50 protein-coding genes (2 of these 50 only partly in view) are annotated in these 57,671 nt (G+C 59.2%); 25 read left to right on the top strand and 25 right to left on the bottom strand.

Going from position 1 to position 57,671, the window contains the following annotated elements; genetic code table 11:
- From ACO0LO_RS09260 to ACO0LO_RS09220, 9 genes are all read left to right on the top strand, one after another.
- Positions 1-205 carry the end of an ATP-binding cassette domain-containing protein gene (locus ACO0LO_RS09260; protein WP_422963923.1) on the top strand. 740 nt of this gene lie to the left of the window's left edge, so 205 of the gene's 945 nt are visible here — the last part of the coding sequence; its start codon lies beyond the left edge, outside the window; the stop codon is at positions 203-205.
- Positions 206-298: 93 nt separating this feature from the next.
- The gene (locus tag ACO0LO_RS09255; protein WP_422963922.1) at positions 299-514 is read left to right on the top strand and encodes a TOBE domain-containing protein; all 216 of its coding nucleotides are present in this window, start codon (positions 299-301) and stop codon (positions 512-514) included.
- 64 nt (positions 515-578) lie between these two features.
- The gene (locus ACO0LO_RS09250) at positions 579-1,442 is read left to right on the top strand and encodes an EAL domain-containing protein (RefSeq protein WP_422963921.1); all 864 of its coding nucleotides are present in this window, start codon (positions 579-581) and stop codon (positions 1,440-1,442) included.
- Positions 1,443-1,650: 208 nt separating this feature from the next.
- Complete coding sequence (gene cysT / locus ACO0LO_RS09245; protein ID WP_422963920.1) at positions 1,651-2,502, top strand: sulfate ABC transporter permease subunit CysT; 852 nt, start codon at positions 1,651-1,653, stop codon at positions 2,500-2,502.
- Between the two features lie 21 nt (positions 2,503-2,523).
- Positions 2,524-3,459 (top strand): sulfate ABC transporter permease subunit CysW, encoded by a 936-nt coding sequence (cysW, locus tag ACO0LO_RS09240; RefSeq protein WP_422964116.1) that lies wholly within the window; start codon positions 2,524-2,526, stop codon positions 3,457-3,459.
- A gap of 87 nt (positions 3,460-3,546) precedes the next feature.
- Positions 3,547-4,617 (top strand): sulfate/molybdate ABC transporter ATP-binding protein, encoded by a 1,071-nt coding sequence (locus ACO0LO_RS09235; RefSeq protein WP_422963919.1) that lies wholly within the window; start codon positions 3,547-3,549, stop codon positions 4,615-4,617.
- A 42-nt stretch (positions 4,618-4,659) separates the two neighbouring features.
- Entirely contained in the window at positions 4,660-5,598 is a 939-nt protein-coding gene (locus tag ACO0LO_RS09230; protein ID WP_422963918.1) for a CysB family HTH-type transcriptional regulator, read from the top strand.
- Positions 5,599-5,944: 346 nt separating this feature from the next.
- The gene (locus ACO0LO_RS09225; RefSeq protein WP_422963917.1) at positions 5,945-7,381 is read left to right on the top strand and encodes a CHASE3 domain-containing protein; all 1,437 of its coding nucleotides are present in this window, start codon (positions 5,945-5,947) and stop codon (positions 7,379-7,381) included.
- Between the two features lie 21 nt (positions 7,382-7,402).
- Complete coding sequence (locus ACO0LO_RS09220) at positions 7,403-9,964, top strand: two-component system response regulator (protein ID WP_422963916.1); 2,562 nt, start codon at positions 7,403-7,405, stop codon at positions 9,962-9,964.
- Between the two features lie 55 nt (positions 9,965-10,019).
- Here ACO0LO_RS09220 and ACO0LO_RS09215 read toward each other — a convergent pair whose 3' ends face one another.
- A complete protein-coding gene (locus ACO0LO_RS09215) occupies positions 10,020-10,613 on the bottom strand; it encodes a UbiX family flavin prenyltransferase (RefSeq protein WP_422963915.1) in 594 nt (197 codons plus the stop codon).
- A 204-nt stretch (positions 10,614-10,817) separates the two neighbouring features.
- On the opposite strand from ACO0LO_RS09215, the gene ACO0LO_RS09210 reads away from it, so the two are divergent.
- Positions 10,818-12,395: a UbiD family decarboxylase gene (locus ACO0LO_RS09210; protein ID WP_422963914.1), complete on the top strand. Its 1,578-nt coding sequence runs from the start codon at positions 10,818-10,820 to the stop codon at positions 12,393-12,395.
- A gap of 111 nt (positions 12,396-12,506) precedes the next feature.
- On the opposite strand, the gene ACO0LO_RS09205 is transcribed toward ACO0LO_RS09210, so the two are convergent.
- The 14 genes from ACO0LO_RS09205 to ACO0LO_RS09140 form a co-directional block, all read right to left on the bottom strand.
- Positions 12,507-13,244: an enoyl-CoA hydratase/isomerase family protein gene (locus tag ACO0LO_RS09205; RefSeq protein WP_422963913.1), complete on the bottom strand. Its 738-nt coding sequence runs from the start codon at positions 13,242-13,244 to the stop codon at positions 12,507-12,509.
- Positions 13,237-15,555: a xanthine dehydrogenase family protein molybdopterin-binding subunit gene (locus tag ACO0LO_RS09200; RefSeq protein WP_422963912.1), complete on the bottom strand. Its 2,319-nt coding sequence runs from the start codon at positions 15,553-15,555 to the stop codon at positions 13,237-13,239. The genes ACO0LO_RS09205 and ACO0LO_RS09200 overlap by 8 nt, the downstream gene beginning before the upstream one ends.
- Entirely contained in the window at positions 15,552-16,040 is a 489-nt protein-coding gene (locus ACO0LO_RS09195; protein ID WP_422963911.1) for a (2Fe-2S)-binding protein, read from the bottom strand. The genes ACO0LO_RS09200 and ACO0LO_RS09195 overlap by 4 nt, the downstream gene beginning before the upstream one ends.
- Positions 16,041-16,074: 34 nt before the next feature.
- Positions 16,075-16,590: an SRPBCC family protein gene (locus ACO0LO_RS09190; protein ID WP_422963910.1), complete on the bottom strand. Its 516-nt coding sequence runs from the start codon at positions 16,588-16,590 to the stop codon at positions 16,075-16,077.
- 25 nt (positions 16,591-16,615) lie between these two features.
- Complete coding sequence (locus tag ACO0LO_RS09185; protein WP_422963909.1) at positions 16,616-17,416, bottom strand: FAD binding domain-containing protein; 801 nt, start codon at positions 17,414-17,416, stop codon at positions 16,616-16,618.
- A 41-nt stretch (positions 17,417-17,457) separates the two neighbouring features.
- A complete protein-coding gene (locus tag ACO0LO_RS09180; protein ID WP_422963908.1) occupies positions 17,458-18,216 on the bottom strand; it encodes an alpha/beta fold hydrolase in 759 nt (252 codons plus the stop codon).
- Positions 18,216-19,550 carry a fumarylacetoacetase gene (fahA, locus tag ACO0LO_RS09175; RefSeq protein WP_422963907.1) on the bottom strand — a complete coding sequence of 445 codons (1,335 nt, stop codon included), beginning with the start codon at positions 19,548-19,550 and terminating at the stop codon, positions 18,216-18,218. The genes ACO0LO_RS09180 and fahA overlap by 1 nt, the downstream gene beginning before the upstream one ends.
- Position 19,551: 1 nt before the next feature.
- Positions 19,552-20,079 carry a VOC family protein gene (locus ACO0LO_RS09170; protein WP_422963906.1) on the bottom strand — a complete coding sequence of 176 codons (528 nt, stop codon included), beginning with the start codon at positions 20,077-20,079 and terminating at the stop codon, positions 19,552-19,554.
- Positions 20,080-20,106: 27 nt separating this feature from the next.
- Entirely contained in the window at positions 20,107-21,297 is a 1,191-nt protein-coding gene (locus tag ACO0LO_RS09165) for an FAD-dependent monooxygenase (RefSeq protein ID WP_422963905.1), read from the bottom strand.
- Positions 21,298-21,607: 310 nt separating this feature from the next.
- Positions 21,608-22,558 (bottom strand): LysR family transcriptional regulator, encoded by a 951-nt coding sequence (locus ACO0LO_RS09160; protein ID WP_422963904.1) that lies wholly within the window; start codon positions 22,556-22,558, stop codon positions 21,608-21,610.
- A 62-nt stretch (positions 22,559-22,620) separates the two neighbouring features.
- Positions 22,621-23,271 (bottom strand): 3-isopropylmalate dehydratase small subunit, encoded by a 651-nt coding sequence (gene leuD, locus ACO0LO_RS09155; protein WP_422963903.1) that lies wholly within the window; start codon positions 23,269-23,271, stop codon positions 22,621-22,623.
- Positions 23,268-24,695, bottom strand: coding sequence for a 3-isopropylmalate dehydratase large subunit (gene leuC / locus ACO0LO_RS09150; protein WP_422963902.1), 1,428 nt, complete (start codon positions 24,693-24,695; stop codon positions 23,268-23,270). Before leuC ends, leuD begins: the two co-directional genes overlap by 4 nt.
- Positions 24,696-24,759: 64 nt before the next feature.
- Positions 24,760-26,154, bottom strand: coding sequence for an MFS transporter (locus ACO0LO_RS09145; protein WP_422963901.1), 1,395 nt, complete (start codon positions 26,152-26,154; stop codon positions 24,760-24,762).
- A gap of 31 nt (positions 26,155-26,185) precedes the next feature.
- The gene (locus ACO0LO_RS09140) at positions 26,186-27,286 is read right to left on the bottom strand and encodes a porin (RefSeq protein WP_422963900.1); all 1,101 of its coding nucleotides are present in this window, start codon (positions 27,284-27,286) and stop codon (positions 26,186-26,188) included.
- Between the two features lie 478 nt (positions 27,287-27,764).
- Between ACO0LO_RS09140 and ACO0LO_RS09135 the strand changes: the two genes are divergently transcribed.
- The 6 genes from ACO0LO_RS09135 (at position 27,765) to ACO0LO_RS09110 (ending at position 34,705) form a co-directional block, all read left to right on the top strand.
- Entirely contained in the window at positions 27,765-29,435 is a 1,671-nt protein-coding gene (locus tag ACO0LO_RS09135) for a methyl-accepting chemotaxis protein (protein WP_422963899.1), read from the top strand.
- A gap of 373 nt (positions 29,436-29,808) precedes the next feature.
- A complete protein-coding gene (locus ACO0LO_RS09130; protein WP_422963898.1) occupies positions 29,809-30,486 on the top strand; it encodes a PepSY-associated TM helix domain-containing protein in 678 nt (225 codons plus the stop codon).
- A 53-nt stretch (positions 30,487-30,539) separates the two neighbouring features.
- On the top strand, positions 30,540-31,049 hold the full coding sequence (locus ACO0LO_RS09125; RefSeq protein WP_422963897.1) for a DUF2271 domain-containing protein: 510 nt from the start codon (positions 30,540-30,542) through the stop codon (positions 31,047-31,049).
- A gap of 37 nt (positions 31,050-31,086) precedes the next feature.
- Positions 31,087-31,908, top strand: coding sequence for a DUF4198 domain-containing protein (locus ACO0LO_RS09120; protein ID WP_422963896.1), 822 nt, complete (start codon positions 31,087-31,089; stop codon positions 31,906-31,908).
- 81 nt (positions 31,909-31,989) lie between these two features.
- Positions 31,990-33,027, top strand: coding sequence for an FAD:protein FMN transferase (locus ACO0LO_RS09115; protein ID WP_422963895.1), 1,038 nt, complete (start codon positions 31,990-31,992; stop codon positions 33,025-33,027).
- Between the two features lie 4 nt (positions 33,028-33,031).
- On the top strand, positions 33,032-34,705 hold the full coding sequence (locus tag ACO0LO_RS09110; RefSeq protein ID WP_422963894.1) for a sulfite reductase subunit alpha: 1,674 nt from the start codon (positions 33,032-33,034) through the stop codon (positions 34,703-34,705).
- 6 nt (positions 34,706-34,711) lie between these two features.
- Here ACO0LO_RS09110 and ACO0LO_RS09105 read toward each other — a convergent pair whose 3' ends face one another.
- From ACO0LO_RS09105 to ACO0LO_RS09095, 3 genes are all read right to left on the bottom strand, one after another.
- Positions 34,712-35,431 (bottom strand): hypothetical protein, encoded by a 720-nt coding sequence (locus tag ACO0LO_RS09105; protein ID WP_422963893.1) that lies wholly within the window; start codon positions 35,429-35,431, stop codon positions 34,712-34,714.
- 95 nt (positions 35,432-35,526) lie between these two features.
- Positions 35,527-38,805 carry a fused isobutyryl-CoA mutase/GTPase IcmF gene (icmF, locus tag ACO0LO_RS09100; protein ID WP_422963892.1) on the bottom strand — a complete coding sequence of 1,093 codons (3,279 nt, stop codon included), beginning with the start codon at positions 38,803-38,805 and terminating at the stop codon, positions 35,527-35,529.
- Between the two features lie 188 nt (positions 38,806-38,993).
- Positions 38,994-42,611 carry an indolepyruvate ferredoxin oxidoreductase family protein gene (locus tag ACO0LO_RS09095; RefSeq protein ID WP_422963891.1) on the bottom strand — a complete coding sequence of 1,206 codons (3,618 nt, stop codon included), beginning with the start codon at positions 42,609-42,611 and terminating at the stop codon, positions 38,994-38,996.
- Between the two features lie 88 nt (positions 42,612-42,699).
- On the opposite strand from ACO0LO_RS09095, the gene ACO0LO_RS09090 reads away from it, so the two are divergent.
- A complete protein-coding gene (locus ACO0LO_RS09090) occupies positions 42,700-42,843 on the top strand; it encodes a hypothetical protein (protein ID WP_422963890.1) in 144 nt (47 codons plus the stop codon).
- 156 nt (positions 42,844-42,999) lie between these two features.
- Here the strand turns inward: ACO0LO_RS09090 and ACO0LO_RS09085 are convergent, their stop codons facing one another.
- Genes ACO0LO_RS09085 through ACO0LO_RS09075 form a run of 3 tightly spaced genes read right to left on the bottom strand, consistent with a single transcriptional unit; the run spans position 43,000 to position 44,728 of the window.
- Entirely contained in the window at positions 43,000-43,323 is a 324-nt protein-coding gene (locus tag ACO0LO_RS09085) for a hypothetical protein (protein ID WP_422963889.1), read from the bottom strand.
- 7 nt (positions 43,324-43,330) lie between these two features.
- A complete protein-coding gene (locus ACO0LO_RS09080) occupies positions 43,331-44,272 on the bottom strand; it encodes a LysR substrate-binding domain-containing protein (protein ID WP_422963888.1) in 942 nt (313 codons plus the stop codon).
- A gap of 9 nt (positions 44,273-44,281) precedes the next feature.
- Complete coding sequence (locus tag ACO0LO_RS09075; protein WP_422963887.1) at positions 44,282-44,728, bottom strand: Lrp/AsnC family transcriptional regulator; 447 nt, start codon at positions 44,726-44,728, stop codon at positions 44,282-44,284.
- A 137-nt stretch (positions 44,729-44,865) separates the two neighbouring features.
- Between ACO0LO_RS09075 and yedA the strand changes: the two genes are divergently transcribed.
- Positions 44,866-45,765, top strand: a complete 900-nt coding sequence (gene yedA / locus ACO0LO_RS09070) for a drug/metabolite exporter YedA (RefSeq protein WP_422963886.1) — start codon at positions 44,866-44,868, stop codon at positions 45,763-45,765.
- A gap of 66 nt (positions 45,766-45,831) precedes the next feature.
- On the opposite strand, the gene ACO0LO_RS09065 is transcribed toward yedA, so the two are convergent.
- Entirely contained in the window at positions 45,832-46,881 is a 1,050-nt protein-coding gene (locus ACO0LO_RS09065) for a GGDEF domain-containing protein (RefSeq protein WP_422963885.1), read from the bottom strand.
- A gap of 487 nt (positions 46,882-47,368) precedes the next feature.
- Between ACO0LO_RS09065 and ACO0LO_RS09060 the strand changes: the two genes are divergently transcribed.
- Together ACO0LO_RS09060 and ACO0LO_RS09055 are read left to right on the top strand one after the other, a co-directional pair.
- Positions 47,369-47,971 (top strand): methylamine utilization protein, encoded by a 603-nt coding sequence (locus ACO0LO_RS09060; protein ID WP_422963884.1) that lies wholly within the window; start codon positions 47,369-47,371, stop codon positions 47,969-47,971.
- 117 nt (positions 47,972-48,088) lie between these two features.
- The gene (locus ACO0LO_RS09055) at positions 48,089-50,470 is read left to right on the top strand and encodes a putative bifunctional diguanylate cyclase/phosphodiesterase (protein ID WP_422963883.1); all 2,382 of its coding nucleotides are present in this window, start codon (positions 48,089-48,091) and stop codon (positions 50,468-50,470) included.
- A 35-nt stretch (positions 50,471-50,505) separates the two neighbouring features.
- On the opposite strand, the gene ACO0LO_RS09050 is transcribed toward ACO0LO_RS09055, so the two are convergent.
- From ACO0LO_RS09050 to ACO0LO_RS09040, 3 genes are all read right to left on the bottom strand, one after another.
- Positions 50,506-51,567, bottom strand: coding sequence for a rhodanese-like domain-containing protein (locus ACO0LO_RS09050; RefSeq protein WP_422963882.1), 1,062 nt, complete (start codon positions 51,565-51,567; stop codon positions 50,506-50,508).
- 216 nt (positions 51,568-51,783) lie between these two features.
- Complete coding sequence (locus ACO0LO_RS09045) at positions 51,784-53,514, bottom strand: diguanylate cyclase (RefSeq protein ID WP_422963881.1); 1,731 nt, start codon at positions 53,512-53,514, stop codon at positions 51,784-51,786.
- 212 nt (positions 53,515-53,726) lie between these two features.
- Positions 53,727-53,876, bottom strand: a complete 150-nt coding sequence (locus tag ACO0LO_RS09040) for a hypothetical protein (protein WP_422963880.1) — start codon at positions 53,874-53,876, stop codon at positions 53,727-53,729.
- Between ACO0LO_RS09040 and ACO0LO_RS09035 the strand changes: the two genes are divergently transcribed.
- The 5 genes from ACO0LO_RS09035 to ACO0LO_RS09015 form a co-directional block, all read left to right on the top strand.
- The gene (locus ACO0LO_RS09035) at positions 53,875-54,780 is read left to right on the top strand and encodes a DUF3034 family protein (RefSeq protein ID WP_422963879.1); all 906 of its coding nucleotides are present in this window, start codon (positions 53,875-53,877) and stop codon (positions 54,778-54,780) included. The two genes, ACO0LO_RS09040 and ACO0LO_RS09035, sit on opposite strands and share 2 nt — an antisense overlap.
- A 15-nt stretch (positions 54,781-54,795) precedes the next feature.
- Entirely contained in the window at positions 54,796-55,311 is a 516-nt protein-coding gene (locus tag ACO0LO_RS09030; RefSeq protein ID WP_422963878.1) for a group I truncated hemoglobin, read from the top strand.
- 158 nt (positions 55,312-55,469) lie between these two features.
- On the top strand, positions 55,470-57,137 hold the full coding sequence (gene ettA / locus ACO0LO_RS09025; RefSeq protein WP_422963877.1) for an energy-dependent translational throttle protein EttA: 1,668 nt from the start codon (positions 55,470-55,472) through the stop codon (positions 57,135-57,137).
- A 195-nt stretch (positions 57,138-57,332) separates the two neighbouring features.
- On the top strand, positions 57,333-57,614 hold the full coding sequence (locus ACO0LO_RS09020) for a hypothetical protein (protein WP_422963876.1): 282 nt from the start codon (positions 57,333-57,335) through the stop codon (positions 57,612-57,614).
- Between the two features lie 31 nt (positions 57,615-57,645).
- Positions 57,646-57,671, top strand: the 5' end (the start) of a protein-coding gene (locus tag ACO0LO_RS09015) for an IMPACT family protein (protein WP_422963875.1). It continues 586 nt past the right edge of the window; only the first 26 of its 612 coding nucleotides appear in the window; the start codon lies at positions 57,646-57,648; its stop codon lies beyond the right edge, outside the window.

Here is a 57,671-nt window from a genome sequence, read left to right as displayed (position 1 = left end):
CGTCATTCTGATCGAAGACGGCCGCATCACGCTGGATGAGCAGGTCACTCTGCCGCGGCCACGGGCACGCGGCAATCCGGCCTTCGCCGAACTGGAAGAAAAAATACTGAACCGCGTCTTGAAAAGGCCCGCGCCGGCCCCGGACGCGGCACTGGGAGACATATCGCTGCTGCGCACCGTCAGCCAGGTGCATTGGGCGGTGTGATCCGCACCGCGTAATCAGGGCGGCAGCAACCCTGCACCGCAGGCAATTTGCATTAACGAGTTTCTTTTTTTGTTTCACCCCACAGGAGTCATCATGAGCATCCAGGCAATCAACGTACGCAACCAGTTCAAAGGCAAGGTCAAGGCCATCATCGAAGGTTCCGTGGTATCGGAAGTCGACGTGGAAACTCCGGCCGGCATCGTCACGTCGGTCATCACCACCCGCTCGGTCAAGGATCTGGGGCTGGAAATAGGCACGGAAGTCGTGGCACTGGTCAAGGCCACCGAAGTATCCATCGCAAAACTCTGATTGCGGCAGGCCCCGGCCTCGCCTTACGGCAGCCGGTGGCCCGCGCAGTGAACAAGGAGCAGCAATGCCCTCTCCCGCCCTACAAAAATACCTGACCCACCTCTACGACACCCAGGGCGCCAGCACCAACCTCTGGCTCGATGAAGAGGGCCGCGCACGCGGCCGTTATTTCAACTCCACACTGACCAGTGCCTTCCAGCCCATACGCTCGGGTAGCAGCGGCGATATCAGCGGCTATGAAGGCTACGCGCGCAGCTATGCTGCCAACGACCAGGGGCTAAACGTGTGGAAATTGCTGGACCATGCGGCCAATGACAATGAATCCATAGAGCTGGACCGGCTGTGCCGCATCCTGCACGCCATCAATTTCTACCGGCAGCCTGCCAGCCTGGCGATGGACCTGTACCTGACCGTGCATACGCGCCTGCTCGCTGCGGTGGAAGGCAATCACGGCATGGCGTTCCGCCGCATCCTGGATATCCTGGAATTGCCGCATCAGCATATCGTGCTGCAATTGCCGGAAATCACCCCCAGCCAGCGCTGGGTGCTGAACCACGTGTCCGACAATTACCGCCGCAACGGCTTCCGCATCGGCATCAACGCCAGCAGTGTGGACCAAGCGCTGGAGCTGCTGGAAAGGGTCAGGCCGGATGTCGTCAAGCTGAACGCCAATAACCCAGTCAACGCGGAAACCGCCAATGCCCTGCTGCGACAAGCGGCCGCCACAGGCAGCCGTATTATTTTCAAGCGGCTGGAGAATGCCGACAAGCTGCAGGCGCTGACGGACAAGCTTGGCGATGCAGACTATTTCGTGCAGGGATTCTTGCTGGATTTGCCAAAAGCGAGCCTGGATACGGCGGAGGCATCTCCCGTTTCTGCACCCCCATCGCAGCAGCAGAACCTGCAGAATTCGGCAGCATCGGCATAACGCCCCTGTTGTCCTGCGCTGTATATATGCTGGCACGGCTTTGCTGCTGAAATAACTTTACAAGTGTATTTTTATTTCTTTTAATTCAATAAAAATGCACTTGCTTATACAAATTTCTTCTATCGACATGCGTAAAAATTCGTTTTCCATATAACAAAATACTGAGATGATCGGCCTCTCATAGTCATATATGTTATAAGGGCCACGCATGGCAGCCAGCATTTCCTCAGCAAGATCCTCCGCGCAGCGTGTCATACCGGGCTTCCGTCTTTCGCTGGGATTTACCTTGTTCTACCTCGGCCTTATCGTGCTGATCCCCTTGTCGGCAGTCTTCCTGAAGACCTTCACGATGACCTGGGAAGCCTTCTGGAACACCGTGACCTCGGATCGCGTACTCGCCTCCTACCGGCTGACTTTCGGTGCATCGCTGATCGGCGCGCTGTTGAATACCGTGTTCGGCGGTATTGTCGCCTGGATACTGGTCCGCTATAAATTCCCGGGCAAAAAACTCGTGGATGCGATGGTGGACCTGCCGTTCGCCCTACCCACCGCCGTCGCCGGCATCACATTGGCCACGCTCTATTCCCCGAATGGCTGGATAGGCCGTTTCCTGGAGCCGCTGGGCCTGAAAGTCGCTTTCACGCCGCTGGGCGTGGTTGTCGCGCTGACCTTTATCGGCCTGCCTTTTGTCGTCCGCACGGTGCAGCCGGTGCTGGAAGAGGCGGAGAAGGAACTGGAAGAGGCCGCCATCAGTCTTGGCGCCAGCCACTGGCAAACCTTTACCCGCGTCATCCTGCCAACCATCCTGCCTGCGCTGATGACGGGCTTTGCACTGGCTTTTGCGCGCGCCACCGGCGAATACGGCTCGGTGATTTTCATCGCCGGCAATATGCCCATGGTGTCCGAGATTACGCCGCTGTTCATGATCACCAAGCTGGAGCAGTACGACTATGCGGGCGCTACGGCGATTGCCGTGGTGATGCTGCTGCTGTCCTTTACCTTGCTGCTGACGATCAATGCACTGCAGGCCTGGAGCCGCAGGAACAACGAAAAAAGATAGAGAAAAATAACGGAATACATGATGACGACCGCGACACTTCCCGCTACCGAGCCGCCTACCAAGCCCGCTGCCAGGCCGCAAGCCCCGGCAGCACGCCGCACCGACCCCGTGCCCACGCTGTCGGCCACGGTAGAACCCTTCTGGGTGCGGGTGCTGCTGATCACGATAGGCCTGGCCTTCCTGACACTGTTCCTGTTCGTGCCGCTGGCAGCGGTATTTGCCGAGGCCTTCAAGAAAGGCTGGCGGGTTTATCTGGCCGCTATTTCGGAAGACGATGCGCTGTCGGCGATACGCCTGACGCTGATCGCCGCCGGCATCGCCGTGCCGCTGAACCTGGTGTTCGGCGTGGCCGCCGCCTGGACCATCGCCAAATTTAATTTTCGCGGCAAAAGCATACTGCTGACACTGATCGACCTGCCGTTCTCCGTGTCGCCGGTCATCTCCGGCCTGATCTATGTGCTGCTGTTTGGCGCGCAAGGCTGGTTCGGCGAGTGGCTGCGCGACCATGAAATCAAGATCCTGTTTGCCGTGCCGGGCATTGTGCTGGCCACCATCTTCGTCACCTTCCCCTTCGTCGCGCGCGAGCTGATCCCGCTGATGGAGTCGCAAGGCAGCGAGGAAGAGGAAGCGGCGCTGGTGCTGGGGGCTTCCGGCTGGCGCACCTTCTGGCATGTGACGCTGCCGAATGTGAAATGGGGCCTGCTGTACGGCGTCATCCTGTGCAATGCCAGGGCCATGGGGGAATTCGGCGCGGTATCGGTGGTGTCCGGCCACATCCGCGGCGAAACCAATACGCTGCCGCTGCAGGTCGAGATTTTATATAACGAATACAACTTCTCTGCTGCATTTGCAGTGGCGTCGCTGCTGACCTTGCTGGCGCTGCTGACGCTGGCGCTGAAATCCATTGTCGAATGGCGTTCAAGGGAATTCCACGACGAACGTGTACCTCACGAATAAGAAGCTGTCGCAAAGATTTGCTGGCGTTGTTGCATCTTCTCGCCAGGCTCATTTTGCAACGGTCTCCATGAAAACAAGGCAAATATCATGAGTATCGCAGTCAATCAATTACAAAAACGTTTCGGCAGCTTTGCCGCGCTGGACAATGTATCGCTGGATTTCGCCAGCGGAGAACTTACCGCCCTGCTGGGACCTTCCGGCTGCGGCAAGACTACGCTGCTGCGTATCATCGCCGGGCTGGAGCATGCCGACAGCGGGCAGGTGCTGCTGGACGGGCAGGATGCTTCTTCGCAGCATGTGCGCGAGCGCCAGGTGGGTTTTGTGTTTCAGCACTATGCGCTGTTCAAGCACATGACAATCTTTGAAAACATCGCCTTCGGCCTGCGCGTCAAGCCGCGCAACATCCGCCCTTCCGAAGCGCAGATCCGCGAAAAAGTCACCAAGCTGCTGGAACTGGTGCAGCTGGACTGGCTGGCAGACCGCTATCCCCCGCAACTGTCCGGCGGCCAGCGCCAGCGCATCGCCTTGGCGCGAGCACTGGCCGTGGAGCCGCGCGTGCTGCTGCTGGACGAACCCTTTGGCGCACTGGACGCCAAGGTGCGCAAGGAATTGCGCCGCTGGCTGCGCCGGCTGCACGACGAACTGCATGTGACCAGCATCTTCGTCACGCATGACCAGGAGGAAGCATTGGAAGTGGCTGACCGTATCGTCGTCATGAACCAGGGCAAAGTGGAACAGATAGGTTCGCCGGCCGAGGTCTATCAGCATCCGGCTTCGCCTTTCGTCTACGGCTTCCTCGGCAATGTGAACCTGTTCCACGGCCGCGTGCATGAAGGCGTCCTGGATGCCGGCGGCGCCGCCTTTGCCGCGCCGGGTCACGCAGACACGCGCGATGCCACAGGCATAGGCTATGTACGCCCGCACGAACTGGAAGTCGACCGTTATTCGCCGGGCGCCGAGGGCCTGGTAGTACAGCTGAAGCGCGTGCACAGCATAGGGCCGCTGGCGCAACTGGAGCTGGAGCGCGACGACAACGCGGGTCTGATCGAAGCCATGATCTCCAGCGAACGCTACGCCCATCTGCAACTGAAGGTAGGCGAGGCGCTGGTGGTGCGGCCCAAGCGCCTGCACGTGTTTGTCGACCAGCATCCGCAATAAGATTATCCAACAAGAACACGTACAAGAAAAACAAGGGCGGCCATGAACTTTCAACAATTGCGATCAATACGCGAAGCCTCGCGCTGCGGCTTCAACCTGACGGAAGTAGCCAACGTGCTGTTCACGTCGCAACCCGGCGTCAGCCGCCAGATACGCGAGCTGGAAGAAGAGCTGGGCGTGGATATTTTCGAGCGCAACGGCAAGCGCCTGACCGGGCTGACGGAACCGGGCAAGGGCATCCTGCAGATCATCGACAGGCTGCTGCTGGAAGCGGAAAACCTGCAGCAGGCCGGCAATGATTACTCGGACCAGACCCGGGGCACGCTGACAATCGCGACTACCCATACGCAGGCACGCTACGTGCTGCCCAAGGTCGTGCAGGCCTTCCGCGCCGCCTTTCCCGAGGTCAGGATCGCGCTGCAGCAGAGCTCGCCCGAACATATCGCGGAATGGGTTGTGTCCGGCAAGGCCGACATCGGCATTGCCACCGAGGGCCTGAGCCAGTTCAAGGACCTGGTGTCTTTTCCGTGCTACCAGTGGAACCACGTGATCGTCGTGCAGGACGGCCATCCGCTGCTGGACAAAAAATCGGTGCAGCTGGCCGACCTTGCCGCTTATCCGCTGATCACCTATGACGTCGGCTTTACCGGCCGCGGCCATATCGATGAAGCATTCAAACGCGCCGGCATCAGCACCGACATCGTACTGACAGCGATGGATTCAGACGTGATCCAGCAATATGTATCGCTGGGCTTGGGCGTGGGCCTGGTGGCCTCGATGGCCATCGAATCGCATCGCGACCACGGGCTGAAAACCATAGAGGCCAGCCATCTGTTCTCGCCCAATGTCACGCGTCTGGCTGTGCGGCGCGGCGCCTACCTGCGCGCCTATACCTATGACTTTATCCTGCAGTTTGCACCGGATCTGAAGCGCGAGGATATCCTGAAAGCACTGTCGGACCATACGGAGCAGGCGGCATAGCATCGCGTGTGAGCAACCAAAAGAGCTGCGAGCAGCCGTCCTTTGGCGCGGTTCGCTGTCAACAGCGCTTCACGCCGTTGGTTCAGCACCACAAGTAGGAATGCGCTTACAACAAGGAAAGCAAGCAACCGCTTGCATCATTTCCACGCGGCAATATAATGAATGCCTGCCCTATGTTGTTTCAGCAGATTAATAAAAACCCATGCTGTCTTTGCGCATGCTATGATTTATTTAACAACATAGGCTCGCTTCCCGCTTCGGAAGCGTAAGCCATTCCTCCTTTTACAAGCGAATTCCGCGGAAGATGAGGCCTGTCAAAAGCGCTCTACATTAGCAGGTAACTAGTGTGAAATTAACGCTACAAACCAAGATCAACATCGGTTTCATACTGGGCCTCGTCACACTGAGTTTCGTGGGGGCCATGGCCTGGCGCACCAACGACAGGCAGGCGACCGATGCATTCGAGGTCAACCGCGCGCGCGATGTCATGACTGCGCTGGAAGCGCTGCGCTACACCGTCACCGACGGCGAGACGGGCATGCGCGGCTACGTAATCAGCGGCGAACCTGCACATCTCGGCTCTTATCAAAACAACCTGAACAGTGTCGACAATAGCTACGACCAGTTGCGCATCCTCGCCGGCGACAGCCCGCAGCAGCAGCCGCAACTCAAAATACTGAAATCGCTGCTGGATGAAAGACGCGCGTCGCTGGCCAAGATATTGCAGTTGCGGCAAGAGCAAGGCATGGATGCCATGCGCGACAGTTATTTTGCCGGCAAGGGCCCGGCGCTGCATGAGCAGATACGGCAGGCGATCGACATGCTGCAGCAAACCGAGCGCGGCATACTCAGCATGGATATCGCCACGCTACAGGCATCGACCAAGGAGGCCAGGCTGGCGATCGCGGCGGGCGGGCTGCTTGCCTTGCTGATTACCGTGCTTTCCTTCTTCGTGATACGGCGCGACGTGGCGCGCCGCGCGGTCATTGACGATGCGCTGCGCAAGGTCAATGAAGATCTGCAAGTCGCCACCGCGCGTGCCCAGCAATCGGACCGCATCAAGTCGGCCTTCCTCGCCACGATGTCGCACGAACTGCGCACACCCTTGAATTCCATCATCGGATTCTCCGGCATCCTGTTCCAGGAATTGGCAGGCCCGCTCAATACCGAACAAAAAAAGCAGCTGGGCATGGTGCGCGAGAGCTCGCGCCATCTGCTGGCGCTGGTCAACGACGTGCTGGATATTTCCAAGGTGGAGGCTGGCCAGCTGAAGGTGCTGCAGATGCCTTTCCAGATCACCGAATCGCTGAATCGCACAGTCGGCCTGGTAGCGCCGCTGGCCGAAAAGAAAGGGCTGACGCTGCTGACCCGCATTGCAGGCGATCTCGGAGAAGTCGTGTCGGACAAACGGCGCCTGGAACAGATATTGATCAACCTGCTCAGCAATGCCGTGAAATTTACCGAAAAAGGACAGATCACGCTGACCGCCGAACGCGTAGACGATTATTCTGCCGGGGAAGATGGCGTGACGCAGCAGATCATGCGCGTGCAGATCAGCGATACCGGCATGGGCATCAGCGCCGAGGACTTGCCGACGTTGTTCCAGCCTTTCCGGCAGATCGAAGACCGCGTGGACAAACCCTACGAAGGAACCGGCCTCGGACTGGCCATCACGCAGCGCCTGCTGGCATTGATGGGCGGCCAGATCAGCGTGGAAAGCGAAGTCGGTCGCGGCAGCATTTTTACCGTGATCCTGCCACGCTACGGAATTGCAGAATCATAGAGAACATCAGGACATCGTGGCATGCCTAGAATATTGATCGTTGACGACCGTGAAGAAAACCGCTACCTGCTGCAGTCGCTGCTGCAGGGGCATGGCTACGCGGTGGATATCGCCGCAGACGGCGCCGAAGCGCTGGCACAGGCGAGACGCGAATCGCCCGACCTGATCATCACCGATATCCTGATGCCGGTGATGGACGGTTTCCGCCTGTGCCGCGAATGGAAGGCCGACCACCGGCTGCAGCATATTCCGCTCGCCTTCTATACCGCTACCTATACGGACTCCAAGGACGAGGCCTACGCGCTGGGCCTGGGAGCGGACGCATTCATCACCAAGCCGACCGATCCTGACGACCTGTTGCTGCTGGTCAGCGAACTGCTGAACCAGAAGCAGATGCCCGCGATGTCACGTTTCAGGCAAGACGAAGCATTGGGACTGAAAGAATACAATACCGTCCTCATTCAGAAACTGGAACACAAGATTGCGCAACTGGAAGCAGCCTCTTTCCGCGCCACGCAGAATGAGCAGCGGCTGACACTCGCGCTGGAAGTAGAGGAAGCCGGTATCTGGGACTGGGACTTGCTGAGCGGCGTTATCCTGTGGAATGACCGGCACGCCTTCCTCTTCGGCATGGAACCCGATGCATTCGATGGCCGCTACGAGAGCTTCCGCAGCCGCGTGCACCCGGCCGACGTCGAGGCTGTCGAACAAGCGTCGGTAACGGCGCGCGAACAACACAGCGACTATTGCTCGGATTTCCGCGTCGTCTGGCCCGACGGCAGCCTGCACTGGATCGCCGCCCGGGGCCGCTATCTGTATGATGCGCAAGGCAAACCCACGCGCATGTGCGGCGTCATCGTCGAAACCACCACGCGCAAGAACAACGAAGAGCAGATGCGCCTCGCATCGCAGGTATTCGAAAGCAGCCATGAGGCGATCATCATCACCGACCCCCAGGCGCACATCATTGCCGTCAACTCGGCCTTCTGCAAATCCACCGGCTACACAGGCGAGGAAATCGCCGGCGTCAATGCCGGCATATTAAGGGCCGACGAACAAAGCGCCGACTATTTCAACGCGCTGTGGAAAGACCTGCGGAAGAGCAAGCACTGGCATGGCGAACTGAACAACCGGCGCAAGGACGGATCCTCCTATCCGGCCAGGCTTTCCATCAGCGCCGTGGACGACGGCCAGGGCCTGACCACGCACTACGTCGGCATCATTACCGACCTGTCCTCATACAAGGCGGCGGAAGAGCGCATCCAGTACATGGCCTATTTCGATTCGCTGTCGACGCTGCCCAACCGTACGCTGCTGCGCGACCGAGCAGCGCATGCACTGGCCGCGGCCAGGCGCGACCATACCGAAGTGGCAATGATGTTCCTGGACCTGGACCACTTCAAGACCATCAACGATTCGCTGGGCCATTCTGTCGGCGACGAGGTATTGCAGACAGTGGCCAGCCGCCTCAAGTACCTGATCCGCGAAGCGGATACCGTAGCGCGCTACGGCGGCGACGAGTTCAGCATACTGCTGTCCAACACCGATACCAAGGGTGCGGCCCAGGTCGCGCAAAAAATCATAGAAACGCTGGCGGCGCCGATAGAAGTCGGCAACCATTCCCTCGTGATCAGCGCCAGCATAGGCATCAGCTGCTTCCCCGCGGACGCCGACGATTTTGAAGCCTTGCTGAAAAATTCCGACATTGCACTGTTCCGCGCCAAGGCAGCAGGCCGCAGCAATTTCCAGTTCTTTACGCAAGAGATGAATACCAGCGCGCACAACCGGCTGGAGCTGGAAGTGGCGCTGCGCGGCGCACTGGCGGACAACCAGTTCCAGCTGCATTACCAGCCGCAATTCGACCTGCGTAGCGGTGAATTGCTGGGGTTTGAGGCACTGCTGCGCTGGGTGCATCCGGTGCGCGGCATCATCCCTCCGCTGGACTTCATTCCCATCGCGGAAATCAACGGCCTGATCGTGCCGATAGGCACGTGGGTGCTGCGCGAAGCCTGCCGCCAGGCCAAGGAGTGGCAAACCCGCGGCATCACGCACGCGATGGTAGCAGTCAACCTGTCGGCAGTGCAGATCCGCCAGGCGAATATCGTCAGCATCGTCAGGGAGGCGCTGGAAGCCAGCGCACTCGATGCACGTTACCTGGAACTGGAACTGACGGAAAGCCTGCTGCTGGAAAATGTGGAATCGGTGCTGACGCAGCTGAACCAGCTGAAAGAAATCGGCGTCACCTTATCGATCGATGATTTCGGCACCGGCTATTCCAGCCTTTCCTACCTGAAGCGCTTCCCCATCGACACGCTCAAGATCGACAAGTCTTTTGTGCTGAACCTGACCGAAGACGCCGATAGCCGTGCCATCGCGTTGGCCATTGTGTCGATGGCGCACAGCCTGCGCCTGAAGGTCATTGCCGAAGGGGTAGAAGATGCGTCGCAGGCGCATATCCTGGCTGAGATGGGGTGCGACGAGGCGCAGGGCTATTGGTACGCCCGCCCGATGCCGGCCGACCAGATTGCCGGTTGGCTGCACCGCAACCCGGCACCGGCGCTGCTGGCCGCTGCCAAGGCCTGAGCAAGTTTAATAAGGTCTTACCAGGTCTAACCCCTACCGGGGGCGCTACGGCCTGTTATTCAGCCGCATCCGTGGCTCTTGGATTCCAGCGCCGTACTGTCTTGGTGTCGAGGTCAAACAGGTCCAGTACCCGTCCCAGGGTATGATCGACCATCTCTTCAATGGACTGTGGCCGTGCATAAAAAGCCGGTACCGGCGGGTATACGATTGCGCCCATTTCGGTCACCGCCACCATATTGCGCAAGTGTCCAAGATGCAACGGTGTTTCGCGCAGCATCAGCACCAGCCTCTTTCTCTCCTTCAGCATGACATCGGCCGAGCGAGCGAGCAGCGTGCCCGTCACGCCGGTGGCTATCTCCGACATCGTCTTGATGGAGCACGGCGCCACAATCATGCCGGACACCTGGAATGAGCCGCTTGCAATGGACGCGCCGATATCGCTGTTGGAATGGACCACATCGGCCAACGCGCGCACCTCTGCCACGCTCAGGTCGCTCTCGTGGGCGAGTGTGACCTGGGCGGATTTGCTCATCACCAGATGGGACTCCACATCGAGCTGGCGCAGCAACTGCAGCAGGCGGATGCCATATACGACGCCGGAGGCGCCGCTGATGCCGACAATAAAACGAGGGCGGGATGATGATTGCATAAGTTGTTAATTAATTGAAATCTGGGTAGCCGGGGTGCTGCAACCCCATAGTAGCAGAGCAAATCACTCTCAGCCGCCGTGGCCAAATTAATTAATTTTTCTGATTAAACGATCAGATATTGTTGCTTCAGTTATAAGCGCCACTGCGTTAGATTGAAGCCCCTGATATCTGTCGACACCCATCATGAAAATACGGAGACAACAATGAGTTCCCATTCCGATTCCAATGCAGCGGAGCAAGCGCGCGATCTTCCCGACCTGGAACGCTTTGAACTGCGCCGCTTTGCCGCAACGCTAGGCGAGGACGAATTCGTCAGCCAGGCCGAACGAGTCGAGCTTGCCGATGTCGCACGCATACTCGAAGGCAACCCAAAGGCCGTGCTGCTCGAACTCCCCGGCGATACTGACAGCGCCAACCCGACGGCACTGTGCGGCAATCTGGCCGGCAGCCGCAGCCGCCTGGCGGCGGCCTTCGGCACCACTTCGGAAAATCTGCTGCAGGAAGTGCTGACACGCCTGCGCAAGAAAACCAGCATTCACGAAGTGTCACGCGAAGCGGCGCCCGTGCAGCAAGTCGTGCTGACCGGCGACGATTGCGACTTCACCAAACTGCCGGTGCACCTGCAGCACGGCCTGGACGGCGCGCCGTATATTTCGTCGTCAATCGATTTCGTCATCGACAAAAATACCGGCTGGACCAATGTCGGCGTGCGCCGCCTGATGCTGCGCGGCCGCCGCACGGCGGGCATCGACCTGATCGCGCCGTCTGACCTGCGCGCGATCTACGTCGAACACTCCAACCGCGGCGAGCGGCTGCCGATTGCCTTTGCCGTGGGCACCCACCCGATCGACCACGTGGCCGCCACGATGCGCCTGCCGACCGACGAACTGGAACTGCTGGCATCGCTGCGCGGCGCGCCGCTGGGCGTCGTCAAGTGCGTAACCAACGACCTGATGGTGCCGGCCGACGCCCAGTTTATCCTGGAAGGCTACCTTGATCCTGCCGGCCACGTGGAGCCGGAGGGCCCGTATGGCGAATTCCTGGGCTACTACGGCGGCGTCAAGCGCAATCCGCTGTTCCACCTGACGGCGATCACGCACCGCCGCAACCCTGTGTTCCAGACCTCGACCATCAGCGGCCGCGACATGGTCTACACCGACACCGCCCAGCTGTGCGCGCTGCGCACCGAGGTGACTGTCTGGCGCGCCCTGGAGGTCGCCGTACGGGAGGTAAAGGCGGTATATGCGAGCGCGGCCAACGGCGGCATGTTCAACGTGCGCGTGGCGTTGCAGCAACGCGTGCCGGGAGAGGCCCGCAATGCCATCGCGGCCGTGTTTGCCTGCCTGGCCAACGTCAAGCATGTGTTCGTGGTCGATCCCGACATAGACATCTTCTCCGACGACCAGATGGACTGGGCGCTGGCCACCCGCTTCCAGGCCGACCGCGACATGGTGCTGCAGGACCGCATGCGCGCAATGCCGCTTGATCCGTCGCTGGCCGGTTCGCACTACACCGCCAAGGCCGGCTTTGACCTCACCTTGCCATTCGTGCGTCCGGGCGTGGCCCGTTCGATCGAGCACCGCGTGCCGGCCGCGCCGACCTTCGATGGAGCACGCTTCGAGTCGCTGCAGGCGGCGCTGGAGCATGGACCGAAGCTGTTCGCCGAACTGATGGCGGCCGTTGGCAGCCGCGACGGCCGCGAAATCGTCCGCTGGCTGGAAGATACCGGCGCCACGCGCGCCATCACGCGCGACGACGAGGGCCGCTACCACTTCGCCTGAAGAACAAAGGCGGCGCAGGCGGTTCGCCGCTTGCGCTGATTACAATGTTGAAATTAATCTGAAAAGGGCCGCGAATGCGGCCCTTGGCGTTAAAAGTACGCGAAGAATGCGTTAGAAGCGTGTGGAAAGCGCGGTGGCGGCCAGGTGGCCGGCCAATGCGCTGGCAGAGGATGGTGTCATGCCCGGCGCCAAGGACAGGAATTGCTTGACGGCGCGCAGCGTCACCGAGCCATTGCCCAGCATCGTCTTGACCAGCTCGTCGGCCGCCGCATCCAGCCCGGCGGCCGGTACGACGTTCGACACCAGTCCGGCCTCGCGCGCCTGCGCTGCGCTCAGCGGTTCACGGCTGTAGACCATCTGCGCGAGCGTCTTGACCGGCACGCGGTCGGCCAGCGCCGCCATCACCAGCGTTGGCGGAATATCCCGCTCCATCTCGGGAATCTGGAACACCGCGTTGTCCGCGCAGACGACAAGGTCGGCCACGCAAGCCAGCGCACAGCCGGCACCCACGGCACGGCCACGCACTACCGCCACCACCGGCACAGGCACCGCCTTGATTGCATCGTACAGCGCCAACGGTGGCAACGCCACTATCTGGCGCACCGTTTCGGCCGAAGGCTTCGGACCCAGCGTCGGAATCGGCGAATCCCGGCCGGCGCAGAAATCGGCGCCTTCCGCATCAATGCGCACCAGCTTGACGCTCGCGCTGATTGTCGCCAGCGCTTCAATGATGAGTTCGCCCATGCGGGCCGTCAAGGCGTTGCCTTTGTCGGCGCGATTGAGGCGAATCGCCAGCACCTCGCCGTCAATTGAGATTTTCACCTGCTCGCTCATTTGTTCCTTATCCATTGTCCTGTTCCCTATTGATGTAATTCCAGATGACCGCCGGCGTTGCAGGCATGGCCAGTTCCTCGGGAGCCCCCTCGCCCAGCGCGTCGGCCAGCGCGTTGAAGATGACCGCGGTAGCCGGCGTGATGCCGCTCTCGCCGCCGCCCTTGACGCGCAACGGGTTGCCTGTCGTCGGATCCTCGGAGAATTCGAGTGTCATACGCGGCACGCGTCCCGCACGCGGCACGCCATAGTCCATATAGGAGCCCGACTGCACCTGGCCGCTGTCAGGATCGACGTAAAAACCTTCCGACAGCGCCTGGCCGATACCCTGCGCCAGCCCTCCGTGCACCTGGCCCTCGACGATCAGCGGATTGATAGGCTGGCCGACGTCATCCACCGAGGCATAATGCAGCAGCTCGACTTCCCCGGTGTCGGGATCGATCTCCAGTTCCATCGCGGCTGCCCCGGTAGGGTGGGCAGCCATGCGGCCGTTGAATTCGGCCTCGGATTCAAGCGGCGCCAGGCCTGCCTCCGCTAGCCGGCGTGCCAGTTCGAACAGGTCGACAACGTGTCCGCCAGCGCGGAACATGCCGTCCGCGAACGACACCGTGGCGGCATCTATTTCCAGCAACCCGGCCAACGCCGCCTTGCCCTGCTCAATGATCTTGGCTGCGTTATGCACCAGCAGCGTGCCGCCCAGGCGCATGCTGCGGTCCGAGTGCGTGCCGCCGCCTACGCTGACAAACGCGGTGTCGCCGGTGCGCAGGCGCACCGAGTCGATCGGCACGCCCAGATGTGCTACCACCACTTGCGCAAAAGTAGTCGCATGGCCCTGCCCCTGGGTCTGGGTGCCAGACACCAGATCGATCACGCCTTGCGGCAGCACACGCATTTCGATCCGCTCGCGCGGTGCGCCCACCGGCGCCTCGATATAGTTGACCAGGCCGATGCCGCGTAATTTTCCGTGCGCCGCCGACTCGGCGCGCCGGGCCGAGAAACCGTCCCAGTCGGCCAATTTCAGCACGCGTTCCATGTTGCCGGCGAAGTCGCCGCTGTCATAGTTCAGGCCCATCGGGCTCAGGTAGGGCATCACGTCGCGTCGCACAATGTTGCGGCGCCTAATCTCGACCCGGTCGATGCCCAGCGCATGCGCACCGAGGTCCAGCAGACGCTCCATCACGTGGTTCGCTTCCGGCCGCCCGGCGCCGCGATAAGGCGCAGTCGGCGCAGTGTTGCTCAGTACCGCGCTGATGAGCACTGCCGCTACCGGCACGTGGTACACGGAGGTCATGACGCGGGTGCCGTTCGACATCGGCACGTACGACACAGTATGCGCGCCGACGTTCCCTATCCATTCATTATCGATGGCCAGGATGTGGCCTTCGGCGTCGAACGCGATCGCAGCCCGCAATATCGCGTCCCGCCCCTGATAATCAGACAGGAAGGCCTCGCTGCGGTCCCCGGTCCACTTGACCGGACGTCCCACCGCGCGCGCTGCCCACATTACCGCCAGTTGTTCGATGTAGAGCGAACTGCGCGGGCCAAAGCCGCCGCCCACGTCGGGACAGATGACACGCACCTTGTCGCCCGGCACGCGCAACGCGGCCATCAAACCCATCTTCTGTCGCACAGCCCCCTGGCTGCCCGAAATCAGCGTGTAGCTGCCGGTCTCGGGATCGTACACGCCGATCGCCGCACGCGGCTCCATCTGGCAATTGACGACTCGGCTGTTGTGGAAGTCGCGCCGCAATACGTAATGGGCATCGGCAAAGATCGCACGTGCCTTTTCACGGTTGCCCAGTTGCGTCTGGAAGCACAGGTTGCCGGGCGCGTCGTCGTACAGCTGCGGCGCGCCGGCGGCCATGGCGGCATCGGCCAGCACCACCGCGTCCAGCGCGTCGTAATCGACGTCAACCAGTTCGGCGGCATCACGCGCTTGCGCCGCCGTAGCGGCGATGACCATGACCACCGCTTCACCCACGTGGCGCACCTTGTCCACCGGCAGCGGTAAATGCAAGCGGCTGTAAACAGAACCGGTCAGCGATTCCCTGAAAGCCGGCGCAGTGTGGTCGATGGCATCCAAGGGCATTGGCACGTGCTGAATGCCCTGGAATCCGGCAGCCAGGTAGTCGTCGCCGGTCAGTACCGCCAGCACCCCTGGCGCGACGCGCGCGGCGCTCGTATCAATGGAGTTGATGCGCGCATGTGCATGCGGCGAACGCAGGAAAGCGGCATACACCTGGCCATCGACACTGATGTCATCGGTGTATTGACCGTTGCCGGTCACCAGACGCCTGTCCTCCAGGCGCGGCAGAGGTTGGCCTATCATGGCTGTGCCTCCAGATCTGGATACAGCGCGTGGGCCGCATGGCGTACTGCCTCGATAATATTGACGTAACCGGTGCAACGGCAAATATTGCCTTCCAGCGCAGTGTGGATGGTTTCGTCATCCAGCGAGGATGGTTTTTCGCGCAGAAAATAATCGATCGCCATGATCATGCCGGGCGTGCAAAATCCGCATTGCAGGCCGTGACACTGCACGAAGGCTGCCTGCACTGCATGCAGCCGGCCATTCTGCTCAAGGCCCTCGACGGTGCGCACACTGCCACCGCTGGCCTGGGCCGCCAATACTGTGCACGACTTGACGGCGGCGCCGTCAAGATTCACCGTGCAGGCGCCGCACTGCGTCGTATCGCAGCCGACATGGGTGCCGGTCATGCCGAGCTCCCGCCGTAAAAACTCTACCAGCAGCGTGCGGTCTTCAACTTCCCGCTCCACCGGCTTCCCATTGACCTGCAATTTCACTTGTACCACGTTTCACCTGCCTGTTCTTGATATTGCCGATGGCTCAGCCGCGCTGCCACCATTTTTTGGCCGCGCCCTCTGTGGGCGTGCTGTTGTCAGCTTGGGCTTCCGCCAGCGGCGCTAGCTGCTCGCTGAAGCGCTTGAAGAATTCGTCGGCCATGCGGTTGGCCACCGATGCCACCAGGCGCGAACCCACCTGCGCCAACTTGCCGCCCACATCCGCCGTGGCTTCGTAGGTCAGCACCGTCGTGCTATCTTCGGCACCGTCGACCAGCGTGACAACTGCCTGCATCTTGCCGAAGCCGGCCACGCCGCCTTCACCCTTGCCGGCGATGCGGTAACCTTCGTTCGGCCTGCGCTCGGACAGCGTCAGGCTGCCCTTGAAGCGCGCCTTGACCGGACCGACTGCGGCCTGTACGACAGCCTCATATTCATCTTCGCTGCGCGCGCTGAATGATTCGCAGCCGGGCACGCAAGCCTGCAATACGGTCGGATCGTTCAATGCCGCCCATACGGCGTCGCGTGGGGCTGCAATAGTCTGGGTTCCGCTAAATTCCATGTTGTATCCTTTGTTGTTGCCGTCTCTAATGAGGGGCCAATGCCGCCACAGCGCGGCGGGTGAATGTTTGCACCAGATGTGCGCGATAACGCGCTGGAGTACGCTCGTCGTCGAGCAGCAGGTCGGGATCGATTTTCAGCTTGGCGAGCGAGGCTTCGGTGCAATCGGCGGTCAGCGCCTGCTCAGCGTCGCCCCAGCGGAATACGGATGGCGCGGCACCGGTGACCGCTACTCGCACGCGATCGCCGAAATCGGCCACGAATACGCCGGCAACTGCATAGCCGGAGGCCGGATGGCGATATTTCTGGTAGGCAGCGCGGAGCGGTAACGGATACTCGATAGCCACCACGAGTTCGCCAGGCGCTAATGCGGTTTCGAACATATCGACAAAAAAATCATCGGCGGGCAAACGGCGCGCACTTGTCACCACCGTGGCTCCCAGCCCCAGCACTGCCGCCGGGAAGTCCGCCGCCGGGTCGTTGTTGGCGACCGAACCGCCCATCGTGCCGCGATTGCGCACTTGCGGGTCGGCAATCATGCCGGCCAGGTAGGCGAGCGCGGGGATCGCCTCCTTTACCACGCTGCTGCCTGCCACTTCGGCGTGGCGGGTAGCTGCGCCGATATGCAGCACGCCATCCGCCAGTGTGATTCCTTTGAGCTCATCCAGATACGTGAGGTCCACCAGATGCGAAGGCGCGGCCAGCCGCTGTTTCAGCGTCGGCACCAGCGTCATCCCGCCCGACAGCGCACGGGCATCGGGATGTTCTTCCAGGAAGGCAAGCGCCTGCGCCAGCGAGGCCGGGCGGATATATGAAAGTAGGTACACAATGTTCTCCACCGGCGGCCCGTAACTCGCGGGCCGCCCGTTCAGGGTTGTTGCAAATAGCCGTCAAGCGCGGCAGCCAGGGCCAGCGGCGTTTCGTGCATGGGGTAATGGCCGCATGCGTCGAGCACCTCAAGCACCGCATTCGGATACCAGGCCAGCCAGCTGCGCTCCATCAGCTCGCGCGTCAGCGTCGGGTCGTTGGCGCCGATGAGTACCTTGACCGGTGTGGGGTTACCCTGCACCCGTTCGGAAAAATCTACCGTGCCCCAGTCTCGCAGATAACTGGTGAACGCCTGCGGCAGGCTGTGTGCGGCGGATTCTTGCGCGAGTTGGCGCAGCCAGGTGGCCGGCAGGCGATTGCCGGTCGAAAAATTGAGTATCGTCTGGCGTTGCGCGAGATCGGTCGCGGCCTTGCCGAACATCGCCAGGCGCTGTTCATCCATGCGGGAACTGCACGCCGGGACAGCGGTGATGGCGACCATGCGCTTGATGCGTCCGGGTGCAGCGGCCAGCAGCACCCGCTGGATCGCCACGCCGCCCATCGAGTGGCCCACCAGCGAGAAGCGGTCCCATCCAAGACGGTCGGCCAGGGACAGCACGTCGCCGGCAACCTCTTCAAAATTGAATGCGCCATCGAGTGCGCGCGAACGCCCGTAACCGCGGTAGTCGGCGAATACCCAGGTGGACTGCTCGGGATCGAGCCCGGCCTGCAAACCGTTCCAGTCGTCGGACCAGCCGAAGGCGCCGCCAAGCACCATCACCTTGTTCGCTCCGTTTCCGAATTTCGTATAACCCAGCATCAGCGGCTCCCTGCGGACAGGTCGTATGCCGGCTCGATGCGGCCTATGCACTCTCCAAATCCGATGGACACCATGCCATCACGGGAAGCACGGGCCCGCAGCATAATTTCGTCGCCGTCCTCCAGCGCGGTGCGGAATTCTTCCGGCCCGACCTTCAGCGGATCCTTACCGGCATTCGTCAGTTCGGTGATACAGGCGCGTGCACTGTCGTCTGCCCCCGAAATCGTGCCGCTGCCGATCAGGTCGCCGGGGCGCAGGTTGCAGCCGTTGCTGGTGTGATGCGCCATCATTTGCCCGAACGTCCAGTACAAGTTCTGAAGATGGGTTTTGGTGATGCGCAGCGGCCCTTCTCCGGCGGCACGACGTGCCGGTGTCGAAAGCAGGGCCTCCAGGTCAATGTCGATACCGCCTTCGGCCTGATCGCGTGCATCGGCCAGATGCGGCAGCGGAGCCGGATCGCCGGCCGGACGCGGTGGCGACGGCAGGCGAAACGGTGCCAGCGCTTCCTGCGTGACGATCCAGGGCGAGATCGACGATACAAAACTCTTGCCAAGGAATGGCCCGAGTACCTGTTCCCACCACTGAATGCTCTTGGCCGACCAGTCGTTGAGCAGGCAATAACCGAAAATATGTTCTCCCGCCAGGCCGAGCGGAATCGGCCGGCCGAGCTGGTTGCCGCGACCGACAAAGGCGGCCAGTTCCAGTTCGAAATCCAGCATCGGCGCCGGGCCGTACTCCACCTCGCCGGCCTTGTTCTTGTACTGGCCGTGCGGGCGCACTACCGGCGCGCCGCTGACACAGATCGACGATGCACGGCCGTGATAGGCGATGGGCAAGGATTTGAAAGCCGGCGGCAGCGGGTCTGCCAGGCCTTTGTAGCGCCCATGACGTTCGGTGTGGTGCAGCGAGGTGAGAAAATCGCTGTAGTCGCCGATCTCGCACGGCAGCGCCATCGACACCTGTGCCATCGGCACCAGTATGCGTTCGCATTGCGCCAGCACCTGCCCAAGCTGAGGGCTGTCGCTGCGCAGCAGATCCGACAACGCAGCACGCAGAGCCGACGCATGGCGCGGCCCCAGGGCCATCAGTCCGTTAAGTCGGCCGCCAGCGCAGGCACGCGCCGCTTCGGCGGCGATACCGTCAAGCAAGCCAAGTTCGAGTAACGCAGCGAGGTCGACGATCTGGTCGCCAATGGCCACGCCGGCACGCTGCCCGGCGCCGTCATTGAAAACTCCAAACGGCAGATTCTGGATAGGAAATTCGGCATCAGCCTGGTTGGCGGAATCGAGCCAGGACCGGCGCGCAGGATCATGAGTAGCGTTTAGCTGGACCATGTCATTCTCCCTCCTGCGCCAACTGCGACGCTTTCTCTGCCGTCCAATTGTCGAGTGTGTCTCTTGCCTGATGACGGAAACCCTCATGCATCTCGGCGGTGCCGATGGGCACGGTGAACTCCAGCCGGAAGCCGTTAGGATCAAAGAAGTAAATCGATTTGACGAAATGGTGGTCAACCGGGCCGATCACATCGACACCGGCCGACTGCAGCCGCGCCCGCATTGTTTCGAGCTCATCCAGGCTATTCATGCGCAGAGCGATATGGTTGACCCAGGCCGGGGTATTGGCTGAAGGCTCGGCGTTGATGCCGTCACCCAGGTCGAAAAAGGCGATGTTCGAACCATCGCTCATCTCGAAAAAAAGGTGTACGTACGGGCAATATTCGCCTGTGCTGGGCACGCGGTCGAGGCGGATAACATGCACCAGCGGCAAGCCGAGCAGATCCTCATAAAAAGCACGGGTTTCTTCGGCGTCCCGGCAGCGCCAGGCGAAGTGGTGCAGCCCGTGGACTGCTGGCGGTTTGGTCATGATGATCTCCTTGTTTTTGTCGAGTGCTTACAGCGGAACAGCGTCCACGTCGTATTCAAACAGCCACTCGTAGCGCTCCTTGACGCGCTCTTCGCTCCATTCCCTGCTGACATACGCAGCGGCGCCTTCGGCATGGGCCAGCGCTGGGTTGTGGAAACGCTCGGCGTTCGCAGCCGAGCCGCGCACGATGCGCGCTGTCCGCTCATGGCGCGCGGCTTCGTAGCGGCGCAATGCGTCGGGCAAATCGCTTCCGTACTGCTGCAGCGCCCGCGCCAGGATGTAACCGTCTTCAAGCGCCATGCCTGCACCCTGAGCCAGGAACGGCAGCGTAGGATGGCAGGCATCGCCAAGCAGGGTAATACTCCCCTTGGACCACTGCGGCATGGGATCACGCACCATCAACGCCCATTTATAAGGCACATCGATGGCGCGGATGAGGGTCTGCACGTCCTCGTGCCAGCCGGTAAAGTCCTTCAGGCATTCTTCGTGGGTGCCGCGCTCGGACCAGGATTCGACTTCCCAGCCGCTGCTTTCGACCGCACCGACAAAATTGACCAGCTCGCCGGCCCGCAGAGGATATTGGATGACATGTGCACCCGGCCCTACCCAGTTCGAACCGTAGGGTTCGCGCATGTGGACCGGCAGGTCGGCAGCTCGAACCACGCCCCGCCAGGCCATGATGCCGGAAAAACGCGGGGCATCAGGACCAAACAAGGCTTCGCGGGTACGCGAGTGGACGCCATCGGCGCCGATCACCAGATCGGCGACCCAGCTGTCGCCATTGCTGCCGTGGACGGTGACGCGGCCGTCGTCATGCTGCTCGTGGCGGTCAACCTTAACGCCAAGCCGGATGGCTGCCGGGTTGCGGCGCTGCACGCCCTCCGCCAGCACCGTGTGCAGGTCGGCGCGGTGTAGCGTCATGTAAGGGTAGCCGTAGCGCTCGCGCGAGATGGCGCCAAGGTCGAACAGCGGCCAGGTCTGGCCGGTATTCCACAGGCGCACGCGTTTGCCGGCGGGCTCTGAAGCGATTTTTTCCAGCGTAGGACCCAGGCCCAGGCGGTAAAGTACGCCGGTGGCGTTCGAACTCAGCTGCACTCCGGCGCCGATTTCCTTCAATTGTGCAGCTTGCTCCAGCACGGTGACGTCGAAGCCCCGGTCAAGCAATGCGTTGGCTGCGGTAAGGCCGCCTAATCCGGCCCCGATGATGACGATTTTCATTTGCTGTCTCACTGTTTTTATACTGTTCAGACGGGGCAGACACCCCGTGCGGACGACCGCGCCAGCATGGCGTAGCGGCTCCGTTGCCGAACCAATATAAAGAATCTGCTAAACGAGCGGAAGCAAAAAGAATTTATCGTTTAATCGAAAAGACTAAATAATCTTGCAGGTATTTATCGAAAACAGTGAATGGAACTTTTGCGCAAACGTCGTTAATTCGCCCGGCAGACGGGCGAATTAACGACGCCCCCGCTATGGCAGGCTCCGTCGCAATTGCAGATTACTTTTCGTAAATATCGAAGAATGGGCCTTAGCCTGCGGCAGCGCGTCCGCGCCCTTTTTTGACAACGCCGGCCTTGCTGCTGTAGTCTTGCGCGACCTGCTCGAAGACGGCGGACAGATGGTCCAGCGTCTCGTTGTTGCCGCGGCCGGCGCGTGTGATGCAGTAAAACGGCAGTTCGATGGCCGGGATGATCGGGTACAGGCGGATCCGGAAGCGCTGGCATGCAGCTGCTGAAATCGACGGCACCACTGCCACGCCGAAACCTGCTTCAGCCATGGCGATGGCCGTTTCAAGATGGCCTACCGGCGTGCGCTTGCCGGTGGTGACGGCGGCAATACTGAGATTTTCCTCCACCAGGCGCTGGATCGGCGTGTCATCGGAAAAACAGATCAGCGGGACACCTTGCAATGCACTCCAGGTTGCCGATTCGGTGCTGAAATCCGGCCAGTCGTTTTCCTGCATGCCGACAGCAAGCATCAGCCGTGTCGGAAAAATCGGTACGCGATCGACACCGGATTCTTTACGGAAGAAAGGGCCGAAGGCAGCATCAAGCGCGCCATCCTCCACCATTCGCAGCAGCTCGACCGGCGTGCTGTCGATCACTTCAACCCGCACCAGCGGATACAGGCTCGCGAATCGGTTGAGCACAGTTGGCATTAAACTCACGGCAATATGCGGCATGACGCCAACACGCAGCAGGCGCTGTTCCTCGCGGCCGATCTTGCGTAGCTCAAGGGCCGCGTTTTCGATGGTCGCGACAATATGGGTCGCGGTAGGCAGAAACATGCGTCCCGCCTCTGTCAATGCCACAGAACGGGTAGTGCGGTCGAGCAAACGGCAATGCAGCTGGGTTTCAAGCTCGCGGATGATTGCCGACAGCGCCGCCTGCGACAGATGCAGGCGCTGAGCGGTCTTGGTAAAACTGGAGGCCTGAGCTACCCCGATAAAGACCTTGAGCTGCCTAAGCGAAAGATTCATGACAAGTCTGACAAAGCGGCGTGACCGCAAGTTGGGCAGCGTTTATTCTAGCATGCCGCTGCTCAATCACTGATGGGAGTGGCCAACCACGGGAAACGGACCAGCCGGGTGCGCTCGAACTGCGCGATACGTTCACGCTGTCGCAGCGATAGGCTGATTTCATCCAGCCCTTTGAGCAGGCAGTCGCGCGTAAACGGCTCGATATCAAAGCTGGCAATAAAACCGTCCGCCCCGTCCACCCTTTGACGCTCCAGGTCAACACGCAGCCGGCATCCCTCTTCGCTCTCGGCGGCAGCAAACAGGTGTGACATCGCCTGGGCATCCAGCTCCACCGGCAGTATGCCGTTCTTGCAACAGTTTTGACGGAAAATGTCGGCGAAGCTGTGCGCGACGATCACGTCGAAGCCGTACTCCAGCAATGCCCACGGCGCATGTTCGCGGGAGCTGCCGCAACCAAAGTTACGTCCGGCAAGCAGAATGCGGGCACCCTGATAGCGCGGCTGGTTCAGCACGAACTCCCGATTGAGCGGGCGCTGTGCGGTATCCTGCCCCGGTTCGCCGGTGTCCAGGTAGCGCCAGCTGTCAAACAGGTTTGGACCAAAGCCGGTGCGCGCGACCGACTTCATGAATTGCTTGGGCAGGATCGCATCGGTATCAACATTGTCGCGGCGCAATGGCGCAACCAGGCCTTCCACGATGGTGATGGCTCTCATTGCAGCACCTGACCGGCTACCATGCGCACATCCACGAAATGGCCGGCCAGCGCCGCGGCGGCAGCCATTGCAGGGCTCAGCAGGTGGCTGCGCCCGCCTGCACCCTGGCGTCCCTCAAAATTGCGGTTCGACGTGCTGGCGCAGCGTTCGCCCGGCGCCAGCCGATCGTCGTTCATGGCCAGGCACATCGAACAGCCCGGTTCGCGCCATTCGAATCCTGCCCCCTTGAAGATGCGGTCGAGACCTTCCCGTTCAGCCTGCTCCCGGACCAGGCCGGATCCCGGCACCACCAGCGCAGTAACACCGGCCGCAACCTGCCCGCCGCCAGCGGCGACGACTGCCGCAGCAGCCCGCAAATCTTCTATGCGGCCATTGGTACAGGAGCCGATAAAGACCTTGTCAATGCGGATCTCCTGCATCGGCATGCCGGGAACTAGGTCCATATAGGCCAGCGCCTGTTCAAGCGCCTGCCGGCGCGCCGGATCACTTTCGCCTGCGGGGTCGGGAACGGCGCCGCTGATCGGCACTACCATCTCAGGCGAGGTGCCCCAAGAGACTTGCGGCGCCACGGCGGTGGCATCGATATCAAGCACGCGGTCAAAATGGGCTCCGGCATCGGACACCAGCGTACGCCAGTGTGCAACCGCGCTGTCCCACTCTTCTGCATCGGGCGCGAACGGACGCCCCTTCAGGTAAGCGAGCGTGGCCTGGTCAACGGCCACCAGGCCCGAGCGGGCGCCAGCTTCAATCGCCATATTGCACAGGGTCATGCGCGCTTCCATTGACAGCGCGCGCACTGTGCTGCCGGCAAATTCTATCGTGTGCCCGGTGGCGCCAGCGCTGCCGATGCAGCCGATCAGGTATAACGCCAGATCCTTGGCACTGCATCCGGGCCCCAGCTTACCCTCTATGCGCACCAGCATGTTGCGGCTCTTGCGCGTAGCCAGCGTCTGGGTAGCCAGCACATGCTCGACTTCAGACGTACCGATCCCGAACGCCAGCGCAGCCAGCGCGCCATGCGTGCTGGTGTGCGAATCCCCGCAGACGATGAGCATGCCGGGCAGCGTCATGCCCTGCTCAGGCGCGACCACGTGGACGATGCCCTGGCGCCGGTCTTGCATGCGGAACTGGTGGATGCCGTGGCTGCTGCAATTGCGCTCCAGGGTTTCTACTTGCAGGCGCGCGAGCGGATCGGCAATACCGTTCGCGCGACCGCTGGTGGGGACGTTATGGTCACACACGCCAAAGGTGGCCACCGGACGCCAGACCGGGCGCCCGCTTGCCTCCAGGCCGGCAAAGGCCTGCGGGCTCGTCACTTCGTAGACCAAGTGGCGATCGACGTAGAGTAGCGCTGCGCCGTCGGCATCGAGGCTGACCAGGTGTTCATCCCAGAGCTTGTCGTAGAGGCTACGTGGCTGCGGCATATTCAACACCGTCATCGTGGCGAGCGGCGCACCGCAAAATTCAAGGTGTTATCCAGGATGTTGTTCAAGGCGCGATTTCTTCAAGCGATTTCTGGCTGGTCTCGATCATGCCCGCAGCGGCGACAATACCCAGCACGCAGACGACCGCAAACATCAGGAACACCATGGCGACGCCATCAGCCCCCAACACGACGCCAACAATTGCAGGGCTGGCGGCCGAAGCGACGCGGAACCAGGAAGTGGCCAGGGCGGTGCCGATCGCCCGCATCCTGGTCGGATAGATCTCCGGCGTGTATAGGAATAGCATTATCGTGACCGTGCCGACAACAGCGTAGGCGGTCGAACCCAGCATCATCACGGTATACGCCGAATGCGCGCCGTTCAGGTACAGTGCAGCCAGCAGCACGCCGGACACGCCAAATGCCGACATCACCCACAAGCGGCGGCCAACACGGTCAACCAGCAGTGCAGATATCAGCACAAAGATAACGCTGAGCACGTTGGACATCGACGCCAGGCGCAGCGACTCCCCCAGAGGCAAGTGGTAGACGGTCTTGTACAGGCTAGGCATCCAGTTATTGAGGCCGTTGGCAACGAAATAGGCAGTGCCCCACAACGCCCATACGACAAAGGTACGTTTGCGGTAAAACGAAGAGAACAGCTCGCGTATGCCAGGCTTACGCAAGGGCACGATGACTACCGGCTTCGGACGCGCCTTCGGCTCGACACGCTTGTCGGTACTGGCTTCGATGCTTTCTATGATTTTTTCCGCTTCGTCGTAGCGGCCTTTGCCGATCAGCCAACGGGGCGATTCCGGCAGAAACCAGATGAAGCCGACTATCAACAGGCCTGGAATGCCTCCCACCAGGAACATCGATTGCCAGCCCACATTGGGCACCAGCAAGGTGCCGGCCTGAGCCGCAGCCAGCAGGCCGATTGGGAAAATCAATTCATACAGCAGGAAGAACCGGCCGCGGTTGTGCGACACCGACAGCTCATTGATGTACACCGCAGCGACGGGATTCCCGCCGCCGACGCCTATGCCCTGGATGAAGCGGCAGATCATCAAGCCTCCAAAGCTTCCCGTCAGCGCACAAGCCAGGCTCATCACCGACATCAGCAAGATGGTCAGGAATTCGCTTTTCACGCGGCCGATGCGCTCTGCCAGCCAGCCGAAAAACAATGCGCCTACCAACTGACCGATATAACCGGTGGCGATCAACAAGCCGATATCGCTTGGTTTGAAATGCCACAGACCGATCAGGACCGGCAGCACGTACGCCAGCGACAATGCATCAAAGGCATCAAAAAATGTTGCGCTGCCCATTACTATTCGAGCCCTGATGTGCCAGCGCGAAGTCGGCACGCTCTCCATTCGGGCGAGTAAGCTGGCGCCGCGATCGACGTGCAGATCCGACACGACAACAGCCGGCGGGGACTCGATAGTGCTTTGTAGCATGTAACACCTTTCTCTTTATTGCTGATTCTACTTAAAACTGGACCTGGACGCCCGTGCGCGCCAAAATCTGTGAAGTGCCGCTCGACGGCTGATAGCCGAATGCTCCTGCGACCGCTCCGGCGCCGCTGGCGTGGACATAGGCCGTTCCGGCATATATCTGAGTAGACACGCTCAAGTACTGGCTGAGAAACAGGTTCAACTGGTTATATTTCATTTGCATGAACGTCGAATGCGAGCCGGAGACTCCAAAGAAGCGCGTCTTGTCGCCGCCGCTGATATCGATGTTCACACCAGCCTCAAGATTACGCTGCTGCACCTCGCCGCGGTTGTTTTCCAGCGATACCTGGGTCCAGGTTGCGTGCGGGATGAATACACCCAACCGGTAAGAGCCTCCAAGGACTACGGTGCTGAACCGTGTGGTATTGAAGACGCTGCTTGTCAGGTTTTGACCGAGTACGCTGAGGACGCCGAACGTCGCCTTCAGGTCGGCCGTCCGATTATGGAACATAGAATATGAAGCACCCAGGCGCAAATCATTGTTGTTGTAGCGCGCGCCCAGCGAATACGCCCGGTTGAGCGAGAAATTGGTCGGATCCTCGCCGAAGCCGTTCATCGCACCAAGTTGCAGCCCGTTAAACTCTGGCGTTTCGTATCGGATGGCATTGTCGATGCCGAAGATATTGGCCAAATTATCAAGATTGCCTGGCGAATACGACCATGAAATACCTGGAACACTATTGTTCAGCGGGCCGACATAATCATACGCAAAATCAGGCATGCGGCCCAAGGTCAGCGTACCGAGGCGCCTGTCGGACAAGCCGACCGTCGAGTAGCGATTGAAAAACTTGGTCGGATTGGCCTGCGCTCCAGTGTCTGAATTAAGACCTGTTTCGAGCTTGAAGAAAGCACTCAAGCCGTCGCCGAGATCTTCGGTGCCACGAAAGCCCAGCCTGTCGGGCGAGCGCTTGCCGGAGTTGACCGCAAACTGGTGCTCGCCGCGAACATTGCTGATGTAGTCGACACCTTCATCCACGCTACCGTAGATTTGGACATTGGTTTGAGCAAAGGAGCTGGCGCAAGCAAGGGCGCCTAGCGTAAATACCAGGATGTAGGGTTTGATGATAGTCTCCAATTTATTTATAAACAACGGCACTTAATGCGCCGCGGTGCCGCACTCTCTGCAGGTGGTTTCTTTCAGCAACCGCTGCTTGAGTGAGTCATTTCGCTCTCCGTCTTGAATGCGGAGTCGAGCCAATATAGGGTAAAAATTAGCTTGAAATAAGCAAAAAGTTTCTATCGATAAATCAGATTTTCTGAATAATTAGCGACACCTGCAACACCATCCTACGACCTCTCTCTTGTATTCATTCATTTCCTGATTCGCTTGAACACAAGTTCGCGCTGCAAACTCCAGTCAAAGTGCATTGATAATTTTTTCCGATGATTGTGTCTGAAAAACATCGCTCCGTTTTAAAGCGATCAAAACGATTGCGACTATAACGGCAGTTGCGGCATCATGCGTACCGCACATAAAAATTTCAGTAAAGCAATTAAATTTTTTTATCAATTGATAGATTTTTTCGATTTATTCTTTACTGTGAGGAGACAACATGAAATGGTTTGGCAAATTTAATATCGGCAAAAGACTGGGCGCGGGATTCGCTTTGGTACTCACTCTGATGCTGCTGATTACCGTGTTCAGCGTCTGGCGCATGAACGACATTGCAGGCGCATCGCGGGCAATGGCAGGTCCCCTTGCCAAGGAACGCATGATCGCCGAGTGGAATACCCAGATTTTTGGCGCGATACGCCGCACCGGCGCCGTTGTCAAGAGCGCCGACCCGGGCGTTGCCACTTATTTCAAACAGGATGCCGATATCGCAGTGACACGTTCCGCTGAGCTGGCAAAGCAGATAGAACCTTTGCTGACCACGCCGCAGGAAGTGGAACTGCTGAGCAAAATCGACGCTCAGCGCAAGCTTTACAGGCAGGCGACCAGTGCAGCGATGAAGGCAAAGGCGCAAGGCGATCAGGTGTCGGCCGATAGCATACTGAATACATCGTTCACACCGGCGGGAAAAGGCTATCAGGATCTGCTTGATCAACTGCTGGTGCTGCAACACAAGCAAATGGACGCGCACGCCCAGTCCATCCAGGATATCCAGGCCGATAGCGTCAACCTGATCGTGGCGCTGGCTGTCGTCGCGCTTTTGATCGGCATCTGCGCTTCCTGGATACTGAGTGCGGGCATTGTGGGACCGCTGCGTACCGCCGTTGGCGTGGCCGAAACGGTCGCCGGCGGCGACCTGAGCCTGAGTATCGACACGCAGGGCAGCGACGAAACAGCAGCGCTCATGCGCGCCTTGCGCCACATGAACGACAGCCTGGTGGGCATCGTCGGCGAAGTGCGCAGCGGCACCGACACCATCGCGGTGGCATCGAAGGAAATCAGCGCCGGCAGCCTCGACTTGTCCGGACGCACCGAGCAGCAAGCCAGTGCGCTGGAAGAAACGGCTGCGTCGATGGAGGAACTGACCTCCACCGTACGCCAGAATGCGGAGAACGCACGCCAGGCCAACCAACTGGCGATTGCCGCTTCTGAAGTTGCAACCCGGGGCGGCGTGGTCGTGGGCGAAGTGATTACGACCATGAGCGCGATCAACGAGTCGGCCAACGAGATCGTCGACATTATCAGCGTCATTGACGGTATCGCATTTCAAACAAACATCCTGGCATTGAACGCCGCGGTGGAAGCGGCGCGCGCCGGCGAACAGGGCCGGGGCTTTGCGGTAGTAGCGTCTGAAGTACGTACGCTGGCCCAGCGCTCAGCCGCAGCCGCCAGGGAAATCAAGGCCCTGATTGGCAATTCGGTCGACAAGGTCAATGCCGGCGCCAAACTGGTAGACCAGGCGGGCGCCACAATGGAGCAAGTCGTCGTCAGTATCGAACGCGTGACAGGCATTGTGGCCCAGATTGCCAGCGCCAGCCAGGAGCAGACTGCCGGCATCGAACAGGTCAATCAGGCGATTGGCCAGATGGACGAAGTAACACAGCAGAATGCCGCCCTGGTGGAAGAGTCGGCTGCCGCCGCCGCCGCGATGCAGGAACAGGCTGTCGCGCTGGCCGCACTGGTTGACGTATTCAAGCTTGACCGGATGCACAAGCAGGCAAGCACCGCATTGAAGGCCTCGAAGCTCCATCCGGCGACTCCCGGCCAGGGACGCGCCGTCATGCAGGTATCGGCGGCGCGGTCCCAGAACCATAAAAAATATCTCGAATAAGTTTAACATCCTGCATCGGCGAGTCTGCCCACGCAGGCTGACCAGACCGCCCAGCCTGATTCGCCGCTCCTCTCATTGGCAGGCAAGGCGGCAAGCAGGCTAAACGGCTTTCCCTCCTTACCTGCTCCTTCATCCTGCCCCAGCACCTACGTCCTTTACGCAGGCGTTCGGCGTTCCACATCTTTACAAACACGTTACAAATACCTGCCATTTAAGCGTTTATACGGGTTTATTTTCTGCAAATAAATGATATATAATGAGAATTATTATCATTTACAATGTCTTCAGCGCTCCCTGCCCCGCGCTCCCGCGTGCGCCGACGGCATAAAGAATAGCCTTGCCTCCAACAAAAACAGCTGAATATTCCATTTACATGAGCGAATTTGCCATCCCCAAAAAATCAGACCAGCAGCGCCGCTCGTTCTGGCTCAAGCATCTGCACCAGTGGCACTGGATCAGTTCGGGCCTGTGCATTATTGCGATGCTGCTGTTTGCGGCGACCGGCATCACGCTGAACCATTCGGCGCAAATCGAAGCGCACCCGCAAGTAACGAAAAAGACGACCCAGGTGCCTGAGCAGTTGCTGGCTCAGCTGAACTCGCAATTGGCGGAACAGAAAAAAACGCAACAAAAGGCAAACGTACACGGCGCCAAGGATCCTCTGCCGCTGCCGGTGCGCGACTGGCTGGGCAAACAGCTGTCGCTGAGTGTCGGCGAGCAGCCTGGCGAATGGTCAAAGGAAGAAGTGTATGTGTCGCTGCCGCGACCGGGCGGCGACGCCTGGCTCAGGATAGACCTGGAAAGCGGCGACCTGGAATACGAGCTGACCGACCGCGGCTGGGTGTCTTACTTCAATGACTTGCACAAGGGCCGCAATACCGGTGGCGCCTGGGCCTGGTTCATCGATATTTTTGCCGTTGCCTGCCTCGTGTTCTGCATTACCGGCCTGTTCCTGCTGCAGCTGCATTCGGGCAACCGGCCGACCACTTGGCCTATCGTGGGTTTCGGCCTGCTCGTGCCGCTGCTGCTGGCCATCGTTTTGATTCACTAGCTTCCATCCGTCTATTTATCTGTCTATTGATTTGCTTATTTACGAGGTTTGACATGCGTGTATTGCTCTCCGTTGCCATGACCGGACTGGTTGCCCCTGTAATGGCCGCCGACCTGAACCTGAAAGTTGAAGTGCCGCGCCTGAATGTGGCCGAATATCACCGCCCGTATGTGGCAATCTGGATAGAGCGCCCCGACCAGAGCGTGGCCGGCAACCTGGCGGTCTGGTACGACATGAAGAAAAAGGATAACGAAGGCAATAAGTGGCTGAAGGACATCCGCCAGTGGTGGCGCCGCAGTGGCCGCGAACTGCAGATGCCGGTAGACGGCATCAGCGGCGCGACCCGCCCGGTTGGCGAACACCAGCTGAATTTTTCTTCGGACAAGGGCCCGCTGGCCAGCCTGCCTGCCGGCGACTACCAGCTGGTCGTGGAAGCTGCGCGCGAAGGCGGCGGACGTGAAATCGTCAAGGTGCCGTTCAAATGGCAAGCCAAGGGCGAACAGACTGTGAAGGTACAGGGCAGCGACGAGCTGGGCCTGGTTTCATTGAACATCAAACCCTAACCAGCCAAACCAGCATAACCATACCCAGGAGAACGCAATGACACTATCCGGCAAACTCAAACAGGCAGCCTTGGTCACGGCCATCGCGGCAGCATGCATCCCCTTGTCTGCCAGTGCGCACCGCATGTGGCTGCTGCCTTCGGCAAGTTCGACCGGCGCGGAAAAAGCATGGATCACCGTCGATGCAGCGGTATCGACCGATGTCTTCTATGCGGACCACATGCCGCTGAAGCTGGACAACCTGGTCATCATCGCGCCGGACGGCAGCCAGACCAAGGCGGAGAATGCCAGCACCGGCAAATACCGCAGCACTTTCGACGTGCAGCTGGCGCAGCCGGGCACGTATAAACTGGGCCTCATCAACAATGCGATGTCTGCCAGCTACAAGGAAAACGGCCAGACCAAGCGCTGGCGCGGCACTGCGGAGAATTTTGCCAAGGATGTGCCTGCCAATGCAGAAGACCTGGTGGTTACACAGAGCACCGGCCGTGTAGAAACCTTTGTCACCGCCGGCAAACCCGGTGGTAAGGCGCTGGCAATCAGCGGTTCAGGCCTGGAATTGCAACCGATCACTGCGCCGACTGACCTGTTCGTCGGCGAAGCGGCCAGCTTCCGTTTTCTGATAGACGGCAAACCGGCGGCGAACCTGAAGGTAACGCTGATCGCGGGCGGCATACGCTACCGTTCCAAGCTGAATGAGATATCGGCCACGACTGACCAGGACGGCAAATTCAGCGTGACCTGGCCCGGCGCGGGCATGTACTGGATGGAAGCCAGCATCAAGGATGATAAGGCTGTCAAGCCGGCCAAGGAACGCCGCGCCAGTTATGTCGCCACGCTGGAAGTGCTGCCGCAGTAAGGCAGTATTCTGACTTGTATGACCTGAAGCGGCCGGCCATCTGGCCGGCCGTAGCCACACCTGCTTCCCGCAACTGAACAAATGAACCGAGTCCTGATTCCCTTGACGATGGCGCAACCGCCGACAATCCCTGCCGATGCCCATATCGCCGGCCTGGCGGGAGCAAGCATGGGCACGACCTGGTCCGTCAAGCTGGTGCTGCCTGCGGGGATTTTCGCCGAACAGATTCAATCCGGCGTGCAGCAAAGGCTGGACCAGGTTGTCAGCCAGATGAGCACCTGGCTGGATAGCTCCGACCTCAGCCGCTTCAACCGTGCCCAATCGGGAAGCTGGCATGTGCTGCCCGAGGAATTTTTCAAGGTGCTGGACTATGCGTGTTATGTCGCGCAGCAAAGCAACGGCGCCTATGACCCCACCGTTGGGCCGCTGGTCAACCTGTGGGGCTTCGGCCCCGACGGCCCTGGCAGTGCTTGCGGCGACATGCCCACCGCAGAGGATATCAGCGCAGCGCTGGAACGCAAGGGATGGACGCGGCTGCGACTGGACCGCTTGCAACGGCGCGCATTTCAGCCGGGCGGCATCTATGTGGACCTGTCTTCCATCGCCAAGGGTTACGGCGTTGACCATGTGGCGGAGTACCTGCAGCAGCAAGGCGTGCAAAGCTATCTGGTCGAGGTCGGCGGCGAATTGCGCGGCTACGGCAGCAAGCCGGATGGAGATCCGTGGTGGGTAGCGCTGGAACAGCCTTTGCCATCCGCTGCAGAGCAAGCCGGCGACACTGCAGTTCCTGCCTTCCCGCCGACCATCGTTGCGCTGCATGAGTTGTCCATCGCCACTTCCGGCGACTACCGCCGTTTTTTTGACATAGACGGAAAACGGTACGCCCATACGATAGACCCGCGTACCGGCTACCCTGTGCCACATGCGCTGGCGTCGGTCGCCGTACTGCATGCCAGCTGCATGATCGCGGACGCGCTGGCAACGGCGCTGACTGTGCTGGGCGTGGAAGAAGGCATGCAGTACGCGCGCCAGCATGATATTGCGGCCCTTTTTGTCAGCCGCTCAGAAGCCGGTTTTGAAGAAAAAATGAGCCCGGCATGCAAAGCAATGCTGGAATAAGCCGATGAAAAATCTGCTCGTCAAACATGCATGGATACCCGGACTGGCGCTTGCGGCCGTTGCCACCTATGGCGTCCGCCGCAGCCATCTGCTGGACGGCCAGGATGGGCGGCTTTTCACCGCCGCGCTGCTGGTGCTGGCCTACCTGGCATTCTGCTTCACCACCTACCTGAAGACACGCAACAGGCAGCAGGCATTGCAGTTGCCGGCCGCGCTGGGGCAAGGTGCTGACAGGGACAACGGCAAGACTGCCGTCGTTGTCGCCTACGCCAGCCAGACCGGTTATGCCGAGCAGGTTGCACTGCAGACGGCACAGGCGCTGCAAGCCGGTGGCATGCCCGTGCAACTACTGCCGCTGGCAAAGCTGGACGCCACACTGCTGGCAAAATCGCCACGCATCCTGTTTATCGTCAGCACTACCGGCGAAGGCGATGCGCCCGACAGCGTCGCCGGCTTTGCCCGCAAGCTGATGGGCCGACCGCTGCCGCTGAAACATCTGCAGTATGGCCTGCTGGCACTAGGCGACAGCAGCTATGCACAATATTGCGCATTCGGCCGTCGCCTTGAACACTGGCTGCGCCACCAGGGCGCGCAAACCCTGTTTGACACCATAGAAGTGGATAACGGCGACGAGGGCGCGCTGCGCCACTGGCAGCATCATCTGGGCGTGCTAAGCGGGCATACGGAGATGGCGGACTGGAGTGCTCCTGCCTATGCCGCGTGGACACTGTCCGAGCGGCGGCTGCTGAATCCCGGCAGTGCCGGCGGCCCGGCCTTCCATCTGGGTCTGGATGCGCCCAAGGCTGCTGATGTTGCCAATCCATCCAGCACCTTGGCAACCTGGCAGGCGGGCGATATCGCCGAAATCGGCCCATGCAATCCACCCCAGCGCGTGCAGCAATTCCTTGCTGCGGTAGCACTGGACGGCCTGGCCAAGGTCAACGACGGCGAACAAACCCTGGCGCTGTGCGACTGCCTGGCAAGCAGGCGGCTGCCGCATGGCGATGCCGCTCTGACCGCCCTCGCCACGCTGAAGAATGTATCTGCGCAGCAGCTGGTGAATGTGCTGAAACCGCTGCCGCACCGTGAATACTCGATTTCCTCCATTACCAGCGGCGGCAGGCTGGAACTCCTGGTGCGGCAAACCGTGCTGGGCAACGGCGAACTCGGCCTGGGTTCCGGCTGGCTGACCGCACACGCAGTGCTCGGCGGTACTGTCGCACTGCGTGTGCGAGAAAACCGTAGCTTCCATACACCCGCAGACGACAGGCCAATGATACTGATCGGCAACGGCACCGGCCTTGCCGGTTTGCGCGCGCATCTGAAAGAAAGGGATAAACGCGGTCACCGCCGCAACTGGCTGCTGTTCGGCGAACGCAGTGCCGCGCATGATTATTTTCACCGCGAAGAACTTCAAGGCTGGCTCGCCGGCGGCACGTTGCAGCGGCTGGACCTGGCCTTTTCGCGTGACCAGGCCGAACGTGTTTATGTTCAGGACAAGCTCAGCGCGCAGGCAGACCTGGTGCGGCAGTGGGTGGCCGACAATGCAGCAATCTATGTATGCGGCAGCCTGGAAGGCATGGCGGCAGGCGTGCATGCCGCGCTGACGGCCATACTGGGACAGGAAAAACTTGAGCAGATGGCGGAGAACGGCAACTACCGCAGAGACGTGTATTAAAAAATTTTAGAGCGCCGGCTTTTTCTTTTTCAGCGCCAGCTTCATGAATACCGATGTGCCGGGTTCAGCCGTGCCATCGTCCTCCAACGACAGCTTTTTCTTGCGTTTCGGCGCAGGAAACTGCACGCCGTTGGCTTCCACCAGAAATTCATCAAACATCGACGCCAGGCTGTAGATATCCGATGTCGCCCTGCGCTTCACTGCGCTGGCGGCACGGCCTTCTGCCACGGCTTCGACTGCCAGCGCCAGCTCTTTGGTCTTGATTTTTTGTGCAATTTTCTTGAACACGCCTATGCCGTTGTCGGAGATTGTCATCTCCAGGTACCGCGGGGTCTGTTCCACGACGACATACAGGCCGCTGGCTTTTGCATGGCGGCTCGCATTGTGGACAACCGAGATGAAGCCATCGCGCGCCGTGGCCGCGACCTCTTCCGGCAAGCTCAGGAAAGGGGCAAACTCCCGATCCCACATCGCTTTTGCGTCAACGCCTGGCAGGCTGTAGCTGTCCACCAGCAGGCGGCGCTTGCCCGAGGCAAACACCGGGCTGTTGGCAGCGCCGCTGCGCGACAGGTAAGCTTCCTCCACCAGACGCGCAATTACCGTAGAAGCAGCCGTCCTGCCCACGTGGAAATGTTCCGCAAGCGCCTGGGCCAGCTTGCCGGGATGTTCGGCAACTGCACGCGAAACCCAGCTTACCGCTTCATCAAACTCTATTTTTGCCATCATTATTCCGATTGTATTTGCTTAGGCGCATTGTATCCCGATCACCCGGAACAGCCAGTTATGAATAGGGCTGTATAGAGGGTCCGCAGTCGTACGCCTTACATATTGCGCCGGTATTGCCCGCCCACTTCAAACAGGGCCGTCGTAATTTGCCCCAGCGAGCATACGCGCGCGGCATCCATCAGTTTTGCAAACACGTTCTCGTCATTGATGGCCGCCTGCTGCAATGCTGCCAGCGCCTGCGGCGCCACGTCCGCATGGCGCGCATGGAAGTCGGCCAGGCGGGTCAACTGGGACTGCTTTTCGTCATCGGTGGAACGCGCCAGTTCTATCTTCTGCGGCGTTTCGCCGGCCTTCGGGTTACGGAAGGTATTGACGCCGATGATGGGCAAGGTCCCATCGTGCTTCAGATGTTCATAGTGCATCGACTCTTCCTGAATCTTGCCGCGCTGGTAGCCGGTTTCCATTGCGCCCAGCACGCCGCCGCGTTCAGCGATACGTTCGAATTCCTGCATCACCGCTTCCTCAACCAGGTCAGTTAGTTCTTCGATAATGAAGCTGCCCTGGATAGGATTCTCGTTTTTCGCCAGGCCCCATTCGCGGTTGATGATTAACTGGATTGCCAGCGCGCGACGCACCGATTCATCGGTAGGCGTGGTGATTGCCTCATCGTAGGCGTTGGTATGCAGGCTGTTGCAGTTGTCGTAGATCGCGATCAGCGCCTGCAGCGTGGTGCGGATATCGTTGAAGTCGATTTCCTGTGCATGCAGCGAGCGGCCGCTGGTCTGGATATGGTATTTCAGCTTCTGGCTGCGGTCGTTAGCGGCATATTTGTCGCGCATCGCCACCGCCCAGATACGACGGGCAACGCGGCCCAGCACCGTGTATTCCGGATCCATGCCGTTGCTGAAGAAGAAGGACAGGTTGGCGGCAAAATCATCGATATGCATGCCACGCGCCAGGTAGGCCTCAACAAAGGTGAAGCCGTTTGACAGCGTGAAGGCCAGCTGCGAGATCGGGTTCGCGCCGGCTTCGGCGATATGGTAGCCGGAGATCGACACCGAGTAGAAGTTGCGCACCTGGTGGTGCACGAAATATTCCTGGATGTCGCCCATGACCTTCAATGAGAACTCCGTCGAGAAGATACAGGTATTCTGCCCCTGGTCTTCCTTCAGGATATCGGCCTGCACGGTGCCGCGCACATTTTGCAAGACCCAGGCACGGATTTTGGCCGCTTCATCGGCAGTCGGTTCCCGCTTGTTGTCAGTGCGGAACTTGTCTACCTGCTGGTCTATCGCCGTATTCATGAAGAAGGCCAGTATCGTCGGCGCCGGGCCATTGATCGTCATCGAGACCGACGTGGCCGGATCGCACAGGTCGAAACCGTCATACAACACCTTCATATCTTCCAGCGTCGCAACCGATACGCCGGAATTACCGACCTTGCCGTAGATGTCCGGACGCAGGTCGGGATCGGCGCCATACAGCGTGACCGAATCGAACGCGGTGGACAGGCGCTTGGCAGGCATGCCCTGCGACACCAGCTTGAAGCGTTTGTTGGTGCGGAAGGGATCGCCCTCGCCGGCGAACATGCGGGTAGGATCTTCGCCCTCGCGCTTGAACGCAAACACGCCGGCGGTAAACGGGAAGGAACCGGGCACGTTTTCCAGCATCAGCCAGCGCAGGATTTCGCCATGGTCGACAAAACGCGGCAGCGCCACTTTGCGTATTGTCGTGCCGGACAGGCTTTGCTGTGTCAGCCGGGTGCGGATTTCCTTGTCGCGGATCTTGACCACATATTCATCGCCGGAATAGGCCGCCTGCATGTCGGGCCACATGGTCAGCAGCTTTTTGGAACCGGCATCCATGTGCATATCGCGCTCGGCGATCAGCTCGTCAAAATCGGCGCTCTTGCCGGCCTTGCTCAGCATGCGCTTGCTTTCTTGCAGTTGCTGGCGTTCGCGCGCAAACACCACCTGCTTGCCGGTGAACTTGTGGTAGTGACGCACGGTATCGGCAATCTCTGCCAGGTAGCGGCTGCGCGCCGGCGGCACGATGACATTTTTTCCGCTGGAGAATTTCACATCCACCGACGGCAGTTTGCCCGGTTTGGACGGCAGGCCATGCTTCGCCAGTTCAGGCAGGATGCCCTGGTACAGCGCGGTGACGCCGTCGTCATTAAAACGCGACGCCTGCGTACCGTATACCGGCATTTCATCCGGCTTTTTGCTCCATAGTTCGCGGTTACGCTGGTATTGCTTGGCCACATCGCGCAAGGCATCCTGCGCGCCCTTGCGATCGAATTTGTTGATGGCGACGAAGTCGGCAAAGTCCAGCATGTCGATTTTTTCCAGCTGCGATGCGGCGCCGAACTCCGGCGTCATCACATACATGCTGACATCTACGTGCGGCACAATCGCGGCATCGCCCTGGCCTATGCCGGACGTTTCAATGATCACCAGGTCGAATCCGGCCACCTTGCAGGCGGCAATTACATCAGGCAGCGCTTGCGAAATCTCGGAGCCTGCCTCGCGTGTCGCCAGCGAGCGCATGAAAACCTTGACCTGGCCCTTCCAAGGGTTGATCGCATTCATGCGGATACGGTCGCCCAGCAACGCGCCACCGGATTTGCGGCGCGACGGGTCGATGGAGATCAGCGCGATATTCAGCTGATCGTCCTGGTCCAGCCGTATGCGGCGTATCAGCTCATCGGTAAGCGAGGACTTGCCGGCACCACCGGTGCCGGTAATGCCGAAAGTGGGAATCTTGATGGTATCGGCCTTCTGGTGCAGCTGCTGGCGCAACTCTGCCGGTACCCTGTCGTTTTCCAGCGCGGTAATCAGCTGGGCCAGCGGCCGGTGTTTGGCCACGATATCGCCATCCTGCAGGCTGGCAAGGCTGCTTGGCGCATAGGCGGAAAGGTCCACGTCGCAAGCCTGTATCATCGCCAGTATCATGCCGACCAGACCCAGGCGCTGGCCGTCTTCCGGACTGAAAATGCGGCTGACGCCGTAGGAGTGCAGGTCCGCAATCTCATCCGGCACGATAACGCCGCCGCCTCCTCCGAATACCTTGATGTGCTCGCCGCCACGCTGTTTCAGCAGGTCTATCATGTACTTGAAGTATTCGACGTGGCCACCTTGGTAGCTGGAAATGGCGATGCCCTGCGCATCTTCCTGCAAGGCGGCTGTGACGATCTCTTCGACTGAGCGATTGTGCCCAAGGTGGATTACCTCGGCGCCATTGGCCATCAGGATGCGTCGCATGATGTTGATGGAGGCGTCATGGCCATCGAACAGCGAGGCGGCGGTGACAAAGCGCACCTTGTTGGCAGGCTTGTATTCGGTCAGTTTCTGGGCAATCGACAGGTCGGTCATGGGGTTCCTCGAAATAATGTCTCTGTAGTCTTTTTGTTATTTTCGGGATGGCAAACACCCCGTTGGCGTATTTTGACTCAGAGTTTAAGGTATATGACGTTTACGTAAACGTCAATATGAAATTAATAAACGGGCAGCTGCAAAAAATACGGGAAGGCAGGATGCCGGCATCCTGCCTTTTCAGGCGATTACGCTGCGCGCGCTATCTCCGCAGCAACACCGGCCTGCAACTTTTGCAACAGCCCCACCTTGTCAGCATAGTATGTTTTCATTGCTTTTTCTTTGACGTGGCCGAAACCGCGCACTTTTTCCGGCAGGTTTGCCAGTTCCACCGCCAGATCCAGCTTGTCCTTGTTCAGATCCTTGACCAGCGACAGGATCATGTCCTGATAGTCGGCACTCATCGCGCGCTCTGCCTTGCGCTCTTCGCTGTAACCGAAGATATCGAGCTTGCTTCCCCGCAATTTCTTGAATGTGGCCAGCAGCCTGAATGCCTGCCAGACCCAGGAACCGTATTGCGCCTTGATCAAATGCCCTTGCGCATTTTTTTTCGAAAACAGCGGCGGCGCCAGGTTGAACTTCAATGAAAAATCGCCTTCAAACTGCTGCATCAGTTTCTCGGTGAACTGGCCGTCGGTGTACAGGCGGGCTACTTCGTATTCGTCCTTATAGGCCATCAGCTTGAAAGCGTATTTGGCGACAGCAGTAGTCAGCTTGTTGCCCAGCGCCAGGCCCGATTCCACCGCGCGCACCTTGCCGACCAGATCCTGGTATTGCTGCGCGTACGCGGCATCCTGGTAATCGGTCAGGAAAGCCACGCGGCGCTTGATGATGCTATCCAGGCTTTGCGGCATTTGCATGATCACCGGCTGCGACGGAATCGCCACTTTTTCCACCTTCTGTAAATCGACCGCAGCCCGGCGGCCCCACAGGAAAGCCTTCTTGTTGGATTCGATCGCCACACCGTTCAATTCCACCGCACGCATCAAGGCCTGCTCAGAGACAGGGATCGCCCCTTTTTGGTAGGCAAACCCCAGCATGAACAAATTGGTCGCGATGGAGTCGCCCATCAGTGCAGTGGCCAGTTTGGTCGCATCGATCAGGTCGGCGTTATTGCCCACCGACTCGACAATCAACTGCTGGACTGCCTCGATAGGGAATTCCCAGTCCGGATTCTTCGCAAACGGGCCGGTAGGCTGCTGATGCGTGTTCACGACGGCGCGGGTACGTCCGGCACGCATCTTGGAGATGGCGTCATGCGCCCCCGTGGTCAGGATGTCGCAACCCAGCACCAAGTCCGCCTCGCCGGTGGCGATGCGCTGTGCGTGCAGCCGGGCAGCACTTTCTGCGATACGGATATGCGAAGTGACCGAACCGTTTTTCTGCGACATGCCGGTCATGTCCAGCACCGATACGCCCTTGCCTTCCAGGTGAGCCGCCATGCCGATCAGCGCACCTATGGTGATCACACCGGTGCCGCCTATGCCGTTCAGCAAGATGTTGTAAGGCGTCGCGCAAGCAGGTATCTGCGGCTGAGGGAGTGGACCGAAACCGTCATCCACGCCGCTCTTGCCTACGCCCGCCCGGGACTTTTTCAGCTTGCCGCCTTCTACCGTCACAAAGCTGGGGCAAAAGCCTTTGACGCACGAGTAGTCCTTGTTGCAGGAAGACTGGTCGATGGTGCGCTTGCGGCCGAATTCGGTTTCCAGCGGCATGATGGACGTGCAGTTGGACTGTACGCCGCAATCGCCGCAGCCCTCGCAGACGGCTTCGTTGATGACCATGCGCTGGTCGGGGTCGGGGAACTCTCCCTTCTTGCGGCGGCGGCGCTTCTCTGCGGCACAGGTCTGGTCGTAGATCAGCACGGTGGCGCCTTGAATGTCACGCAGTTCGCGCTGCACTGCATCCATATCCTTGCGGTCGTGCAGGGTCACCAGCGCAGGCAGGCTGGAACGATCGGTGTAGCGCGACAGGTCTTCGGTCACCAGCGCAATGCGCTGTATGCCTTCGGCCGCCATCTGCTGCGCCATCATGGGCACGCTGATAGTGCCGTCCACCGGCTGGCCGCCGGTCATCGCGACCGCATCGTTGTACAAAATCTTATAGGTGATATTCACCTTGGCAGCGACCGCTGCGCGTATCGCCAGGTAGCCGGAGTGGAAATAGGTGCCGTCGCCCAGGTTCTGGAATACATGCGGCAAGGTGGAAAATGCCGCCTGGCCTATCCATGGTGCGCCCTCGCCGCCCATGTGCGTGGTCAGCTTGTTGAATTCCGGGTAAATCGCGGTTGCCATTACATGGCAGCCTATGCCGGCCAGCGCCAGGCTGCCTTCCGGCACCTTGGTCGACGTATTGTGCGGACAGCCGGAGCAATAATAGGCGGGACGCGGCGGCGTGCTGACCGCCTTGTTCAGTACCACATCCTTCGCTTCCAGGAAGGCCAGCCTGGCCTTGATCAGGTCGCTGGTGTGGAAACGGGCGATGCGTGCCGAGATTACGCGCGCAATCTGCGCCACCGAGAAATCGGCCTTGGATGTCAGCAGCCATTCGCCGCGCGGGGCAACCCATTCGCCTTTTTCATCAAACTTGCCGATCACGCGCGGGCGCACATCGTCACGCCAGTTGTATAGCTGTTCTTTCAGCTGGTATTCAACGATCTGGCGCTTTTCTTCCACCACCAGTATCTCGTCCAGCCCCTGCGCAAACTCACGCACGCCGTCCGGCTCCAGCGGCCACGGCATCGCTACCTTGTACAAACGTATACCGATCTCGGCGGCGAATTTTTCATCAATGCCCAGCTCTTCCATCGCTTCCAGCACATCCAGATAAGACTTGCCGGAGGCGATGATGCCCAGCCGCGCATGCGGGCTGTCGATGGTGGTGTGGTTCAGCTTGTTGGCACGCGCATAGGCCAGCGCCGCATAGATCTTGTAATCCTGCATCAGCGCTTCCTGCTTGCGCGCCTGTATGCCCAGGGTGTCCAGCGACAGCCGCGCATTCAGGCCGCCTTCCGGCATCACAAAGTCTTCCGGTATCGTGATCTTCAGGCGGAAGGGGTCGGCATCCACCGATGAGCTGGATTCCACCGTATCGGCCAGCGCCTTGAAACCGACCGCACAGCCGGAAAAGCGCGACATCGCCCATGCGTGCAAGCCCAGATCCAGGTATTCCTGTACATTGCAGGGATACAGCATCGGAATCATGCAGGCGGAAAAAATATGGTCGGACTGGTGCGGCAGTGTGGAAGAATAAGCGCCGTGGTCATCGCCGGCAACCAGCAGCACGCCGCCATGCTTGGCAGTGCCGGCATGGTTCATGTGCTTGAATACGTCGCCGCAACGGTCGACGCCGGGGCCCTTGCCGTACCACATGGAAAATACGCCGTCGTATTTCGACGGGCCGATCAGGTCTACCGTCTGCGTGCCCCAGACTGCCGTTGCAGCCAGGTCTTCATTGACGCCGGGCACAAACTTGACGTGGCTGGCTTCCAGCAATTTTTTGGTTTTCCACAATGTCTCGTCCAAACCGCCCAGAGGCGAACCTCGATACCCGGAGATAAAACCCGCGGTATTCAGGCCCCCGGCCAGGTCGCGCTGTCTTTGTATCATCGGCAGGCGCACCAGCGCCTGTATGCCGGACAGGAAGATGGTGCCGCTATGGGACGTATATTTATCGTCGAGGCTGACCGGCGCCAGTGTTTGCACGGCTTGCGCATTTTGCTGGACGATGGGGGTATCTTGCGTGGCAGATTGCTGGACAGGCGCGGACGCCAGACCAGCAGATTCCATTGCTGCGTCGGATGACATGTGTACTCCAAAAATTTGTGATTTCGTTTGCAAACTGGCATTCGATGCGACCGGTAAGACGCAGGTTTGCCAATTGTGCAGGGCTGTGATGGCAGCCATTTTATTCCAATCTGCATCAAAAATAGAAAACTCTGCCGTAGAAAAACATGATCTTTCTCTTGCGACAACAAGTATTAATATTTTTTATACAGATTGGATGTTCAAAGGAAGCTTCGAATATGGGCAGGCATGACAGACACGCTTTGTAAGCATCTCGGCCAGGCCGGCTCCTAGCTGCAGCGCCTCCTCGACTCCCTTTGAAATCTGCTGTAGGGCTAGTGTAGTGACAGTTGCGGGAACTGGGAAATACGGAATTTGAATAGGGGTATCATGAATTATGATACCCCTGTCAACGCATGTCGCCATCAGCCTGCAGGCTTTGAAGCTGCGCTCTCCGGTTACGGTGTCGCATAAAAACGCGTATCAGCCATGCGCTGGCAAAGCCCAGCGACAGGTCAACGACGGTCTGGATAACGGCATGCAGCAGCCTTTGCTGCAGCGGCATCTGCGCCGGCAAGCCGAAGGAAAACATGAGCAGCATGACGATGAATAATACGACGCACGCTACCGCCAGCCCAGCCTTGCGCATGCCCAGCAAGGGAACGCCCACCACGGATATCAGCGTCAGCGCCAGATTCAGGTGGCGGAAGGTTTCCAGGCTGATCAATGCCACCTCTCCATCAGATAGCCTTCATCAGGCTGCGCGCGCCCAGCCAGCGGCCACTGTCGCACAAGTCGTGCGCCACTTCCAGCACCAGCCGTTCTATCGCGCCGGCCGCGTTAGTCAGCGGTATGTTCCGCGAAGCGCACAGCACGACGGTGCGGGATATCGGCGTTCCGCCTATCGGCCAGGCGCGCAGCTCGCCACGCTCGATTTCGGCAAGCAGCGGCGCGACCGGCAAGATGGTCGCCCCCATGTCGGCCATCAACGCGGATTTAAGGATGGCGATGGAGTTGATGTCGATGACATTATCGATCGACAAGCCCGCCTGCCGGACTATGCCTTCTATGCGGGGGCGTACGCCATGCTGCAAACCCGGCAATATCAATGGCGCCTGCAAGGCCTTTTCCAATGGAATGATTTTGCGCTTGCTGATGAATTGTGAATCGGCGCGGGCGATATACATCATCTGTTCTTCCACCAGCGGCTGCACCGAAAAACCGCCCAGCTGGCCGTCGTCAAACAGCACTGCAAGGTTGATACGGCCCGACTTCAGCTGCTCTGTCAGATTGCCGGTCAGCTCTTCCGTCATCTGCAGCGAAATTTCCGGATAGTGTGCGCGTACCGCCTTCAGTAATGGCAGCGCCAGCGCGCCGGAAGCGCTCTGCGGTATGCCCAGCGCAACGGTGCCTGCCGGCTTGTCGGCGGACTGGGCGACTGCCGACTTGGCATCGCCGACCTGCTTGAGGATGGCCTGTGCATGTTCGTAGAACAGCTTGCCGGCGTCGGTGGGCAGCATGCCCTGTGCCGAACGGTGCAGCAGCGCAGCGCCCAACTCCTCTTCCAGCTGCTGCAACTGCTGCGTCAGCGCAGGCTGCACGATATGCAGGACCCTGGCTGCGCGCGACAGCGAGCCATGGTCGACAATCGCGACAAAATAACGGAGCTGGCGCAATTCCATCGGGCCGCGCTACATCAACACAGGTTTCAATGCTCGCCGCTCCACCGGCGAAGTCAGCACCACCGACGTGGAGGTGGCGCCGTGGCGCGTCAGCGCTTCCAGTACGCGCTCCAGTTCCTGCACCGAAGGGACGATCGCCTTGACGATGAAGTCGTCGCCGGTCAGCGAGTGGCATTCCACAACTTCGGGCAGCTGCTCGGCGACCGCGGCCACTGCACGGTAATCCGAGTGCGGCGCTACCCGCACGAACACCGTCATGCCGTAGCCGAGCGCTGTCGGATTCACGCGCGCATGATAGCCGGTGATCACGTTGGCGGCTTCCATGCGCCTGACGCGCTCCGCGACCGCAGGCTGGCTCAGATGTATGCGCCGCCCTATCTCTGCCAGGGTTACCCGCGCGTCTTCCTGCAAAATCTCCAGGATCTTGCCGTCCATCTGGTCCAGTTCTATCTTCACGGGAAACCGCCCTGTTTTCGATTAAATCCAAAGTAATGTAACCGATTTGCCTTCGATTATCTATTCAAAAGCAGGCACCGCACGCATACACTGTGTTCTCGATATTTCACCTAAATCCGGATTTTCATCACCTGCCCATGCTGCGCCTGCCCCGACTCGTCCTCCTTGCCCTGCTGACTGTATATATCGTGTGGGGTTCGACCTACTTCGCCATCCACGTCGCCCTCGCCTCCTTTCCGCCCTTTCTGCTGATGGGCACGCGCTTCCTGGTGGCAGGCACCTTGCTGTTCGGCTGGCTGAAATGGCGCGGCGTCAAAAACCCCACGCTGATGCAGTGGCGCGATGCCGGCGTGATAGGCGTACTGCTGATGGGCGGCGGCATGGGCTTGACCGCGGTGGCCCAGCAATACGTGTCATCCGGACTGACGGCGGTGTTTATTGCCTGTTCGCCGATGATATTGTCGCTGTGCGTGGGCATGTTCGGCGACTGGCCCAACAAGCGTGAATGGACAGGCATCCTCAGCGGGTTCGTCGGCGCCGTGCTGCTGGCCAGCAGCGGTGATTTTTCAGCACAGCCCATAGGTATCGTCGCGCTGCTGGGTGCGGTATGTTGCTGGGATATAGGTTCGGTGCTGTCGCAAAGAAAGCTGTCGGTGGCGCCCGGCGCCATGGGCTTTGCCAGCGAAATGCTGATGGGCGGGGTCTTCCTGACGATAGTCGCGCTGCTGAAAGGTGAAAGCTTCAGTGCGCCGATGACGGTTCCAGCCTTGCTGGCCTGGGCTTATCTGGTGATGGCCGGATCGCTGCTGGCATTTACTGCCTATATGTACCTGCTGTCGGCAGTGCCGCCGGCGCTGGCATCCAGCTATGCGTATGTCAACCCATTGATCGCCGTCACGCTGGGCGTATTCCTGGGCGGCGAGAAGATCGGCGCGCGCGAGGTGGTGGCGATGTGCATCATCCTGGGCAGCGTGCTGCTGCTGACGATGTCGCGCGCCCGCGCTTCTTCATCGCTGGAACTGAAAGAAGCTGTGTAAGCCGGGAAGGCGCGCCACACCATACAACACTAGGCACAAGGCCCGAGGCGGGCGCAGGATAATCCGCTAGAAAAATTCGGCGGTATCGTTGGAGCGTTCTGCATGCAGATCGCCGCTTTCCACCAGGCTGTCGTAGTAGCAGGTGCGGTTGCGGCCATTGCTCTTGGCAAAATACAGCGCCTGGTCCGCACGGCCCATGATGGCGACGGCAGGCTCAAACGGGTCTATGCGGGCAAAGCCGACGCTGACGGTGACCTTGCCGACTTGCGGGAAATGATGCTGCTCCACATTGATGCGGAAGCGGTCAAAGATATGCTGTGCATCTTCCTGCGTGGTGGAGCGCAGCAGGATGACAAACTCTTCGCCGCCGAAACGGAACAGGCGGTCGCTGGGCCGGAATGAAGAACGCAGCAGATTGGCGATCAGGATCAGCACCTCGTCGCCGTACAGGTGACCGAACTGGTCGTTGACGCGCTTGAAATGGTCTATGTCCAGCACCGCGAGCCAGTGCTGCTTTTCCGGTTCGTGGTTACGACGTTCGGCATTGCCCTCTTCGCTTTCGCCGCCGTTATGCTGTTGTGTCGTCGCACGCAGCACCTTGGAAAAATTATCGTCGAAAGTCTTACGGTTCAGCAAACCGGTCAGCGAGTCACGCTCGCTGTAGTCCAGCAGGTTCTGGAAGTTACGATAAACAATCAGGATGCCTTCCATCACTTCCATCGTATTTTGCGTGTACGAAGCAGGATTGATGATTTCCAGGCAAGTGTTGACCTTGTCGTTAATCCAGATGGGAAGCCACACGACGCGCTTGCCGTCTTCTGTCAGGCCTTCGATCAGGTTGGAATGTTGCGCAAGTCCCAGCTCCAGGTCTGGATACTGTGTTATCGCCTCGCCGGCCTGCAGTGAATCCTGCGGATCATCCGCGGTCACTACTTTGCCGTTCTTGATGGTGATCTGGGGTTGAATAAATATTTGTTTACCGACAGCAACAATATCCAGCGCGCGCGCGCGTTCAGCGCGCGTCAGTTCGCCTAATGCAGAAATCACAGAAATGTTGAGGAGATCATGGTCGCGGTGACCGGTGATTTCCACAAGGTGCTTGATGATTGATTCCATTACACTCTATTAAGGATGCAATTGCGATTAGTATTCCAGAGCAGCAAATCCCGGGGTAGACGCAGAAGATACATCAGAGGGGCGTCCCAGACAACACAGTACGTTCATTTTCACAACAATACTGGAACAATAGCCGGACAATGCCGTAAAGCAAACGATTTTTTCCACTATTTCCAGAGGTTCTTTATTACCTGCCAGCAGGATTTTTCTATAGCAACGGGCTCAAGGCGCTCTTGCACTCCTTGCATCATATTATATGTAAAACATATTGCTTTAAATCATTATTAGAATTTGTCAACTATTGTAAAACGACACTTTCCTCAAAAAATGACCTGGGGCATTATTTCTGCGCGTATGCAAAAATTTAGGACTCGGTAGTATAGTTACGTGTTGCACGATTTCTCATTGAGAAACATATGCCAAAGCGGATGCTCATGAGGCGTCCGCGTTACGACATCCTCTTTTTCTGACCCCACCGGGCAAAACCATGACCAAATTACCGTTCCGCCAGACCGCTTTTGCCCTATTGCTATGTACCCTTGCCGGCAGCGCGTCCGCCAGCCTGACCGTACAGGTGGTCGACAGTGCAGGACAGCCCGTGCCCGACGCCGTGGTCTATGCAGAAGGTTCGGCGCCGCTGGTCAAATCACCAGCCCAGGTAGACATAGAACAAAAAGACAAAAAATTTATTCCGCTGGTAACGGTAGTACAGACTGGCACAGCGATCAATTTCCCGAACAACGATACGGTGAGGCATCACGCTTATTCGTTTTCAACTCCGAAGCCCTTCGACATCAAGCTGTATGCGGGCACGCCGACCAAACCCATCCTGTTTGACAAATCGGGCACCGTGGTGGTCGGCTGCAATATCCATGATCAGATGATTGCCTATATACAGGTCGTCGATACGCCCTTTTTCGCAAAAACCGATGCATCGGGCAAGGCCAGGATAGCGAATATCGTCGCCGGGAAGTACTCATTGAAGGCCTGGCACTACAAGCAGGCGGCGGGCATTCCCATCAATGAGCAGACCATTACGTATAAAGACGATGCTACGATTACTGTTAAACTGAACTATAAAGCCGGGTAAGCAGTATTAACCGGCATCCATTGACCAATATAAACAGCGAAATGCACGTCTCATTGCCCACGTTTTACCAGTCTGCCGGCCAGAACGACATGCAGCGGCTGCAGCCAAGGACGCCAGATGCGCTTCCGTAGCCTGGAAAGCCGGGTCGTTGCGCTTTTCATCGTGCTGATCCTGGGCGTGCAGGCGGCCGGTTTTTTCACGATACGCCATGAAATCCAGGTCAATGCGCGCGCGTCCATCCAGGAAGATCTGAAAATCGGTGAGCGGCAATTCAGCAACCTGCTGGAGCAGAATGCACAGAGGCTGATTTTCGGCGCCAAGGTGCTGGCTTCAGAGTTCGGGTTCTTGTCGGCGGTCAATACAAATGACCGCGACACCATAGAATCGGCGCTGTCCAATCACGGAGAGCGCATAGGATCGACGCTGACCATGCTGATAGGGCTGGACAAAAGCGTTACCGCTTCGACCAACACTGCGTTGGCAGCCAGCCTGCAGCAGTTGATCCCTTCCATGATAGACCAGGCCGAGCAAAATGGCGGCGCGACTTCCAGCACGGCAATTGTGGAAAGCCATCCCTACCAGTTGGTCGTGGTCCCGCTGAAAGCACCTGCCCCTGTGACAATAGGCTGGGTGGTGATGGCAATTCCCATCGACAAGAAAATTGTTGCCGATATGCGTGAACTGTCTTCCATGCAAGTCTCGTTGCTGACCAGCTCGGATGGTGGACCATGGACTTCCAGCGTTTCCACGCTGGGCTCCGCAGAAGCGAATGAACTGGCGCGGCAGTTGCCGACCAGCCTGGACAAGGCAAGATTCATCCAGGACCTGGAAATCGGCAACGACAATTACAGCGCCCGCGTGCTGAAGCTGGCGCAGAATGCCCGGCAGAACCAGACCACCGTGCTGGTCCTGCAAAGGTCCATCAATGAAGCCATTGCCCCGTATGAGAACCTGAAGCTCAACCTGCTGATACTGACAGGCATAGGCGTGCTGGTAGCGATACTGGTCAGCGCTTTTTCCGCCAGGCGCATCACCGGTCCGATGCGCCAGCTGGCGGAAACAGCCCGGAAACTGGGCGGCGGCGACTATACGGCGGCGATCGATGTCAAGGGGCAGGATGAGATAGGCGAACTGGCGCGCACCTTCATCAGCATGCGCGACGGCATCGCCAACCGTGAAAAAGAAATCTTGCGGCTGGCGTACTGGGATACGCTAACCAACCTGCCGAACCGGGCCCGCTTCGTCAACATGCTGAACGATGCGATCAAGCATGCCGAATCCAAGGAAGAATCCTGCTATGTGCTGATGATGGACCTGGACCGTTTCAAGCACGTCAACGACGTCATGGGGCACAGATTCGGCGACCTGCTACTGACCCAGGTTGCAGTGCGGCTCAGCGCGGAACTGGGCCAGGGCGCCACCAAGCCGGCACGCCTGGGCGGTGACGAATTTGCGATCCTGCTGCCCAACTCCAGTCTTGCCGCCGCCCAGGAACTGGCGGCGCGCATCCTGAAATCGCTGGAAAAGCCGATCTCCATCGAAGACCAGACCGTGGACTTGGGCGCCGGCATAGGCATCGCGGGCTTTCCCGAAAATGCCAAGAGCGCCGAGTCGCTGCTGAGCCATGCGGAAGTGGCGATGTATGCGGCCAAGCAAAGAAACAGCGGCGCAGTCACCTACATCCCCGAAATCGACAAATCCAGCCAGCAAAGCCTGTCGCTGCTGAGCGAGCTCCGGGCTGCACTGGACCACGACGCCTTCCGACTGTATGTGCAGCCCAAGGTAGCGCTGGACACAGGCAAGGTCATTGCAGTGGAGGCGCTGGTGCGCTGGATACATCCGGAAAGAGGTTTTATCTTCCCGGACCAGTTTATCCCGTTTGCCGAGCAGACAGGTTTTATCCGTTTGCTGACACGCTGGGTGCTGGAACAGGCGGCGCAGACCTGCGGCGAATGGAAACGACAAGGTCTCGACCTGAAGATGTCGGTCAATCTGTCCACCCGCGACTTGCTGGACCAGGACCTGCCGAACAAGTTTGCCGACATCCTGGAACGGCACAATGTAACGCCGGCGTCGTTTTGCCTGGAAATCACTGAAAGCGCAATCATGGATGACCCCATCCGCGCGCAGCAAACGCTGGAGCGGCTGCACGCCATGGGCGTGGACCTGTCGATTGACGATTTCGGCACCGGCTATTCATCGCTGGCCTACCTGAAGAGCCTGCCGGTGGATGAACTGAAGATCGACAAATCCTTCGTGCTGAAAATGGAGCAGGATCCCGACGACGTCAAGATAGTCCGTTCCACGATAGACCTCGGCCATAACATGGGCCTGCGGGTGGTTGCCGAAGGCGTGGAGAACAAGGACGTGATGCAGCTGCTGAAGGAAATGGGCTGCGACCAGGCACAGGGTTACTTTATCAGCCGCCCCATGCCGGCAGAACAGCTGCAGGAATGGATGCGGCAGTGGGAACCGCCGGAGTTTTCAGCAGCGGCCTAGCATCGCAGTAAGAATATTAAGTCTCTTCGGCCTTCTCAGACGCTATCCGAAGCCACAGGCAGTGCTTCAGTTTTCCAGCGCAGCATACCGCCGGCCAGGTTGGCAACTTGGAAACCGGCTTTGGCCAACAGCACGCTGGCCTGCGCCGAGCGCACGCCTGAACGGCACACCGCCACGACGGGCCGTTCACGGTCCAACTCAGCCAGCCGTTCGATCAGTTGCGACAAGGGCACCAGCCGCGCATCCGGCAAATGGCCGAGACGGTCGATAAATTCCGGCGCTTCGCGCACGTCCACGATCTGTACTTTGGCCAGATGTTCCAGCAGCGCCATCGGCTCAATTTCCCATACCCCGCTAAAGCGCAGCGTCAGTGGCGCCCACGTGGGCGCTTGAGGCACAGGCACATCCCCTTCCGGCCGGCCGCAGCGCAGGTTAGCGGGCACCGCCACGGCCATCAGCTTGGGATGCGGCAGGTTCAGGTTGTTCATGTATCCGGTGAAATCGCCGACATCCACATCGCCGCCCAGGCGAGGATTGAAACGGCGCTCCTCGGCTACGCTGGTGACGGTGATGCCGCGGTAGTCGTGGGCAGGATAGAGCAAGCAAGCGTCGGGAAGCGTCAGGATTTGCTCTCGCACGGAGGAAAATAGCTGCTGGGGGCTACCCTGCTGGAAGTCTGTGCGGCCGCAGCCGCGGATCAGCAAGCTGTCGCCGGTGAACGCCATGCTGTGGTCGTCCAGCACATAGGTCAGGCATCCGTTGGTGTGGCCGGGCGTAGCGCGCACATCCAGATGGCGGCTACCAAAGTTGATGCGGTCGCCGTGCTGCAGCGGCCGGTCTGCCAACGCGGCGCCGGCCACTGAGGCCAGCGCGATGCGGCTGCCGCAGCTCTGATGAAGGCGCCAGGCGCCTGTCACATGGTCGGCGTGCACATGCGTGTCCAGCGTGGCAAGCAGGCGCAGTCCCAGCTCCTGCAGCAACGCCAGGTCGCGCGGCACCTGCTCATAGACAGGGTCAATCAACAACGCCTCGCCGCCGTCTCCCAGCAGGTAGGTATAGGTGGATGAGCTGGGATCGAAAAGCTGCCGGAAAATCATGATTGCTGAACTCGAAAAGGGGATTAGGCCGGACACGGCAATTTTTTGAGGCAAGGATATAGCATAAGGGTTTGCCCCCCAATTCCCTGGCTAGCCGCGATCGCCTCGGCCTGGGAAAACGTCCTTATCCAATCATATCAAAAAGATATAACCATGACAAAACCATCGCTGCACGCGGTGATCGGGCTCATGATCCGGCACACGTTTGTGCTATTTTCAGACCAGATGCATCTGGTTTGATTTCCTGTCCCGTTTCCGCTTGTACATGCGTCCGTCGGCAATCTTGATCAGCTTGACATAGTCGTCGCCGTCATCCGGAAAGCTGGCCCAGCCTATGGATACGCCCACGCTGACCATTGCGCTTTCCAGCGCGATGGGTTCTTCCACCAGAGAACATATCTTCTCCACCATGTTATTGATATCGATGGAACTCTTCGTCTCCTTCAGCAACAGCACGAATTCGTCGCCGCCGTAACGCGCGACCAGATCGCTGTCGCGCACCGCCGCCTTCAGACGGGAGGCGATGATGACCAGCACCTTGTCGCCGGCATCGTGGCCATGGTTGTCGTTGATGAACTTGAAGCGGTCCAGGTCGACGAACAGCAACGTAAATGCGTCCTCCTCTCTCGCATTACGCTCCGCCTGCTTGCGCAGGTAATTGATCTGTGCAAACAGGGATTCTCGATTGGCAACCTGGGTCAGCTTATCGAAACGCAGTTTGTTTTCCATTTCCACGAAGGTTTGCGCCAGTGTACCGATTTCATCGCTGCGCTGTATATCCAGCTCGGGCAAGGGCTCGCCGTTGCCGAATTTTTCCGCCGCATCGGTGAGCTTGCGGATATCCCTGACGACCCTTTCGACCATTGTCAGGCCGATGGTCAGCGCAAAGATGATGCAGGCGATGGCAATCCCTACGCTTTGGGCAAAGCCCTGGTTGATGCCGCTCATGAAATCGGAGCGCGGCACCGCTACGACGGTGAGCCAGTTAAGCCCCTGCTTGCTGCCCAGTGAAGAGACGGCAACGTCCACCGTGCCGATGTTCAACTCCAGCTGCTGGGTGGGCGGCATCGATGGATTTTTTTGCAATATCTGCCTTTGCCACTCAAAACTTTTCTTATAGGTTTCGCTGATCAGCGAGGTTTTCATTTCGGTCGCGAGCATATGCACCGGCATGCCGTTGACTTTCTTTACCGGAGATTCCTGTCCCGAGGTGGCAACAATATGGCCTTCCGCATCCAGGATATAGGCGACGCTGTTCTTGCTGATTTCCAGGGTTTTGAGGAAATCCGACAGCACCTGCAGCGTCACGTCTGTAGCCACGACGCCGGCCAGTGAATGATCTTTCCGGTAGACCGCCTTGGCCAGCGTAATGGTGGGGAAGGAAGACGTAAAATTATTGTAGATAGCCGACCAGACCGGTTTGTCGGTTACCGAAGCCACCCGGTACCAGGGTCTGCTGCGCGGGTCATAGGGTTCGCTCCGCAGCAGTTTGCTCCTGTCGCCGGGTGCGGCAACGTCGTACACCTCGCGCAATGCGGTGCCCGGCTCACGCCAGAACAATTCGACAAAATTATTCGTAATCCGGTAAACGCCGACAAAGCGGCCGTCATCGCCGCCGTAATACACGTAATTATTGACGTTCATAAACAGGCCGCTGGCCGCCCACAGGTCGAACTCCAGCGCGTGCATGTCGTCGGAGAACGCCTGCTCCTTCGGCACGCTATGAGGATTCGGCGATACGGATTCCAGCGCGATCAGGGCGCCTTCCAGGTGCCGTTCGGTGGCGTTGCTGATGCGGTTGACCATATCTGTCAGCACACGCTGGGTCAGCGTATGCACAGCATCGGTACCGGCCTTCATGGACACCCAGGCAATCGCAACCGACACGCCGATCACCAGCACGGTGACAGGAATCAGCAATTCGCGGCGTAACGAGGTTTTTTTCATGCTGCTGCTCTTCCCAGGCGCAGGTTCACCATAAAGCCGGACGTTGCCGGTATTTGATCGACAGCATCAAGGAACCGTGTGCTCCGCTCCTTTTGTAATGTGATAATAACGAGCGGAGGATATTAATGCTTTTATTCTATCAAGTTAACCACATGCAACAATAGTTCACATGAAAAATTACTTATTGGTAATTTTTTTGATGATTTTTTTTGTTAAAGTGTACCTTCAAATTGCAGTCGTGAAACGTGGTATTTTCGCCATTTTCTTTCGATATCGCCCTTGATATGCAGGCATTCAGCTAAAGTATCCGGAAAGAACGAAAAGGCCAGCACGCGCCCGACTTTTACCAGACGGATAAACATGCTATTTCAAAAAACCGCCTCTTCCACTGTGCTGGCGTTGGCCAGCCTCAGCCTCGGGCAGCAAGCCCTGGCACAAACCCTCCCCATGCCCGATATGGGCAAACTAACTGCTACCGGCGGCGTCAGCCAGCTGGAAGGCGCAGGCGGCGGCGGCCTGACTCCATGGGCGCTGATTACCGGCTATGGCACCAGCGACAGCTACGGCGGCAATGTGCATTACACGCAGGTGGGCACGCAGGATTACACGCTGAAAACTTACGGCATGTCGCTGGGCATCGCCGACCGCGTTGAAATCTCTGTCGCCAAACAGGAATTTACCGGCAGCAAGGCGCCGCTGAACCAGCTGGACATCAAGCAGGATATCGTCGGCATCAAGCTGAAGCTGGCAGGCGATGCCGTGTTCGACCAGGACAAGCTGATGCCGCAGATCGCGGTCGGCGCCATGTTCAAGCACAATACCGGAGTAGGCGGACTGGGCGCGCTGGGCGTTACCAATGTCAAGCAACTGGGCGCCAAGGATGACCGCGGCATCGACTACTATGTCGCGGCGACCAAGCTTTTCCTTGACCAAAGCCTGCTGCTGAACGGAACGGTACGGTTTACTAAAGCCAACCAGATGGGCCTGCTCGGCTTCGGCGGCGACAAGCACAACGACTACAAACCCATGTTCGAGGCATCAGCCGCCTATATGCTGAACCGCAAGCTGGTGGCCGGCGTGGAATACCGGATGAAGCCGCGTAATCTGGGCGTAGACAACGAAAAAGACTATTCCGACATTTTCCTGGCCTATTTCCCCACCAAAAACGTATCGATCACCGCAGCGTATGCGACGCTGGGCGACATCACCATCTTCAACCCGACGACGCAGCGCGGCTGGTATCTGTCCGTCCAGGTCGGCAATTAAGCAAGGCGCATTTCCATGACATTCAAAAATATCCGTTTTTTCCAGATGCATGCGCGTGTGATGACGCTGGCCCTTGCGCTGGCTTTCCTGTCACTGGGGTCTGCGCCAGTCTGTGCGCTGGCGCAATCCGCATCCGACAGGCTGTACCAGTCGCTGGGCGCGGAACAAGGCATAGGCAATATCGTTGACGACCTGGTCGTGCTGATACTGCAGGATGAGCGCATCAAGGAGCAGTTCAAGGAAACCAATATGAAGAACCTGGCAAAACTGCTGAAAGAGCAGTTTTGTGTGCTGAGCGGCGGCCGCTGTAAATATACCGGCGACGACATGAAACTGGTGCACGGCAAGATGGGCGTCACCGACCTGCAGTTCAATGCACTGGTAGAAGACCTGCAGACCGCGCTGGACAAAAATAACGTCCCGTCGGCGACGCAGAACAAGCTGATTGCGTTACTGGCGCCCATGCACCGCGATATCGTGCTGCCCCTTCCTGCAGCAACCGCGGCCTCAACTGCTGCCCCGTCCAAATAAGACCTTCAGCTTCGTCTGCGGCCCATTTGCCGCCAAACAGGCCCTTCCGCCCGGCTCTGGCGCAAATTTCCACGGGGGCAGCTCCCCGCTTCTGCGCAACATGGTTTATGCTTGCGCCCATCCTCCTCTTTTCATTTTGATTCGCGAAAACATAGCAAATGGCCAATTACGTCTATACCATGAACCGCGTCGGCAAGATCGTCCCGCCGAAACGCCAGATCCTTAAAGATATCTCGCTGTCCTTTTTCCCCGGCGCCAAGATCGGCGTGCTGGGCCTGAACGGCTCCGGCAAGTCTTCGCTGCTGAAAATCATGGCTGGCATAGACAAGGATATCCAGGGCGAAGCCGTGCCCATGCCCAACCTGAACATAGGCTACCTGCCCCAGGAACCGCAACTGGATCCGGAGCAGACCGTGCGCCAGGCGGTAGAAAGCGCGCTGGGTGAAGTATTTGAAGCCAAGGCCAAGCTGGAACAAGTGTATACCGCCTATGCGGAAGAAGATGCCGATTTCGATGCGCTGGCGACGGAACAGGCCCGTCTGGAAGCGATCATCTCCACGTCGTCCGGCGACAACGTGGAATTGCAGCTGGAAATGGCCGCCGATGCGCTTCGTTTGCCACCCTGGGACGCCAAGATAGGCGTATTGTCCGGCGGTGAAAAGCGCCGCGTTGCGCTGTGCCAGCTACTGCTGTCAAAACCGGACATGCTGCTGCTGGACGAGCCGACCAACCATCTGGATGCCGAATCGGTAGACTGGCTGGAGCAATTCCTGCTGCGCTTCCCCGGCACTGTGGTGGCGATCACGCATGACCGCTACTTTTTGGACAATGCCGCCGAATGGATACTGGAGCTGGACCGCGGCCACGGCATCCCCTGGAAGGGCAACTACAGCTCCTGGCTGGACCAGAAGCAGGCCCGCCTGAAGCAGGAGGAAGCTACCGAATCCGCCCGCCAGAAAGCATTGCAAAAAGAACTGGAATGGTCGCGCCAGAATCCCAAGGCCCGCCAGGCCAAGAGCAAGGCCCGTCTGGCCCGCTTCAATGAGATGAGCGAACACGAATACCAGAAGCGCAATGAAACCCAGGAGATTTTTATCCCTGTAGCTGAACGCCTGGGCAATGAAGTCATCGAATTCAAGAATGTGTCGAAAGCCTTCGGCGACCGCCTGCTGATCGACAACCTGAGCTTCAAGATTCCGCCGGGCGCCATCGTCGGCATCATCGGCCCCAATGGCGCCGGTAAATCCACCCTGTTCAAGATGATCAAGGGCCTGGAGCAGCCGGACAGCGGCGAAGTGGTGCTGGGCCAGACTGCGAAGATTTCACTGGTGGACCAATCCCGTGAAGACCTGGGCAATACCAAGACCGTCTTTGAGGATGTGGCCAATGGCGCCGATATCCTGACGGTCGGCCGCTTTGAAATGCCGTCGCGCGCCTATCTGGGCCGCTTCAACTTCAAGGGCGGCGACCAGCAAAAGATCGTCGGCAACCTGTCCGGCGGCGAACGCGGCCGTCTCCATCTGGCCAAGACCCTGCTGCAAGGCGGCAACGTGCTGCTGCTGGATGAACCGTCCAATGACCTAGACGTCGAAACCCTGCGGGCGCTGGAAGACGCACTGCTGGAATTTGCCGGTAGCGTGATGGTGATCTCGCATGACCGCTGGTTCCTGGACCGTATCGCAACGCATATCCTGGCCTTTGAAGGCAACTCGCAAGTCAGCTTCTTTGACGGCAACTACCAGGAATACGAAGCCGACAAGAAAAAACGCCTGGGCGAAGAAGGCGCCAAACCGAAACGCATACGCTACAAGCCTTTGACTGTGTAAGCTACGGAGTGCGGGCATACGCGTATACCCTGCCCGCACATTGACCAGGCGCGTGCGCATGATGCCGCGACTGTTGCCCTACCCTGCTGCCGGGCCTCCGCCGTTCCGCATGCTGTACGCAAGGCCATGAACAAATGTCAGCGAAATTTAAAATAAACGGGCCGTGCCGATCCGGCAGATGCCCTACTACACAATATGAATTTTAAAATACTGGCCAACTTCCTGCTGCTGTCGGGAGTGTTGATCGTTGCAACAGCCATCTATTGGTGGGCCCAGTTCTTCCAGCCCATCCTGATGCAGGTAGGCATGAATTTGTCGGAGGCACGGAGCTGCATCTACAGCACCGGCGAACCTTGCGGCATCAGTCATAGCGTCGCCAGAATCCTCGGCAAAGCGCCTTACAGCCCCTATTTTTTTTGGGCCGGCGTTGCATGCTTCGCTGCAGGAATCGTATTGAGGACGGTCAAATCGAAATGAGGCGGCGTCGATGCCGCCGCTGTGAGCGTGCATGTATCAGCTAGTCGCCAGCGCCTG

Source organism: Undibacterium sp. TJN25, assembly GCF_049339885.1.
GTDB lineage: Bacteria > Pseudomonadota > Gammaproteobacteria > Burkholderiales > Burkholderiaceae_D > Undibacterium.
This window is presented reverse-complemented; position numbering and strand designations above follow the sequence as displayed.

Bases quoted from the DNA above. Each gene is read 5' to 3' on its own strand.
- yedA (WP_422963886.1), top strand. From the start codon at position 44,866: ATGCTGCGCCTGCCCCGACTCGTCCTCCTTGCCCTGCTGACTGTATAT.
- ACO0LO_RS09130 (WP_422963898.1), top strand. From the start codon at position 29,809: ATGAGCGAATTTGCCATCCCCAAAAAATCAGACCAGCAGCGCCGCTCG.
- ACO0LO_RS09120 (WP_422963896.1), top strand. From the start codon at position 31,087: ATGACACTATCCGGCAAACTCAAACAGGCAGCCTTGGTCACGGCCATC.
- ACO0LO_RS09065 (WP_422963885.1), bottom strand. From the start codon at position 46,881: ATGGAATCAATCATCAAGCACCTTGTGGAAATCACCGGTCACCGCGAC.
- ACO0LO_RS09095 (WP_422963891.1), bottom strand. From the start codon at position 42,611: ATGTCATCCGACGCAGCAATGGAATCTGCTGGTCTGGCGTCCGCGCCT.
- ACO0LO_RS09215 (WP_422963915.1), bottom strand. From the start codon at position 10,613: ATGCAATCATCATCCCGCCCTCGTTTTATTGTCGGCATCAGCGGCGCC.
- ACO0LO_RS09045 (WP_422963881.1), bottom strand. From the start codon at position 53,514: ATGAAAAAAACCTCGTTACGCCGCGAATTGCTGATTCCTGTCACCGTG.
- ACO0LO_RS09255 (WP_422963922.1), top strand. From the start codon at position 299: ATGAGCATCCAGGCAATCAACGTACGCAACCAGTTCAAAGGCAAGGTC.
- cysT (WP_422963920.1), top strand. From the start codon at position 1,651: ATGGCAGCCAGCATTTCCTCAGCAAGATCCTCCGCGCAGCGTGTCATA.
- ACO0LO_RS09190 (WP_422963910.1), bottom strand. From the start codon at position 16,590: ATGGAATTTAGCGGAACCCAGACTATTGCAGCCCCACGCGACGCCGTA.
- ACO0LO_RS09220 (WP_422963916.1), top strand. From the start codon at position 7,403: ATGCCTAGAATATTGATCGTTGACGACCGTGAAGAAAACCGCTACCTG.
- ACO0LO_RS09080 (WP_422963888.1), bottom strand. From the start codon at position 44,272: ATGGAATTGCGCCAGCTCCGTTATTTTGTCGCGATTGTCGACCATGGC.
- fahA (WP_422963907.1), bottom strand. From the start codon at position 19,550: ATGGTCCAGCTAAACGCTACTCATGATCCTGCGCGCCGGTCCTGGCTC.
- leuD (WP_422963903.1), bottom strand. From the start codon at position 23,271: ATGAGAGCCATCACCATCGTGGAAGGCCTGGTTGCGCCATTGCGCCGC.
- ACO0LO_RS09110 (WP_422963894.1), top strand. From the start codon at position 33,032: ATGAAAAATCTGCTCGTCAAACATGCATGGATACCCGGACTGGCGCTT.
- ACO0LO_RS09145 (WP_422963901.1), bottom strand. From the start codon at position 26,154: ATGCTACAAAGCACTATCGAGTCCCCGCCGGCTGTTGTCGTGTCGGAT.
- ACO0LO_RS09230 (WP_422963918.1), top strand. From the start codon at position 4,660: ATGAACTTTCAACAATTGCGATCAATACGCGAAGCCTCGCGCTGCGGC.
- ACO0LO_RS09035 (WP_422963879.1), top strand. From the start codon at position 53,875: ATGCTATTTCAAAAAACCGCCTCTTCCACTGTGCTGGCGTTGGCCAGC.
- ACO0LO_RS09105 (WP_422963893.1), bottom strand. From the start codon at position 35,431: ATGATGGCAAAAATAGAGTTTGATGAAGCGGTAAGCTGGGTTTCGCGT.
- ettA (WP_422963877.1), top strand. From the start codon at position 55,470: ATGGCCAATTACGTCTATACCATGAACCGCGTCGGCAAGATCGTCCCG.
- leuC (WP_422963902.1), bottom strand. From the start codon at position 24,695: ATGCCGCAGCCACGTAGCCTCTACGACAAGCTCTGGGATGAACACCTG.
- ACO0LO_RS09050 (WP_422963882.1), bottom strand. From the start codon at position 51,567: ATGATTTTCCGGCAGCTTTTCGATCCCAGCTCATCCACCTATACCTAC.
- ACO0LO_RS09030 (WP_422963878.1), top strand. From the start codon at position 54,796: ATGACATTCAAAAATATCCGTTTTTTCCAGATGCATGCGCGTGTGATG.
- icmF (WP_422963892.1), bottom strand. From the start codon at position 38,805: ATGACCGACCTGTCGATTGCCCAGAAACTGACCGAATACAAGCCTGCC.
- ACO0LO_RS09165 (WP_422963905.1), bottom strand. From the start codon at position 21,297: ATGAAAATCGTCATCATCGGGGCCGGATTAGGCGGCCTTACCGCAGCC.
- ACO0LO_RS09135 (WP_422963899.1), top strand. From the start codon at position 27,765: ATGAAATGGTTTGGCAAATTTAATATCGGCAAAAGACTGGGCGCGGGA.
- ACO0LO_RS09235 (WP_422963919.1), top strand. From the start codon at position 3,547: ATGAGTATCGCAGTCAATCAATTACAAAAACGTTTCGGCAGCTTTGCC.
- ACO0LO_RS09200 (WP_422963912.1), bottom strand. From the start codon at position 15,555: ATGATAGGCCAACCTCTGCCGCGCCTGGAGGACAGGCGTCTGGTGACC.
- ACO0LO_RS09090 (WP_422963890.1), top strand. From the start codon at position 42,700: ATGGCAGCCATTTTATTCCAATCTGCATCAAAAATAGAAAACTCTGCC.
- ACO0LO_RS09160 (WP_422963904.1), bottom strand. From the start codon at position 22,558: ATGAATCTTTCGCTTAGGCAGCTCAAGGTCTTTATCGGGGTAGCTCAG.
- ACO0LO_RS09040 (WP_422963880.1), bottom strand. From the start codon at position 53,876: ATGTTTATCCGTCTGGTAAAAGTCGGGCGCGTGCTGGCCTTTTCGTTC.
- ACO0LO_RS09055 (WP_422963883.1), top strand. From the start codon at position 48,089: ATGCGCTTCCGTAGCCTGGAAAGCCGGGTCGTTGCGCTTTTCATCGTG.
- ACO0LO_RS09170 (WP_422963906.1), bottom strand. From the start codon at position 20,079: ATGACCAAACCGCCAGCAGTCCACGGGCTGCACCACTTCGCCTGGCGC.
- ACO0LO_RS09115 (WP_422963895.1), top strand. From the start codon at position 31,990: ATGAACCGAGTCCTGATTCCCTTGACGATGGCGCAACCGCCGACAATC.
- ACO0LO_RS09205 (WP_422963913.1), bottom strand. From the start codon at position 13,244: ATGGATAAGGAACAAATGAGCGAGCAGGTGAAAATCTCAATTGACGGC.
- ACO0LO_RS09125 (WP_422963897.1), top strand. From the start codon at position 30,540: ATGCGTGTATTGCTCTCCGTTGCCATGACCGGACTGGTTGCCCCTGTA.
- cysW (WP_422964116.1), top strand. From the start codon at position 2,524: ATGACGACCGCGACACTTCCCGCTACCGAGCCGCCTACCAAGCCCGCT.
- ACO0LO_RS09250 (WP_422963921.1), top strand. From the start codon at position 579: ATGCCCTCTCCCGCCCTACAAAAATACCTGACCCACCTCTACGACACC.
- ACO0LO_RS09060 (WP_422963884.1), top strand. From the start codon at position 47,369: ATGACCAAATTACCGTTCCGCCAGACCGCTTTTGCCCTATTGCTATGT.
- ACO0LO_RS09210 (WP_422963914.1), top strand. From the start codon at position 10,818: ATGAGTTCCCATTCCGATTCCAATGCAGCGGAGCAAGCGCGCGATCTT.
- ACO0LO_RS09180 (WP_422963908.1), bottom strand. From the start codon at position 18,216: ATGCTGGGTTATACGAAATTCGGAAACGGAGCGAACAAGGTGATGGTG.
- ACO0LO_RS09020 (WP_422963876.1), top strand. From the start codon at position 57,333: ATGAATTTTAAAATACTGGCCAACTTCCTGCTGCTGTCGGGAGTGTTG.